Genomic DNA, 56,383 nt, shown 5'->3' on the forward strand with positions numbered 1-56,383 from the left:
TCATGATGGCTTCCCAGCAGGATCCCAATTCACCCAATACAGGCCTGATCCAGATTGCTTATCGTTCTGCGGAACGAATGCAGCGGTTGATCAGTGCCTTGCTGGATATCAGCCGTCTGGAAGCCGGACAATCCATCCTTAAACCGAAAATCACAGAAGCCCGTTCACTTCTACAAGAAGCCCTGGAAGTTGTAAAACCAAATATTGATACAAAGCAACAGACTACCTCGCTGGTCTTGCCAAAAGACCCCATATTCTTGTATGTCGATGTGGATATGATCCGCCGAGTGATCATCAACCTGACAGAAAATGCCAATAAATTTACGCCCAATGGGGGAGCTCTGCAACTGGGATGTGTTCTCCAAGGCGATAAAGCCGAATTGTGGGTAAGAGATAGCGGTCCTGGAATTCCTCCGGAAAGTGCCAAAACGATTTTTGAAAAATATGTGCGGCTGCAAACAGAAAATGCACCGAAAGGCCTGGGTCTTGGACTTGCATTCTGCCGGTTGGCTGTTGAAGCTCACGGCGGGAAAATTTGGGTTGAAAGTACACAGGGTCATGGCAGCCGGTTTGTGATGACTTTACCTCTTGCAAAAGAGACACTCTAACAGGTATTGGAGTACCAATGGAAGAAATTGCACACAATGTCTTTATCGAGACTGGATTTATTGGTGTAACTGTCGCCGCCATTCCATTTTCGCAGGGACAAATATTAATTGATTCACCTTTCAGAAACGATGATATCCGCTCCTGGAGGGCATCGCTGGTCAATCTGGCGGCTGGAGGAGAACGTGTTCTCATCAACCTTGATGCCCATTATGATCGCACATTGGGATCAAGAGCTATGGAAGCCACACTTATTACACATGAAGCCACGGCAACGGCATTTCGCAGCCGGCCATTAACATTTAAAAACCAGCATCTGGGAACCGGTGCTGCCTGGGAACAAAGCAACAATCTGGGAACCATCCGCTGGATTCCGCCGGATATTACCTTTGACCATTCCATCTCGCTTTACCCTGACAGCGTAACATTGACCGTTGAACATCATGCCGGACCAATGGCTGGATCATGCTGGGTGGAAATCCCTGAGGCAAAAGTGCTGTTTGTGGGTGATGCCCTGCCGGTGGACCAACCGCCATTTCTGGCGAATGCCGATATCCCCGCCTGGATAAACTCCCTTGAGATTCTGGCTTCGGGTCGTTTTTCTGGTTATAAACTCGTGAGCGGCCGGGGAGGGGTTACTTCCTTTGAAAAGATACCAGCCCTGGTTAAATGGTTGAAAGGCGTGGAAGAAAAAATTATCTCTCTGGGTGAAAAATCTGTTCCTCCTGAAGAAACGGCGGGTCTTGTTTCAGGATTGATTGGTGAATTTTCTATGCCGACGGAATTGAAAAGTCAGTATACCGATCGGTTGAAGTGGGGTCTCTTCCAGTATTATGCCCATTGTTATTTCCCGACGCGGGCAGAAACTGAGGAGTAATGATGACGGGAACACCAAAGAGCGAATGGTATCAACCGGTTGTTGAACTTACTCGCGGACGCATTGTTGAATCTATCCATTATGGTGCAGCGGCGGTTGTCAACAGTGAAGGAAAATTAATCGCATCGTATGGTGATCCATACGCTGTTTCCTTTTTACGTTCAGCGGCTAAACCATTTCAAGCCCTGCCATTTATCGAAATGGGTGGTGACGAAAAATTCAATTTTTCGCCTGCTGAAATTGGATTGATCTGCGCATCCCATTCCGGAACGGATGAACATAAATCCGCCTTGGAAACCCTCCAGGCCAGAATTGGCATTTCCGAATCTGACCTTCAATGTGGAACACATCCGCCTCTCAGTAAAGACACGGCCGATACCCTGATTCGCCGGGGAGAAACTCCAACACAAAATCGTCATAACTGTTCGGGGAAACATACCGGCATGCTGGCTCATGCCCGGTTGCGTGGATTGGATATTTCTACCTACCTCGATATGAAATCACCTGTGCAACAATCCATCCTCCAGGCTTTCTCTGAGATGTGTGGTATTCCAGAGGATCAAGTTGAATTAGGCATTGATGGATGTTCTGCTCCTAACTTTGCCGTACCACTGTTCAATGCCGCGCTGGGATTAGCCCGATTGAGCGATCCGCGAAGCCTGAAACCCGATCGCGCCAAAGCCTGTAACAAAATATTCGCCGGTATGACGGGTGCCCCATTTATGGTGGCTGGTCCTGGCCGGTTTGATACCCTCTTTATGACAGAAAAACATGGCACTATCCTCACAAAAGCTGGAGCCGAAGGGTACCAGGTGTTTGGTGTTCCTGCACAGGACGGAAAACCCGGCCTGGGAATTGCCATAAAAATCTCAGATGGGGATGCAGACAACCGGGCTCGTGACCTGGTCGGTCTTGAAATATTACGTCAGCTTGGATTGGTTTCCAATGATGATTTGTCTCGCTTATCCGATTTTTACACTCGAAAGTTATATAACTGGCGTAAGTTGGAAATCGGCGAAATCCGACCTGGATTTACACTGTTGAAAAAACAGGTGTCAACTTAACGGAAGGTTCGTATGCGCATTCCTCGAGTCCTGGTCATTGATGATGATCCGACCATCGCCCGGCTGGTTCGTTTAACCCTTCATTCTAAAGGATACGATGTTGTTGTTGCCGAGAATACTCATGACGGACTCAAAGAGCTTTTTCAACAGACAACCGACCTGATCATTCTCGATTACATGCTGCCCGAACAAAACGGGCTATCATTCTTAAAAGATCTGCGGGCAGAACCAGAATTGGCAACAATTCCGGTGATCATGATGACCACGGCCAGTGTGGGAGAGGTGGTTCAGGCAGCCATCATACTGGGTGCCAATGACTTCTTAACCAAACCGTTTGACTTAAAAACCCTGTTAGAACGGGTCGAAAAATTCGTACCTATGCCCGAAGAAGATAATGACAGGAATGATGAGAATGGTAAGTAAGGAAGAAAACACTTCCAAACCTTAGGGATAATTTTTAAATCTTATCCAGTTTCTTAGTCATTACATAAGCATCTTCCCCGTCTGCATAATACTGCGGACGGGTTTCTTTTTTCTGGTATCCCAGCTCTTCATAGAGATGAATGGCGCCTTCATTAGATTTACGCACGCACAGACAGATGACCGGCCGCCTGACGAGCTTTTCAACAGCCATCATCAACGATTTTCCCACACCCTGCCGACGATATTCTGGCGCCACCCCCACAGTGCTGACCCAGGCTACCGGTTCAAACAAGTTCTGTTCGACCGAAATAAACCCGATGATGGATTTATCATCCTGTGCTTTAAGGTTAATTCCCCCTGGAATTATCAGGATCGTTAAAATATCCAGCACTGGCCAGGCATCTTCCTTGAACACCACATCTTCCAATTTTTTCAGGGCGCTCAAATCAAACAGCCTGGCCGGTGCAAGAGAATACATCACGCTTTGTTGCCAACTCCTTTAACAAAGTCGGAAAGCAGGTTGGTAAATTCCATCGGGAAGATGTACTTGGTTGCCGGATTGGCAGACATCGTCTTGAGGGTGTCGAAGTATTGCAGTGTAACGGTGTGCTGATCGATCTTGTTGGCAATAGCATCGATTTTCGACAGGGCTCCGGCGTACCCTTCAGCCTTTAATTGCTGAGCCTGTAATTCACCCTCTGCTTTAAGAATGGCGGCTTGTTTTTCACCTTCAGCCCGCAGAATGGCAGCCTGTTTTTCGCCTGTTGCCACATTAATGGCGGCTTCTCGCGTACCTTCTGATTCTGTAACAATAGCACGGCGGGTACGTTCAGCCGTTAACTGGCGGTTCATAGAATCCTGAACATCCCGCGGCGGGATAATCTCACGGATTTCCACATTGGTCACCTTGACGCCCCAGCGTTCTGTCACTTCATCCAACCGGGTGCGCAGCAGGGTGTTGATGTGCTCACGTTGTGAGAGAACATCATCAAGCAGGATGCCGCCAATGACTGACCGTAATGTGGTTGTTGCCAGACCCTGGGCCGCGAGCTCAAAATTGCCCACCTGTAAAACACTTTCTGTGGGATTAACCAGTTTGTAGTACCACAGGAAGTCAATGGAAATGGGGGCGTTATCCTTGGTAATGGAGGATTGGTGGGGAATTTCCCGAACCTGTTCACGAAGATCAACCCGAACAGGGCGGTCAATTACTGGAATCAACAGGACAAGCCCCGGACCTTTATCGCCAATACAGCGGCCAAGCCGAAAAACGACAAGCCGTTGATATTCTGGGACTACCTTAATGGCAGAGGCGAGGAAGAATATTGCCAGTACAACAACAAAACCGATCAGGCATAATACAGGGGTGATTGAAGCATCCATAGCTGTCTCCTTATTTACAATTTACAAGCAAAGTTTATTCAAGTTTTCTTTATTCATGCAACAGGTCAGGATCATTGGTGTTTTCTGACCAGGGTTCAACTTCCAGGGTAAATCCATCCTGTTTGAGCACTTTCACCATTGTCCCCGCTGGAATGAGTGTTTGCGAGCGGGCGCTCCACTCTTCATTTTGAACATACACAGTTCCCGTCAGATGCACGTCTGAGCGTGTTTTGCCTACCATGCCGACCAGTTTACCGGTTCGGTTATAGGGTTTCATCTTCATGGCATCCATTCCGCGAGTGGCGATGATCCACATGAGACCTGTGACCAGGATCGAAACAATACTGGCCAACACCGGATTTACAGCCGGTTGTCCAGATTCAAGACGGAACATGAACACTGAACCGACTATCAGGGCAAGAATACTGATGACCAGAAATAATCGGTTTCTTGACTTACGTAACGCGATTAAGAATGGGAAAACGCCTACCAGAAGAATAACCACAGCCCACCAATTAATGGGCAGGTTAGCCATCGAGTAACCAGCAATGACAATTGCCAGAACGGCGCCAATTTCGAGAAGTCCGGTTCCGGGTGCGAACAAGGCCAGAACAGTCAGAACAAACCCGGCAACCAGTATTAAATATGAAACATTTGGATCGAGTAAATAATTCATTTCACCCTTCTTCTATTTCCTTGTTACATTATATACAAGCCGATATGCAGTGACAACAAAACAGGAAACCAGGCTGTATCTATATACGCAATTTACGTTAAAGAGTATCATGTTCATTCATTGAATAAACTGTTGAGGAGAAGACTGATGAGTACATCCATTACTTTTCTGGGACATGCCGCCTTTTCTATTAAAACCGGCGAATTTTCCATTCTGGTGGACCCTTTCTTATCTCGCAATCCCCTTGCCAGTATCTCGGCTGATAAAGTGGAGGCAGATTATATTCTGATTACACATGGGCATGGAGACCATCTGGGGGATGCCGCTGCCATTGCCAAGCGGACAGGCGCCTTGATCATCAGTAATTCCGAAATATGCGACTGGTTTGAATCAAAAGGGTTTAACGTCCACGGGCAGCATATAGGAGGTGGTTTTACACACCCATTTGGTTACTTAAAATTGACCAATGCTTTGCATGGATCTGCTCTTCCGGATGGCTCCAATGGCGGGAATCCGGCAGGTTTTTTGTTGACCTTCAAAGAAAATGGAAAGAAAGCGTATTTTGCCGGTGATACCGGTCTTTTTGGCGATATGCGGTTGATCGGGGAAGAAGGCATTGACCTGGCCGCCCTGCCCATAGGCGATAATTTCACTATGGGTCCGGCTGATGCCCTGCGCGCTGTGAGGTTGTTGCAGCCGGCTGTGGTCATACCCATTCATTACAATACGTTCCCCCCCATCCGCCAGGATGTAGCTGCCTGGGCGCGTGAAGTAGAAGCTCAGACCAGTACGCTGGTCAAAGTGTTGTCACCAGGGGAGAGTGTTGAATTATAAGTTCACAGGGTGATTGAAAGAACTCCCCGTTTTTCTTTTGCGGGAAGTTCTTTGTTCAACTCAGAATGTCTGTTTCATCAACAACTGCATCGATTCTTGAGGCAGAATGATCGGTGAAATTTCGAGAATCTCCGAATAGTATTCTCGATGGGGGGCGAAGGCTTTATCGAATTCAGCCCTGTCTTTCGCCTCCCATATATTGAGGCCAACCGACGGATCGTCCTTCAGACAATATGTGCTGAGCGGATGGGTTGGCAGGGCACCAGCCTGAAGTTTTTGACCCAACTCGGCCATCTTGGTGACATCCAATCGTACTTTAACGAAAAACAACATTTTTCTCTCCTTTCTGAAGCAGGTTTAGATTACTTTATAGATTTAGAGAGAAAAACTTGATTTTGTTACACCCCATTTTTGTGAAAGATCATCCAATCTTTACTTTTCATAATTTCTGTAACTATCTGTTGGGAATTTTTTGGGGCAGTTTTTAGTGAAAGCCTTGAATAATAATCCATCGTTAATGCAAATTCAGAAATTTCTTTCTCCAATTGACGGGTATTCGGTGGAGAATTTTGTGTTTCGGAATTATCTTTTATGGAAATCCAATCCTTTTTCAAAGAAAAACCAATCAAATCTTCACAATGGCAATGATTGGCCGGATTATATTGAGAACAATTCTTGCAGAGAAACATCTTGATATTTGTTCTTGCTCTGTGAACCAATACCCGAACAGCCCCCTCTGATCTGTTCATAATTGCCGCTACATCTTCGATTTCAATCTTGAGAAGTACAGAGAGAATAAATGCTGTTCGTTGGTCGATAGAAAGACAACGGATTAAGCCGGTCAGACAACCTTCTTTAATTTGATCTATAAGATATTGCCTATCCGTTTCACTCAATCCATCCGGGGATTTTACCTGCCTGGCAGATTGGATCATTTCTTCAAACGAGGAGAATGACGTTCTCTGCCTGCCTGCCAATAACTTTAAACACTCATTCCGGGCAATAGTGAATATCCATGTGAACAGATGGCTTTCCTCGCGAAATGTTTCAATATGACGGAAAACCTGAAAAAAAGTCTCCTGGGTGATATCAGTGGCATCTTCAATATCGCCCGTCATTCGATAGGCCAGATTGTAGATTTTCTCGCCGTAACTATCATAGAGAAGTGAAAAACTGGAATCGTCATGGTCTTTTAAATGTTGAATGAAGTCGGCTGTGACAGACAAATCCATACTTTCATGTTCAACAGTCTGATCCATTTATGCTTCCTTGTCACTTGTTTTCCACTATCTGTACATTTTCAGGAAGGTTTGTATGGGATCTGGAAGAATTCCACTTTGTCACCGCTGTCTCGAATATACAACGGTTCTCTTCGTGTTATCAACATCCCCACAATCCACAGGTCACCGACAGCACCGGCGATATTCATCACCATAATGAGAGCCGTATGGAACACCAATTTATCTGGAATGATAGGTAGAAGCACCATGCCGACTACAGTGAGAACCACAAGTGGACTGACAGCCGTCACTATATACGGAAATTTTTTAAGGAACACATTTGGTGCTGCGGCATAAGCATAGCCAGGACCGATATTGTAGACTGGACGTTTCCCGGTCAACAGCCAGAAGCACAGACCGTGGGTTCCCTCATGCAGAATGACCAGGATAATCAAATCAACAAGCAAAACAAGAATAATCATTCCCGCTTCGCCGAGGTTGTTTATGGTGAATGAAAACATACCGGCTGCACTTTGTGGACGTATATACCGGATATAGACAGGTACCGATAGGGCAGCAAAAACAAACAGCACAAAGCCAATAATGTTGAGCCACAGTACCAGTTTGGCATTTTCCCGCAGATTGAATTCAGCCGTCTGTATATATCCGGGTGGTAATGTATCCATGGCCGATTTGATGTTCATCTCGAATCGCGGAGAATGTCTATGCGGTCAAACAACAATTCATATGCAGTCGCTGCGGTCAATGGAAGAGCGGCTGCCTGTGAATGCGTGAGAGAATCTGGCTTCCGGCCGGCTATGCGTTCATCCACCAGTTGGAATTCTGCATTGCTGCCCGGCCAGTTAGATTGACCAGCCAGGCAGACTGGATCGCCTGGTTTGAACAGGCTGGCCTGCGAACCAGTTTTGACCACGACTTCAGGGGCATCGAAGCCCGGTACATTGGACTGACTTTCGGGAGGCGTGATACGCTTACGAAGTTTGGTATCCACCGGATTGACAGATATGGCTTTAACCTGAACCAGCAGGTCGTTCCCGGATGACTGCGGTTCGGGGACTTCCATATCTACCAGTGAATCAGGTTTATTGATTGGCAAGGATTTGTAATATCCCACAGCCTTCATGGTTTTTACTCCTTCCGGCTTACAGGGACAAATAATTCAGATGTTGATGTGAATTTTGACACATCTCCTTTTATTGCGAGAAAAACACCCAGGAAGAAATTCTTATACACAATATCCGCACAGTCAAAACCCGCCTGCCTGAGCCAGGTGAGCTGGTCTGATAGAAGAGCATCTTGGTCATATCGGGTGCGGCGTTCGATACTGGCGTTGATCTGTTCTTCTGTAGCCCCAGAGGAATGCACATGGCTCAACCAGCGATTCCAGTAGAGTTGACGCAAGGCTGGTGTTTCTCCGCGGATCTGATCAATATTGATGAATGCCCCGGCAGGTTTGAGAATGCCATAAATGGATTGAAAGAGATGGCTTTTTTCTTCATCTGTCAGATGATGGATGGAGAGGCTGGAAACCACCAGATCGTATTGTTCTTCTCCCTGAAGGTAACGATAATCCGCGATTTCAAATTGGAATCGACCGCCCTGATCCTTGAATCGATCGCGGGCGGCATCCAGCATTTTGTCGGCTACATCCATCAACACAAATTGAGCATTGGGGTATAAAGCATACACATGGGCTGCGAAGGAACCTGTTCCGGCACCCAGATCCAGCACCCGGATGGGTTGTTCTTTTCCAAAAGGGATCACCCGGACGGCTGTTCCAAAGAGATCGGTATACCCGAGAAGGGCACGCTGCATCCAATCATCGTAGGTGGGAGTAGAAGCGTTAAAAGCCTGATCAATAGTCATAATAATTATCCTCTATATGAATAATCATACTGTATGCCTGAAAGCATTTCCAACAGCGTCCCGATTAAAAAGAAAAACCCGATTCAATCAGATTCTTCTCTCATGGCTAAATGTAGATGTTCAGCGGATGGCTGTTTGCAATTTAGCAATGTTCCCCTCGGGATTTGTCATATAACGCCAGGTGATGGATTTATCGGTTCCCACCGGAGTGGAAACAACCTCACCAACGAGCGAGCCGCCCAGTGAGTGATTGAACCACCTTTACCGCTTCGGTGACATCGTCTACCCGGAATACTATGTGGCTGAAGCCGGGGCGATTGACAGCTTTAATGCTTTCTTCACTGAAATGGTTGTAGGTGAAAATCTCAATTGTTGGACCCTGATCTCCGCAGCCAGGCGACCTCAGGTGGGTGCCCTGGATGGCAGCCTGTGGAACGGCTGTCCCCTTTTTTCCAGGCCATCATCTTTCAGGTCCCGTTCAGGTGGGGTGAATTCACAACCAAATGCTTTTGCATAGAATTTGGTTAGTTTTCGATAAACTCAGCCAGTAGGTTGGTTCAGTGCCCGAGTCTGTCGAGGGCATCGGTTTCTTGAATACCTCTTATCCGGCGTACCCACACAGAGCAATGGCACGCGGACCGGTATGCACGCCCAGCACCGGTGACACAATCGAAATGAAAATCTCTTTGGGAGAAAAATCCCGAATCACCCGTTCCATCAGCTCTTTTGCTTCCGGCAGGGCGTTGTTATGCAATACCGTGATATGCAGAGGAAGTGATGTATCAATATGGCGGAAGAACTCTTTATACAGGTCTTCGATTGCCGCCTTGCGGGAGCGTGACGGAATGGCGGCGCCAACAGTTCCGGTTTCATGCTTGACGTAAATCATTGGTTTGATGTGCAGGATCGAATTCAGGAATCGAGCGGCATCGGCTATCCTCCCACCGCGGGCCAGATATTCGATAGTATCGAGTGAAATGTAATATTGCATGTGACTTCGTGCCTGTTCGGCCGCCGCCAACATCTCTGTCAGGCCGCCGCCTGCTTCGCGGGCGCGGGCAGCAGCAATTACCTGCCAGCCAATTCCCATGGAGTTGGACTTGCCATCCATAATCTTCACAGGAATAGGAGATTCTTCCGCTGCCCGGCGAGCAGATTCGATGGTTCCGCTCATGGCGCTGCTGATGGTGATAACCAGAACCTGTTCGTAACCGTCTTCTGCTGCTTTTTTGTATGCATCAAGAAACAACTTCGGGGCAGGTTGTGATGTGGTGGGACGAAGGTTTTCAGCCGCCAGCCGTTCATAAAATTCAATGGGAGTAATATCCACTCCATCGGTGAAGGTTTCACCTTTCATCACAATGGTCAGTGGAACAACGCAAATGTCATACTGAGTAATCCATTCCCGAGGAATGTCGCAGGTGCTATCTGTAATCAGGGCTATTTTATGTTTCATTTAATATCCAATCAAAAGAGATTGAATTCATTCTAAATCAGTGTCTGATATTATCAAAGGTGACATCTGGATGGTTTTTTTGAAAAATCATTAGGAATTTCGTCATAAAAACCATGAAATGCAAGGAGTTGGGCTTGAAATCCTTATCAATTTCTTTGCAGGAAAAATAACGTCAATCCGTTCAATCCGAAAATGGCCAGTGTGGCCAGCAGGAAGGTGATGCCTATCCCAAGGGATGGAAGTGCCATACCTAGAATGAGATAAAAACAGGCGTACCCGGCGGAAGAGGTCACATAGCTGCGGAAATGTTTGAGAGCTGCCGCAGAGCCGTTTTGTTTATGGATGAAGATAGACATGATCAACCCGAATACCGGGAATGGGGCAATCAGTCCACTGAGCTGTGGTCCAAGAACAGCGGCAAAGCTGGTAATCCCGAATACAAACGCCGTCGCCAGCAGCATCCTCAATGGGAGATCCCATTGAGGAAGAACAGTATTCTTGAATTCTCCACCTGAACGGGGAAGAAGCCAGAAAACAATGGCGATGGTTGCTAGAATCAGAAAAAAAAGCCGGTAGCAGTGTCAGATTGAACTGGTTCAAGATAATGATTGATGCGAAAAACGCCGTAATCCCGAAGGCTGCACTGACCATCCAGTTAAATTGCAAGGCGGCATAGCTATAGACCAGACAAAAAACACATACAGAAGCCTGCCCGCCAAGGTTTCCAGCCGCCGAGGCAGCGGCAAAATCTGTCCCATGCTGCAAGGCCATAACCAGAGTTATAGGGGCAGAGGTTAATGGAAATCCAAGGAACCAACCGCTGACAGTGGAACCCCATCTCCTCCCGGCCAGTGATATCACGGCAATGATCAGGGGAGAAAGAATCAGTTTTACTGTCAGGATCATGGCAAAATCAACTGTTTATATCGATCAGGTCGATATTAATCCAGATTATTTCTAGAAATAACTAATCGCTCAGGTGGCGGTGCAGCGCCAGCAGGTCTTCCACCAGGGCATATCCGGTTGGCAGTCGCCCGGCGCCAGGCCCAATTAATGTGACATCTCCCAACAATTCAGTGGTAAAGGTGATGGCATTGGTCGCCCCGCCAACCTGTGCCAGAGGATGAGTCTCGGGCAGGCACTGCGGTTTGACGCTGGCCTTGATGCCGGATGCTGTTTTCTCAACCCGGCCGATCAATTTCCAGCGTTCATTCCTGGCATGAGCCTGTTGGATGTCATCCACAGTCAACTTTGTAATACCTTCACGTTCCACGTCTGTCATGCGGATATTGGCGCCCATCAGCAGGTTGGCCAGAATGACCACCTTGCCGGCGGCATCGAACCCTTCGACATCACCGGTGGGGTCAGCCTCGGCATATCCTTTGGCCTGGGCTTCTGCCAGCGCGTCCGCGTAAGCAGCACCCGCGTCCATCTGAGAGAGAATGTAATTCGTTGTTCCATTGACGATTCCCTGAATACAGGTCACACCGGCTCCACTCAATAATTCCGTCCCCATTCGTAGAGACGGCGTACCGCTCATCACGGAACCTTCCACCCCGATGGTCACTCCGCGTTTATCCGCCAGATGGTGTAATTCCTGATAGGCCAACGCGACCGGCCCCTTGTTGGTGGTGATGACATGCTTGCCGGATTGCAATGCTGCCTTCAGGTGGGTGATGGCTGGTTCGCCGGTTTTCAGATCGGTAAAACTCAACTCGGCTACCACGCTGGCATTTGATTCATTTATGGTCTTCAAGGCATCCCAGCCTTTGAATGGAGCGGGAACGGATTCCAATGAACCAGTTTTGGCAATGGCATCCAGCAGGACGGCCGGTTTCAATCCGTCAGGATCATACAGACTTCCTTTTTGCATGTCGCTGACGGCTGTGATGACGAAATTTGCCCCGAATTCTTTCTCATATTGCGTACCATAATCACGCAGAATCTGGGCAAAACCCTGTCCCACATTTCCAAATCCGATAAGTGCCAGGCGGTATGTTTGCATAGTATTATCCCTCGAAGATGACAGATTTACCCATTATAAGGGAGATGCGGCTCTCCATAGCACGTAAAATAAAAAAAAGGCGGAGTGTTCCTGCTCACTCCGCCTCCTGTATGACTGTGATGGATCAATCGGTATCCGCTTGATCCAGGCAGGGACAATCATACCGGTTACCCTGGAATGAGGATCTTCTTCCCATGCCAAAGCCGCGCTGTTTCATCCAATCGGCCTGGTCCTGGGTAATCGTTCCATCTTTTACCGCCTGATCAATGACCTGGGTGCGGACATCGTTCATCATTGTTGTGAAATTTTCTGCCGTGATCCCTTTTGAAACCGCGATCTGGTACATGGATTCACCTTTATTCAGGCGGGATTCCAGATCATTGGCAGACATATTCAATTTTTCTGCCATTGCGGCCGTCATTTTGTCATCCAGGAGACCGCCATCATACGAATAACCGCGTCCGCCCATCATCCAGCCGCGGCTGCCCATCATTCCAAATCCATTGAACCGGCTATTATTAAATTGTGAATTGGCAAACCAGTATCCAACGGCTCCGAAAAGGACGAATAACACAATCCCGGTGGCAGCACCAATAAGTATTTTCTTCATTTTTTCCTTCACTTTCCAAATTTTTTAGGTTTTGAGTTCCTGTTATTGGAAATAGTAGCCGGGTTATGTGAAGAAATTATGAAGAATGAGAAATATATTCAAACTGCTGAATCATGGAGTGTTATAAATCGTCATGGAATTATGGAGAATTATGGAGATTGTCCACAAAGCGAACTTTGCAGTTGCAGAATTAATCAAAAATCCCGAAACTGTTATTGTGAATCGATGAGCAAAGAGGTAATCATGGGAATGCAGGCAATCAGTTCAATATCTTCAAGCGGAATTTCTGCAACAGCGCAGGCTTTGACTCAACGTGTGTCTTCAGGCAACAAAACTGGTGGAGGAGGTGGAGCGGCTAAAACCAGTTCTGCCTCTGGAAGCAGTTCTTCCTCTGAAAGTTCAACAACCTATGACCCCATGGATTTGAATAAAGATGGTATTGTATCTCCAAGTGAAAGGGCAATCTATCTGCTCAGACATCCGGAAAAAGCCAATAACCAGAACAATGCGCAGACCTATTCAAGCCAGGGAACACAGACTGATCAGACGACCAGCCTGAGTGGTTTGATCAATTTATCTGCCTGATTTGAAATAAACAACCCAATGATCCTCGAACCCTTCGGCGAGGATTGCTTCACATTACCTCTCCTGATCAGGAGAAATGAACACCCTTCCGCCAAAGGGTGTTTCATTTTCTAAAAACACTGTTCTTTGTGGCACGAATCGTGTAAATTTAATGGAATAGTGGAGTTCTTTCAGGTGATTTGGTTGGTATAATCAATAAAGAAACCAGAATCACAGGCGGGGTTTAGGTGGAGATTCGGGCTATTACAAGGGTAAATTCTTACAGTCCCTCTGTTACAGCGCTGGGAGTAACACAACGGTTGGCTGCCGGCGTCAAACCTGATAGAGGCGGGACGGTAGTTTTGCCTTCTGATTCCTCCACGGCTATCATTGTTTACAACCAACCAGAACTTCAGACAAGAAAATCCTTCACAAATCGGGATCTTCTGCAACAACTTTCCAGTGCTGATACACTGGAGGATGATTCAACATTGCAGGCACTCCTGAATCTGGCTGAAGATGAATATGCCGGAGGATTTTTCGGCATCATTGATCTGTATGCCTGATGGTCTGGTTTTGCCTTCAAATAAATCAAAAACCACCCCCTCTTTCATCTCCCCCATTTTTCCGAAACAAGAAGAATGGGGGAGAAAAATATCACTTAAAAAGTTCCTTGTACCTCTTAAAAGGTGTAAATGCAGTCTTCCGATAGAGACCGAAGAGGTGCCATTGAAAAAATTGGCCTTAAATGAAATCAATCTGTAAAGCAGCACCTGGAATCAGGTGTGTTGTTAAAATGAAAAGAGGCGTCCTGATATTTATCAGAACGCCTTCCGGGTCTTTTCTTTTCTATCCCTCTTTGGGACCGGTATAAACTACTTCCATCAATAACCGGTCAGGGGTTTCAAACATTACCTGGTAGTAGGTGGAACCCGGACCGCTGAATTCAGGGCGGTGACGGGGTGTTTCAAACAGGGCCGGAATGCCGCGTTTTTTGAGATAATCCACGGCTTCATCAACATCAGCCTGTTTCTTAACACCGATGCCAATATGGTTGACACCCACTCCATCATAATCATTGGCATGGTCTTTCAATGGAGCACCGAACCACAGGCTGCCGCCATTTTCATCGCCAACACCCAGCATGTTCGGATCGTCATAGAGCACAGCCCATCCCAGAAAAGTGAACAGGTCTTTGTAGAACCCGAGGTTCTTAACGTCAACCCATGCGACAATGTGACTGAAAGTCGATTTTTCCATTACGCTCTCCTTGATAAAAATGAAAACAGAACATATGTATTATATAATTATAATAATATATATGTTCTATATTGTCAATAGATGAACCAATCGCAAAGCGAATAATTAACCGAACTGCCTGATCACGCGCAATGCCCTCAGCGTAACCCACTCGTTCGGTTTATTCATCCGGCCGAAATTACCCCAGGTCTTGCTGCCGTAGTTGTATTCCAGGTTCCATCTGCCCTGTTCATCCTGTTTGGAGAGGATGAATTCAATCAAAGATTTCATGCGGGGATCTGATCCGTAACCCAGGGCGGTTAACGCTTCAGCCACCTGCAAGAGATCGGTGATGTAGAATACGGGGAAGCCGAAATCCCACCAATCCCTGTTGGGTTTGCCTTCCGTCGCCCGCGGATAGTCAGCGGTTACCGGGTCGATGCTGAAGAAGAAGTCAACACCCTGCTGGATGGCCTGCTGCAGTAATGGAGTCCGCTCACTTGCCGGGATCTGGGCAGCGGCCATCATAATTTTGACGGCGCCCCATGCACAGGGGAGCTTGTTGTTCGCCCCGCAGGCAAAATTGGGGCCGCATTTATAAGCGTAATACCGCATTTCGGCTTTCTTTTCTGTCATTGGGGCCAGGCCTTCACCGGTGACGGTTCGGGCGATCCAATCATAGGCCAGATCAAGGCGGGGATCCGTGCAGCCCATCTGTTTTAACGCCCAGCACAGGTTGCCCTGCAGGCAATCAATTGTGCCTGAGGGTTTACCGTTGTATGACATTTGTCCGTTGCAAGCCATGGTGTTGTTCAAGACGTACTGGCAGGCCTGCCCAATGCGTGGATCGTCATCGATATCTGCCCCCAATTGTCCCAACAAAGTCACCGACCAGACTGTCGAGCGGTACTTGGGGCCGTATCCGGGACCGGCTTTCTGCCAGTAACCGTCTCCCACCATTTTGGAGAGAACCAGGGCGATGGTTCCCGTTGTGCAAGCCTCTTTCCGGGCTGACTTGCGTTCAGGGTCATCCTTTGGCCTGTCCAGCAGGTCACCCAGCGCCATATTGCGGACTTCTGGAATGGGGGAATTCACCAGCCATGATAGAGAATCCCCGTTGATTTTGTCAGTCCAGCGCATATTTCTCTTCCTCTCTCCCCCAACAACGGGTCATCCGCATGCTTTATATAGCAAATATATTCTACAACTAACTGCGTTGAACTTCAATGGGGTGATTGATTGGTTGATTATGTACTTGTGCTCTCTACCGGGGTAGATCACAGGTTTCCAGGATTTCTTTTCGTTATCGGCTGTGCTCTGGCAGGCTGCCTGTTGGGGTATCTGATGGCGACGTTGGGACAGAATCCGGACAGAACCCGATGGCAGCAGCTTCCCCCAACTCCGCAACCAGCTTCCTGGATCATTGAAATTGGTTCGTATGGAGCGGAAACGCACAGTATCACCGTGGAAACGGCATCCGGGGATCAATATGATTGTTACGGAACCTGACCGTCTGTATGGAACCGTGTTGAATCCAGAAAGACACGATATGGACCAACCTGTTCACAGATCGGAAGCACCCTGTTTGATACCTTATCCGCCCAACGGATGGATTGCGCCTGTGAGTCGCAATTTGAATGGACAACGGAATATTACTATGCCGCTCTCCTGGAGGACGGTTCCCTGTGGCGCTGGCATTTCCATTATGGTCTTGACACAATAGTGGATTCCTCGGGCAAAGGTTTACTGGCAGGTTTGATCATCGGCATGCTCGGACTGTTTTTCTGGAAATACCGCAGAAAAACGGCGTATTGATTTTTTATAGAAATATCCCCCTGAAAGCGCTACAGGGGGATTGGGGAAAAGTAAAACAGATTATCGGGCGTTTACAAATTCACCCGGCCAGTCAAATGTGGCAGAATCTTCATACCACGCCGGCCAATGGGAACTCCAGGCAGGGGTTGAGACAGTCTTGACCCGATCAGAACAGGGTACATACGGTTTGATATCCAGAACCGGGCTGCCATCTTCCGCATCGGTATATGCCAGACCAATACGGCCATTGGTTTCATCAACGTAAAGTACCTGGGAAACTGTCAGGCAAACCGGATTGGGACGTTGAGGGGAACGCGTGGCGAAGATTCCCAATTGCTCGGGTGCTTTTTTATAGGGCTTTTCACAGGTCAGCACAGCCCTTGATTCCGGATTGTCCAGGTAATGGCTCCACCAGAGAATATTGATGTGACTGAATCCATCCATCCCGAGCAACGCTTTGCGGAACTCCGGCTTAACCTCAAGTACAAATCCGCTGTCTCCAGCCCGGATGTAGCCAATAGGTGAGAGAACACAATCTGTTTGTGCCATGATTTACCTTCCTTTTATATTGAATGTTGAAAACAGCGGCCGCTGATTTTTCCTGTTTTAGGGTTCTACCCGGTCAAAATAACTCTATGAAACAAAGCTGGCGGCATAAACCAGCCGTTTCATATCACGCAGTCCAACTTTTCCCTGGAAGTATTGATGTTCATTATTTACACGGGCGAATCGTTCACATAATTCTTCCGGATTGGCGGCAGCCAGTTCAACCGCACTGCCGTATCCGGCCAGCATCAGTATGCGGGCGGTGATCGGGCTGACCCATTGTACGCGGGTCAAGTCGGTATATTTTAGAAGTTCGTTCAAACTGGCAGGGTCAATTCCTGCTTCGATCAATTCTGTTTTTGTTTCAGGATTTGTAACCTTCTCAAAAAAACTGGCAGCATTCTTGATGCCCTTCGATTGAAGAATGGATGGAACTTCTGATGGAAGCCAGTTGAAATCGGTCAGAGGTATTGGTTTGGGGAAGTAGCTTTCCACTTCCCGCCGGAGCAGGATGAGGTAATCCACCTCTAAACCGGTTCGGGTGGCCAGGTCGCGCATCAATTTCTCTGTCTTCAATTCGGCTCGGAGATCAGCCAATGAAGATATGCCCGATTTCCCTAATGCAGTCAGTTTTTCTTCCACGTTGTCGAGTAAGGGTGCTCTGCTGGGGACCAGATCAGAGGACTGCAACCGTTTTAATAAATCATGGAGGGTGATTTTTTTATCATCAATGTAATACGGCATTTGATAAGTCTCCGAAATTTAACTTATCTGGGCATACAGATGACCGGAATCTGCAATTCCGTCAGGGCATCGGGGTCAATGTCGAATTTATCTTCCGCCGGTAAGCGCAAATAGATTTCACGATCCGGCCCGGCAATTTGAAAACCGTTGTCGCTGATCCACTGCCAGAGGGCAGTGAAACCGTTGATCAAACCAGAAAATGGACCGCGGTGGATGGTAAACGCCATTGTTTTTATTTCCGGCAGGGTATGCACCAGTGAATTTGTTAAAATCAAGTCCTGATTAGCCAATGGGGCACAAACTTCCAGCTGAATCTCCGGTTCAGCAGAGTGGCACAGGGTCAAATAAGGCGGTATTGGCTGCAACGATTCGCGATGCAATGCTTCATACAATTCATTCCAAAGCGGATTCACATCATGGTAGTTGGGCACCGTCCCGCTTACAGAGGCTACTGTAATGGGATCGACATGCTTGATTTGAATTTCGTAACTGGAAGGCCGGGTATCCTGTTCCAACATTTTCAACCGCAGGTCAATCCGTTCTAACTGGTCAAGATTGTTCTGTACCTGCGACCGGATTTCATCCTGTTTGAGCAGCAATATTCGGCGCATTTCTTCTGCAGAGATCTTATCGTTCAACATCCGTTTGATCTGTTCCAGCGAGATGCCCATATCCTTCAATGCCAGAATGCGGTGCAGGGTGGAAAGCTGATCGAGCCGGTAATACCGGTAGCCGGTGAATGGATCAATCTCCCCGGGTTTTAACAGGCCAAGTTCGGCATAATACCGTAAAGTCTGTACCGTCACCTGCCCCAGCCGGGCGAATTCACCTATCTTCAGCTTCATGGCGTCTCCCATCTGATCACCACTATACACCCTCCTGTTACCATAGAGTCAAGCAGTAAATTGAGTTAAAACTGCCGGATATCTTATATTCAGATTTCCGGCAGAAAATGAGATGGCAGGTTTATTCGGCCACGGCATGAATGAAATACGAATTTTCAAAGGCATGATACAGGTCGTCACGATGAGAGAAATACCGTTTCTCAATTTCTTCCGGCGGGAGGTTTTCTCTGGTCTGGAAACCAAATTGATGTAATAGAACTTCCAGTTTAGCCGGGTCGAATCCTGTTTTTAAAGGTTCCCCCGACTGACGGGTGATCTCCTGCGTGGCTTTGGTCCGTCTGTTACCCTTTTCTGGTTTGAAGACATCTTCATGGGAATAATCAAATACCAGTGCGCTGCCCGGAGAAGAGAGTGAGGCAATTGTCTGAAGGGTGTTCTCAATTGCCTGACGCTCCAGGTAATAGGTTACACCCAGCCAGCTGAAAAAAGCCGGCCGTGAAGAATCAAAGCCAGCCTGCAAAAGTGCCGTTTTCAGGTCATCCTTTTCAAAATTGACCGGCACCAGGTGGAGATTAGATGGCAACTCCGGAGATATTTTCAACAGGCGTTCCCGTTTATTCGCCTGAGTGGCCGGGTGGTCCACCTCGAAAATTTCCAACTGCCCGGTAAGTTCCGGCCGGCGCAGAGAGAACGTATCCATTCCAGCCCCCAGGATGACATACTGTGTTAGCCCTTTGGAAATATATCCTTCCAGACAGTCTTCTGTGAACCGCGCCCGGCCAAGGATGATCGAACTGTTATGCACCTGCATCACCAGACGCAGTGCTTCTGTTTCATCGGAAATAGTTGCCGCAGTCTCTGGATCAAAAACATTCAGAAGGCCGGCCATGGCGTGATCGAAAAAGCCAATCTCTTCAGGTGCATATAATTGTGCTGCAATAAAATCATCGAATATCCTGGGGGAATCATGGGTGGCATGATACGCTCTGGTATAGCCGCACATGATGGCGGTGATGCTGGCCCTGTTATTATTCATATTGTGAATCTGCTCCTCTGATTTGAGTTTTGCGAACGATGCTTAATAGCACATTTGGAGGTCAGATTCAATAGCCAAAATCAAAAGAGATGGAAAAAGCAGGTTTTCTTTTCTGTATGCCATGAATCGGATTTATGAAGGCTCATTAAGTAGAGGAACGATATTGATCAAGGGTTCTTCATACGGATGAACCTGACGGATCTCCCGAATGACATTCGAAATGATTGCAGCCGGGCAGTTTACTTCTACCTTGCACTCGTGCCCCTCGCTGATCTTTCCGATCTCCCCATCGTATGGATGGGCGCCTTCCAAAGGGCGCCAGTAGCCGAGCACCGGCGTGACCGATGCACAGTGGTCGTAATTACCGATCCTCCCCGCACCGGCTGCACTGATAACATCCAGAAGCGCTTGAACATTTTCTTCCGGTATAAAGATTTCGAGTTTTACATGGGTGAATTCCATGATGGATGTAAGCCCTTTCGTTTAATGAAGAATAAAGTGGATTACGCCTGACGTAAATAATACTCTGCCATAATGGGTGTGTGCTGCTGTGACATATACCAGTCATTCTTTACCAGTTGCAGGCATTTGACGTCAAACCGGCCGAACTCACGGTATCGGTTGGTCTGAATGATTTGGGATAATTCAAATGGATTACGTAACGGGTGGGAAAAACGCATCACAGTTGAATGGGCGGCCGTCAATGTGTAGCGTTTGTCCAATCCCTGGGCCAGATTATTCTGAATAAGTTTCTGCCTTAATGCATTTCGAAGATTGTTCAGGGTATCAGAATCTGGATAACCGCAAACCATTAAGGCACCGCGCGAGACGGTTAATCCTCTCAGATGTAATGAAAAGGGTGAAACACCATCAATTACCTCAACCACGACTTTTCGATATCTATCCAGTTGATTGTATTGTTCTTGATAGTCTGGAATGGCTGTAAAAAGCGAAAGTACTGTGAAATGCAGGTTGGATTGACCATAGTAATACTGGTCAGGTTCCAGAACCTGGATGGATTTCAAAAAGTCAATAACCGTTGTTTTTATTTCTTCCGGCGGCCGGAAGATCAATGTCAATCCTCTGCGCCGGTCTAAACCGGGATTGGTAATGTAGGGATCGATATCGATATCACCGCGGGATATGGCTTCAAAACTTGTATCCCACAGCATGTCATATACAGTTTGGATGTGGTCATCCGGCATGAGAAAATTATAGTGTCACAATGAGAAATCAGCTTCCCGAACCCATTAGCCCGGAAAGCTGACTTCGACAGGAGAGAAAACCAATTTTGTCTTACTGTAATACATCCCTGTGTGTGGCAAAGTAACAACCAATACAGGCTACAAGAATCCCGCCGATAATGCCGATGGCCAACGGTAGAGCGTACGGTTCCCCATAATACATGCTGTTGGAAACAATACCCGGAATGGTCCACGGGTCGAACATTTCAAAGTCAGAACCAATGATGGTGATCCCGAATACGGTGGCCACAATACCAACACCCATTGCCAGCACAAAGCTGCTGCTATACAGGCTGACAAACAGGTGGATGGAAATGATCAACCAGGCAGCCAGAAAAGATACAGCCATATTTTGGAGCAGAATTTGCCAGGGAATGGGGGCATCAAATCCGAGGTCAGGGAGAAAGATTCGCCCGATCAACCCCACACCAATGGCAATCAGCCCAAGTATTGCCATACTCAGACCGATAATCCCTGTCCCGGTGATTTGTTTGGCCATGTAGATACTCCAACGCGGCAGCGGCAGGGAAAACAACTGCTTCCAGGTTTTATTATTGTGCTCGAGTGCGCCCAGCAGACCCATTTCGAGAGTGATGAACAACGGCAGCAAGAGGAGCACCCACATCATGGATATATGGTCGAAGAGAGTCATCCAGCTGTCTCCGTCCACTTTATACATTCGTTTTCCATACTGGAATCCGATTCCCAGTTCCAAAAAACCCATAGCCAGCGGCGCCAAAATAACCAGAACCATCATCAGGGTACGTTTCGATTTCAGCCATTCCGCCGATATGGCTCTGAATATATATGTCATAGAAACCTCCTCCAATCTACTTTCCGGTTAATGTCAGGAAGATATCTTCCAGCGAAGGATGTACGAGGCTGAGCTCGTAGACCTGATGACCGGCGTTCACCAGCTGTGTATTGATCATGGCCGCATCTGATGGACCGTTAACCAGAACTGTCAGATGGTGATTGGCAAGGTGAACCGCATTCCACCCGTTGTCTTGCAGGAATTGCCGGGTTTCATCCAACCGGTCGGTGATAATGGCTGCATAATCCTGAAATCGTGACCGTAATTCGTCCGGGCTGCCCTGAAAGATCAGACTTCCATCTTGCAGGATACCGATACGAGTAGCCATTTGCTCGACCTCGCTGAGCAGATGGCTGGAAAGAAAGACCGTGATTCCTTCATACGGCAGACGGCTGATTAATTCACGGATTTCGTGGATTCCGGCCGGATCCAGTCCATTGGTGGGTTCATCGAGAATTAGCAATTCCGGCTGGCCGAAAAGCGCTACAGCCAGACCCATACGCTGGCGCATCCCGAGGGAATACTCACGGACAAGGCGGTTCGAGTCGGCTTCCATGCCGACGATTGATAACACCCGGTTGATTTCTTTCGTTGGTCTGCCGGTGAGACGACGGATTAATTCCAGATTCTCCCGTCCTGTCAGATGCGGGTAAAGTGACGGGGATTCAACCAGCGAGCCGGTGCGCTGCAGGATTTCCATACGGCAGTCTTTGTGCGAGCGTCCGAACATGGTAATCGTGCCTGCATCCGGGCGGATCAGTCCGAGAAGCATACGAATGGTGGTGGTTTTTCCGGCACCGTTAGGTCCAAGAAACCCGTAAATACAACCCGGCGGTACCTGCAGGCTCAGGTTATTCACGGCCTTCGTTTTCCCAAATTTGCGGGTGATATTTCTTGTTTCAATGATTGAATGCATCATGGTTGTGCCTCTTATTTCTTCAAGAAATCCGGTGTCCATTCCATGCGGATTGGACGGCCGGCTTTGAAGCGGAAATCGCAGCGCGGACCGCCGTTTCCGAGTGTGGTGGTTCGCACCAGACCAGAACCGATGCTCTGGCTGATAGGATAATCGCCCAGGCACATGTATTTCGTCAATTCGTAGGCGTTATGGGCTTTGTAAAATTTCACCACGCCACACTCGGTATAGTCCACTCCAAAATCGAAGTTGACTCCATCTCCTTCCACAAAAGTCATTTTCCAATCTCCGAGATACCGGCTTTTGGAGAGATACCGTTCCATACGGCGGTATTCGTTTTGCTCTTCTTTCCCGGTTGGATTGCGAATTTGGGCAGCCATCAAGGGATCGTTGAACGAAAACATTTTTTCCATGGTGCGGTACAACACCCGTCCGGTCTCTTCCAGGGTCTGATGATGTGTCTTCATCACCTCATAGAGTGCCAGTGCCACAGCTGACATGTAGAGGACTTCGGTCAAACTGTTGTCATCTCCGCCGATATAAGGAACCTCGGGCAGAAGCGATAAATACCGCTCGCGGCTTTCGGACATGATCTGCCCGGTCTCTTTGGTCGAAATGTTTTCATTGATGAAACCTTCCGCGTTTTTCATGATTTCATCGAAATCTTTCATCAAGTCTGTTTTCTTCTCCTGCCAGTATTCCATCGGAACAGCCGCCGGTTTATGCCCGCAGGCTGACAGGCAAAGGGCACAGGTTCCCAGTGCCGAAAATTTGAGAAAATCACGACGTGACAGATTGTTCTGATTCATGTTTATTTTTTCTCCTCTTCAAAGGTTTCCGGTTTACGGAATAACGATATGGCATGAAGTAAGCTGCGGATGAAGTTCAACGTCGAACCAGCCAGTAACCAGATGGTGATATCCGGCATCAATTGAAAGGGTTCTATCCAGTCTGGAGATGCACCTTCGAAGACATTAACCAGTACAGGCAGACCAAATACAATCAAGAGCGGAACTACCATGCCGAACGCCACCTTGATCCATAACCAGATGCGCGATTGCCTGGCTGTTCTCTCCACCCAAGTGGGAACCATGCGAAATAAACGGACATGGTTTGCCATGTCGGCTAACGCCAGGAAGAGTAAAACCAGTCCCGGCCAGGCGTTATTGGCTGCCCGGGGTGACTTACCTCCCAAAAAATTCAGCAGGTCTGAATTGACCGTTGAATTTTCAAACATCATGTTTTCCATGCTGTTCTGGTTATATAACGTGACAAATCCGGTTTTCTCTTTCAATTTCATCCCGACAAATGCCTGGAAGTGATGGATGGCACCTCCATGTATGAGGGTGTCGCCATCATCAGCAGACATCCATCCCATCGCGTAATCGCTTTCAATGCCGGAAGGGGGAGTACGCATTTCAGCCAGAAGGTCTTCCCGCAAAACCGGCTTGCCGTCTAATTGCCGGTTGTTGATCAGGGCAATAAGGTATTTCGACATATCTTCGGCTGTGGTGATCAAATAACCGGAAGGTAGAGCGCCGGGAATGTATTTCTCTGTTTGAGGCAATGGAAAACTGAAGAATCGGGAATAACCCTGTGCCAGATTAGGGGCATCAGCCGGATCTGTCACAGTATGGGTCATTCCGAGAGGCAGTAATATAGAGTCCTTTACAAAATCGCCGTAGGATTTACCGCTTACTTTTTCAATTATCCGGCCGACGATTCGGTAATTCTGGTTGTAATATTCGTAATGGGTTCCAGCCGGATAAGTCGGTTTGACATATTGCATCAGGGTGACCTGTTCTTCGATACTGGCCGTATAAGCCGAAGCATTGGGATCACCTTTTTCCACCAGTCCGCTGGTGTGATTCAACAGATTGCGAAGGGTGATCCGGCTGGATGCCTCAGGATCATCCACTTTAAATTCTGGCAGGTACTTTTGCACCGGGGCATCCAGATCCAGTTTGCCCTGTTCCACCAGTTTCATGGCGGCCAGTGCAGTGAATGATTTGGTTACCGAGCCGATATAGAACTGGGTTTGCGGAGTGACCGGTTTGCCGGAAACAGAGTCGCCATACCCTTTTTCTAATAGAACCTTGTCTCCTTGAACGACCGCCACGGCTACTCCAGGGATGTGGTTTGTGCTGACATATTCCTGCAAATAGGCATCAATGGCGGATGTATCCGGGGTTCCGATATTTGTTTCCGCTCGGGCGGGCAACAACGGGATGACAAACCCGGCTATCATAATGATCAGGCAGACAGGTACCAAACACTTGTGAACAAATTTCATTTTCCATATCCTTTTCTTCGTTGTTATACAGAAAAGGATACCGGCAGGTTGTATCATCCCTGTCGCGAAAATGTCGCAGAATTGTCGCAAAACCCGGGAATTCCGGATACGTATGAATTTCGAGCAGACTGTGTTTTTATGCGATTGCCGGAATTCTCACATAAAAACAACTTCCCTGACCCGGCTGGCTTTCAACCGTGATGCTGCCGCCCATGGCTTCAATCAGTTCTTTTACCAATGCCAGCCCCAGCCCGGCACTTTCAGAGGTGGCGTTCTTTCCCCTGTAAAAACGCTCAAAGATATGCCCGATATCTTCCGGATCAATTCCTTCCCCTGTATCCCGGACGTCAATCTGAACATATCTTTCAACTTTTTCTGCCTGAATGGCTACGATTCCACCCGGCGGAGTGTGGCGTACCCCGTTGCGCAACAGGTTCAAAATCACCTGGTTCAGCCGGCGCGGATCTGCATTAACGAAGGGCAATTCTTTGGGCAACTGCGCGGTGACTTCCACCCGGCCGGATTGCCATGCCAGTGGCGAAAATGAATCTACTGCCTGGTTAATCAGAGAATGAAGGTCTACACGAATACAATCCAGCGCGAGGTGGTCTACATCAACCTGCGAAAGTGTAAATAAATCATCAATCAGCCCCGAAAGCTGCTGGATTTCGTTTTCCATCAATTCCACCTTACGGTGAAGCTCTTCTGAAGGTGTTTCCTGCCAGTGAGCGAGCATGGATTCAATAGCCGCCCGCAGAGTGGCCACCGGGGTGCGCAATTCATGGGAGACATTGGCTACCAGTTCGCGTTTGGATTCCAGGATCTGTGCCACCCTGTCTTTTTCCTCGTTCAAGTCCATCAGTGTTAATGAGAGTTTGTCGGCCATGGCGTTGAAGTCAGACTGCAGGTGGGCTACTTCATCTTCCCCTTCCACAGTTACGCGGGCCTGATAATCGCCCGATCGCAATGCAGCGGTGGTTACAGTAAGGGCTTCAAGCCGGCGGGTCGTACGCCGGGCGACGAAATATGAAAATAAGGCCGATGGCGGAAGAATGAAGAAAAGAGTGGCACCCATCCCAACGACGATTAATGTGAGTGCCGGGAAAAATGTGACCAGAAGCCCGGTCAACAAAGACGCCATTGGATCACGGGTTTTTTCCCAGATTCGAAGGGCGGTTGTGGAATAGGGCGTAATCAGAAAAGCCAGAAAGGCAAAAATGAATGCTATGAAAAGCGCGACCAGTAGATGGGCATGGGTGATAGACCAGCGCATCCGCTGTTTACGCATCCTGTTCCAGCGCAGCCACAGGCGCAATCCTCCCCGGGTAAAGAAATAACCCGGTCCGGTCAATCCGAAAAGTAAAAGCACCTGCCACTCATCCCAGGTTGTCAGCCGCCAGATGGCGTCCCAGTGGAGGAATAATCCGCACAACCGGAGGGCGAAAACCATCATGAAACTGAGGGCAAGTCCGACACAAAATTCCCAGAATGTCTGTTTCTTCCAACCGCCATCCGGCAGACGGATGCGCAGCACAGCCCACATTCCACAGGAACCGCACAGGAAAAACATGGCGGTTTGAAAAACAAATGGATCGGTGTACCCTTCCAGGTGTGACGTGAGGCCGAGAATCAGGCAGCCAACCAGCCAGGCTTCCAACAATCCCTGCCAGGGCTGCACAGACAAAAGAAATGACGACAGGCGCATACGGGGTTTCATGGATGGTTGAAACGGTAGCCGATACCCCAGACGGTTTCTATGGAATCTCCCACGGTCTCCAGCTTTCGACGCAAACGCAGGATGGCATTATCAACGGATCGATCACCCGAAATATATGATTCTCCCCAGACGGTTTCAAGCAAATAATTCCGGCTGAAAGTCCTCCCCGGGTTGCGTGCCAGCAGGGATAAAAGATTGAACTCGGTGCGGGTTAATTCAAGAAGATTCCCATCCAATCGGGCAGTAAAAGATACGGGGTCCAGTTGAAGCGCCCCGCAGGTAAAAACACTGTTCTGGTTGTTTCGGTCTGAAGTTAAGACCGATTGAATGAGTTCAGAACGCCGCAGCATGGCATGAATGCGGGCTACCAGTTCGCGCATACCAAACGGCTTTGTGAGATAATCGTCGGCTCCGACTTCAAGACCGATTACCCGGTCAGTTTCTTCCCGGCGGGCGGTTAACATCAAGATGGGAATGGCTGATTTTTGACGGATGCGCCGAAGGACTTCCAAACCATCCATCCTGGGGAGCATCCAATCCAGAATGATCAGGTCAGGATGGGCTGATTCAAAACATGCCAGTGCAGACTCGCCATCTCCCGCTGTCACAATCTGATATCCGTTGGCCGCAAGTTCCGTCTGAACCAGGTTGGCCAGTTCTTTCGTGTCTTCAACGAGAAGAATAGTCGTCATGCAGATTATTATATATGCAGGACGACCAGACGGATCGTAATAACCTACTCCGCATATCCTGTACGAAGCCAGGTCTCCCATTCAAGACGATTGTTTTTACGGGCCATGTCGGCAGCTGTATTGTGGTCGTAGGGAATGGAAATAAGTTCCACTACCCATCTACCATTTGTCTGTTCCATAATGGCATATCGGGCACAGGGAGAACCGGTTTCCACCCTGTGTTTTTCCGGCTGGTCATCGGTGTATGCAGGCAGTCCAACACTGCCGGGATTTACGATCAGGGTTTGATCGGCCAGAGTGACACAGCGGGGAATGTGGGTATGGCCGCAGAGATAAATCTTGCAGGAATGCCCGTCCAGGCGGGTTTTGATTTCGTTATGGCTCGAAAGAAAAATACTTCCATTTTGAACGGTTTCCAGTAAATACTGACTGTCATTCTGCGGTGTTCCGTGAAATAAAAGAATCTCGTCATTGATTATCCTCGACACCGGCAGAGAGCGCAGCCAATCGCGTTCTGTCTGATGGATAATTGCATCGGTGTATTGGTCTGTCAATCCGTATGTGGAGGGATCCTTCTTTACCAGTTGGCGGTCATGATTGCCGGCAACCTGGTACCAGCTTTGTTTCATCAAAAATTGAGCTGTCTCCCGAGGCCAGAGTGGCCCCGAGATCAGGTCCCCCAGTGTGACCACCTGGTCAACCCCGCGTTTTTGGAAATCTGCCACCACTTGTTCAAGGGCAAGGATGTTTCCATGAATATCAGCAAGAATGGCAATTTTTTTCATAAAACCTCAACGGCTGCGGTCAAGTTGAACGTGATGACCGAATGTGTATCTATATCTTAAATCGTCTTTTTTGCGGAACAAGGCAGACGATTTTCTGTGCGCGTTAAAAATGTTCGAGTGCTCCATCGAATCAGATTTCAGGTCTTCTTACAAAGACTCTAACAGGTAATTTCCTTCTATCCGTGTTGTGGCACGGCCGCCGAACAAAATTCGCGTTTCTCCATCGGCCATTTTGCTTTTCAATTTGACAATGTTCGGGTTGTTCCGGCTGGGACCCTGCTCAATGGAGAAATCTCCCGGCCAGATGTTTTCGGCGTGCAGGTAGTACCCGAAAGCGGAATTACCAGAACCGGTAGCCGGGTCTTCAAGATAGCCAAAACGGGGAGGAAATACGCGGGTTCGGTACCTATTATCTGGCTGGGCTGTTTCATCGGTGAATACATGCACGATATCAAAATCTTTCGATAAAGAAAATTGACGAAGTCTTTCCTGATCGGGGAAGATTTTCAGAATTGGATCCAATCCTTTGATGGGAACGAGCAAGGTACGCAGACCACCGTCAATCAGACGGATGGGTAAATCGGAATTGATTTCAGAGAGAGAAATTCCGAGTGCTTCCGCTATTTCGTGAGATGCAACAGGGCATTTCAGGTATTTCGGAGAGGGAGCCGTAATATAAACAGAATCCTCGTCAGCCAGGTGGTTATAAACAGTCAGATTCCCGGCTTTTACCTGAATGGTCACTTCCGGGGCCGCTTTCCCCCGCTCGGTCGATTTTAACAAATCATACATTATGGCAATGGTGGCATGACCGCAGAAGGCCACTTCACAGTCTGACGAGTAATACCGGAGAATAAAACGATCACCATCCGGGTAGATGTAACCAACTTCGCTGACAAATCCTTTCAATTCGGCGGCGATTTGCTGCATCTCCTGTTCGGTCAAATCGCCTGCCTGGTCCATCCAGATGTATCCGGCTGGATTTCCTGATGAACCGGCTCCCGTGAAGGCATCGATCTTTTTGAATCGTAGTGATTTCATCGTTGAAAGCTCCTGTTTCAGACAGTTGATGGTGACGCGATATTCACCGGCCGGAGGGGGCGGGCATACTGCCACACCCAGGCTGTGATAAATTCCAGACTGACCGGTGAACCGGCGCATTTTCGAACAAAGCGAACCATCTCCATTTCATCCGCTGCCAGCCGCTGCCCGTTGATGCGCAGGAACAGGTCAACAGCGGCAATAGCGGTGCGTTTATTCCCTTCCAGGAAGGGATGTTCCTTAACCAGCCCATCCAGAAGTACGGCAGATTTTTTATATAAACCGGGGTAGAGTTCTTTCTCTTTCTCCAACTGACCGGGACGGGTGAGAACGGTTTTCAACGAGTTCAGATCGCGTAGACCGATGTCACCGCCGGTTTCGCGCATCAAACGGTGGTGGATAAAGAGAACCTGCTGCGGGGTTAAATAGAGCGTCATTGTGCCAGCTCTTCCAGCGCAGACCGATATTCTTGAATGAATTCGGCCAGATGACCGGCAAAATCTTCATCCACTCCCACAGATGTCAGCGGCTTTTCTACCTTGGTGACCAGAAGACGATGCTCTTCAGATTCCAGCTCGAGGTTAACCTCATCTCCATCCGCCAGTTTCAATCCATCGAGCACTTCACGCGGTAAAGAAAGAACAATGCTGTTTCCGGTTTTAAATAAACGACGCAGCATGGCAGCCTCCAACCTTTTATTCCCGAGATATGCTTACAGTGTAAGTATTGTGCTTACCCTGTAAGTATACTCCACAACAATTGGTTAATATATCAGCGGGACTTTTTCAGTTTTTGCATGGCCGGAATCATCCGGGCTTCATTGCAGCAGGTGATTAATTCTTCCAGCCGCTTCATCCGGGTCTCTTCTTTTTTTGCACAGACCACCCACCAGTTGACCACCTTCCGGTAGGATGGCGGTTGGGAAAGGTAGTATTGCCAGGCAATCTCATGCTGTTTGAATACGCTGGCATACGGTTCGGCCAGTTCCTCGCTGCGGTTGGCATAAGAGAATTCCCCAAATATCTTTTCTTTGCGAACGTCATAGGCAGACAGCCCGGCAGGCTGCATGCGGCCAAGCGCTAATAATTCTTGGACCCGTTTGATATTGAACGGACTCCACAGACTTTCCGGTCTACGGGGTGTAAAACGTGCCGTATAGCTCTCGTCATCCAGTTTCTTGCGGATACCATCAATCCAGCCAAAACACAGGGCTTCATCCACAGATTCGGGGTAGGTGATGCTCTGCTTTCCGGATTCTTTTCGGTAGTATCCCACCCAGAGTTCCGGAACAATGCTATGGTTTTCCGCCAGCCACTGATGGAAGGCATTAGAGTCTGGAAAAAATTGGATATTCATCCCTGCGTACTTTGCCTGACAGAAAGTTGACGGATCTGGTCAAGGTGAGTCTGACCGTGTCCGGAATACAATTTCAATAGTTGGTCAAGGGTCACCAACCCGTTTTCCAGATGAATGCCGGCCCGGTTCCAATCATCATCGGGTAAATTGGAAAGAAGTTCCGCCCAGCGTTCGTGCAGGCCGCGAAGTATGAGCAGCGATGATTGGATGGGTAATTCTATGTCCGCTTGCCGGGCCCACTTATCCTGATCATATGGTTTAAGAATCGGTTTATCTTCTGTCAGCACCAGCTTCATGCGGATCAAAGCGTTCATATGGGCATCCGCCAGGTGATGAACGATCTGCCGGATTGTCCACTCGCCGGGTTTGACCGGGATATCAAACATGGTTTCAGGGTATTGCGCCAGAAGAGCTTCGAGTTCTATGGGAAAATTCTTGATCTGGGCGACCAATGCGTTGCGTTCAGATTGGGATGTCAACGTTTTTCCTCCTGTTGGCTGAAAGGTAAGATTCTAACATTGTCATTGACTCCAACTTTCCATCATAGCCTGAACAGACCGGGTCATCTCCACGCTGAATTCCGATGCAAACTTGCGCAGATAAAAATCCTGACCGGCATTGACAGCTCCATCAACCAGCTTTGACCGGGTACTCTCTTTGAACATCATATCCAGCTCCAGACCTTCGAGCCGGTAATACCGGTTGCGCTGGACAATATATTTTTCGTCAAACCGGCGCGATTTCACCCGCTCGGCGGCATCTTCGCGCGGATAGCCAATGCACAGCATGGTCACCGGCAGCACATATTTCGGCAGGTGGAAAAGATCGCGGTGGTATTCGTACTTCTCCAGAATATCCCCGATATAACACGATCCCAATCCGAGAGCTTCTGCGGCGATCACGGTCGTCTGGGCGGCGATCAATGTGTCATTTACAGCCAGCATAAGGTCGCCCACACCCGGCTTGCGCAGGTTCAGGTTGCGCGTCCGGCAGAGTTCTTCCACACCACAGTGCAGAAAGTAGTCATACCAGCGCTGATAGTCAGCCAGAAAAACCAACAAGAGCGGTGCCCGGGCTATGAAAGATTGGTTGTCACACGAAACGGCCAGCTTGTCTTTCAATTCCTGATCGTCAATCTTCAGGATGGTATAAAGCATCATATTTCCTGCCGTGGGAGCCCGCATGGCGGCCTGCAAAAGAGTTTCGGTTACATCATATGGCACGGGTTTATTTTCAAATGCCCGAATGGACTTGCGGTTGTGAATGGTTTCAAGCACTTCGTTCATGGTATTCTCCAAAATTCTTTCTGTTTTACCTAAACAATTATTTCTTTTTTGGCAGGGGCAGTTCCTTTACAGTCACCCTGACCAGACCGCACAACCAATCGGCATCGTCCCACCGATCTCCTGAAATATGAAAGAATGGTTTAGCACCACTATGGGGTGGGGCTTCATCAACATCGCCTATGTAAATCCTTCCTCCATTGGTGGGTTTAATAAACAGGCTGTCATCGCATATTTCGGCAAAAAAGATTCCATTGCAGAACAGACCGTATTCCCCAAACATCTTCCTCGCGGTGACATTTCCTGCCCCTTGCATTTGTTCAAGAATAAAATCCACTGTATCTTTTGATGATGACATGTTGATCCTCCAAATGGATACTATTTCCAGAACCCTTCATGCACTGCCCGCGCATCGGATGTCAATTCTGCGCATGGACCGCTTACTTCCATCGGTTGGCGGCTGTGAGCAAATACATCACGGCAGTGTAATAACAGATGTTCAGGTGATGGGTCAACGATGGCATATAGATCCTCTTCGCTGAGGGCGTACACCACCCGCCCTATGTGACTCCAGTGAATAGCCCCGGCACACATGGCACATGGTTCGGTGCTGGCATAAAGTGTACATCGAGCCAGCTTATCGAATGAAAACTGCTGCCCGGCCAGTCGTACCAGGTTGGTTTCAGCGTGACCTGTTATATCATGTTGGGAAATCACGGTGTTTTCTGCTTCCAGAATAATCTGACCGGTTTCATCCACCAGAACCGCCCCGAAAGGATGGTTGCCGTGTTCTCGTGCACTTGCCGCCATGCGGATGGCTGCCCTGAGATGTTGGATGTCTTCGGTATTCATACTTTCACTCCCGGTGTCTGATGGTACTATTTTAGTCTTCAACGCGGTCAGAAGGAAATTTGTGCTATATGGCAAAAGGGATGGAAATGGTTGATATCAATGATGGCTGCCTGGGCAGAGGTAAAGCAACAGACAAAGAGAAAACTCAGAATGAAAGATTATCAGATGACGATTTGATTGAGTTGCTTAAGAACAAACTGCCCACTCTTCGCACATCAGCTGCACGTATACTGGGAGAACGTAAATGCATTGCATCTGTCCCTTTTTTGTGTTCATCTCTTTTAACTGAAAAGGCGTTATATCCGCGGCTCGCAGTTTGTGAAGCTCTGGCTGCCATTGGAGAACCGGTCCTGCCAGACCTGGTGACTTTGATCGGGATGGTTGGAAATAACCGGCACGAATCTCTGCCTGAGAGGGGTTTCTATAAAAAGAGTTATCCACTTCCCAGAGACCTGGCAGTTCGAACCATCATACGTATTGGTCCGGTTGCCCTGCCATTTCTGGAAGACGTATTGCAAAATGGTGAACGGAACGGCCGACTAGAGGCAATAGATGGAATCGGCCATATCGCATTCTATTTTAAACAATATCCGTCAGAGCCGGCATTGTTGGCTGCCTATCCCCAAACAGAAACTGACCCGGTAATGCGGTGGAAAATTATCAGGGCTTTCCAGTCATTCCCATCCAATCAGGTTCGAGAAATTTTGATCGCGATTATTCGTGATGGTCAAATACCGGCACATCGCTGGGAAGCAGTTCGCAGTCTTGGTCAATTAAGGATGAATATCCCGGATGATCTGATACAGCAAGCCGGGATGGATGAGAATAGCGAAGTTCGGAATATAGCACAAAGGTTTCTGTAAAAAAAAACTGGTCAGAGCCTGATCAAACACTATACAGGATATGGAACGTACGACTCAATACAGATACCATAATGAAAATTCAAATTTCTTATGGAATGATTTGTATGAACAGGTCGAGATTACTAGCCATTTTCTTTATCGTGTTTGTAGATATGTTGGGCTTCAGCCTGATTTTACCGTTGCTGCCATATTATGCTGAAGGGTATGGAGCAAATGCTGCCATTGTTGGTTTGCTTGTGGCTTCTTATGCAGCCGCACAATTGATTGGTGCCCCAATTCTGGGGAGACTTTCTGACCGATACGGACGAAGACCGATATTGTTGTTTTCGGTAGCCGGTACATTTACAGGTTTTATTCTGCTGGGTTTTGCTGATCCCATCGGCCGGGCTCTGGCAGGTGTCTTTGCCCCTGAATGGACGAACAGTTTCATCATAGGTGTGTTGTTTATCAGCCGGATAATGGATGGCCTGACGGGTGGAAACATTACTGTCGCTCAGGCTTATATTGCTGACATCACCGATGAAAAGAACCGTGCCCGCAGCATGGGGATTATTGGTGCGGCGTTCGGATTGGGTTTTATTATTGGCCCCGCCACTGGCGGCCTGTTGTCAAAATGGGGTTTTGATATACCGGCATTTACAGCGGCAGCTGTTTCGTTTCTCAACCTGAGTCTGATCTATTTCCTGCTCCCTGAGTCACTCGTCGGGGAAGTCCGCGAATCTGCCCGAAACCGGCAAAAACCGCCGTTTACCTTGAATGCACTGGTAGAGGCTTTACAACGCCCGGGAATAGGTCCCTTGCTGCATATTCGCTTTTTCTATGGACTCGCTTTTGCCATGTTTCAGAGTATTTTTTCGTTATTTGCACAGGCGATTGGACTCTCGTCACAGACAACCGGGTATATCCTGGCTTATGTGGGTGTTTTGTCTGTCATAACCCAGGTAGCGCTCATTGGTCCTTTGACCCACCGATTTAAGGAAAACGTTTTGATTATTACCGGTGTGTGGTTGATGGCGTTTTCTCTTTTTGCCTGGTCGTTTACCTCCAGCCTCATTCCAATACTGGTAGTTTTACTTCCCATGGCATTGTCAGGAGGTGTCTTGAATACCGTCCTTCAAAGTGCCATTAGTAAATCCGTCAGCCGTGAAGAAGTGGGCGGAATTCTGGGAATAGCTTCCTCACTGGAAGCCGTTACCCGGGTAATCGCTCCTTCGATAGGCGGATTTTTATTACAACAGTTGGGTGTCTGGGCACCCGGCGTATTCAGCGCATTGGTGATGGTGTGGGTTGTATTATTCACATACCGGAAGGTGATCTTGCCGGCACGCCGGGCATCTTTAACAGTGGTGGAATAAATGTGACAGGTATTCCACAAACAGACAGGCCTGAGTGGTGAAATTAACCTGCCTGTAAACTGCTAATCCAGAATATTCACCAATCCAGCCATCATAGATTTGATCCGGGTTGGGCTCCACCAGGCAGGTTGTTCGACTGGCTGCCAGGTTTTCATAGCCTCTTGAGTTATACGGTATCCCTGTTCCATTAATTCAATGGATTGACGGAAATCCCACATAGGAACGGGCGGATCACTGATCAGTGAAATATGTTTGACATCAACTCCTCTGGCTTCGGCCAGTTTTAGTTCCATCTCAATTTGCCGATTTTCCACGGTCCGATCCAATTTCCACAGGAAAGGACGGATGCCCTGCGAGGTAGTGTCATCTTCTTCCCGCGGGTTAAACAGGTCGAGTGCAATGATTTCTGTGGCACCCTGCCGGAGTGCGGCTTCGATTGGCAATGTGCTAACTGCACCACCATCCATTAAATACCGGCCATCTTTTTCGAAAGGTACCATCCACGGGGGTAAGGTCATAGATGCCAGAATACTATCCAGAACAGAGTCTTGGGGATTCAGCCCGAAGATAATTTGTTCGCTGGCATTTAAATCGGTGGCAACCGGATAAAGGTACACAGTGTCGAGATCACAGAACCGCAAATCAGGCGTCAGCCCGCTTTGGATGGCAAATTCACGGATTTTGTTTACAGAATAACCATCCGGATGCTTGAAAAGGATCCGCATGGTCTGCCACCACAGATTGGACGGCAACAAGTTATGGTCAATGGTTGACATCCAGATCTTTTCGAGTTTTTCGATTCCGGCAAGAGTGTAACCATGAACAGCCAGGAAAGCAGCATTAGCAGCTCCAATGGATGTGCCGGTCACCAGCTCTGGATGGTAACCCGCCTCGATCAAAGCCCGTAATGCCCCCACCTGGAGTGCGCCCCGTGAACCGCCCCCACTTAATACAAATGCCAGTTTGCTGTTCCATCCGTTTTTCATTTTTAACGTCCCTTGCTTCTGTATACGAATTTACCGGGTGTTCTGTTTTGCTCTATTGACCGCCTTTATATACGACACTGTGTTGATTATTTATTTAGCCAAAAGTATAATATCGTCAGGGATGAGAATCAATAATCAAAACATTAAATTTTGTCTGATAATCGACACAATTTCAGCATGTGTCGAATAACAAAAAGGATGATATGCAAACTTCAACAGGTTTGGATCGCCGTATTGTCCGTACCAGGGATGCCATCCGGGAAGCCCTGATTGACCTGATGGAAGAAAAAGGATTCGAAGCGATATCCATTAAAGACATCACTGATCGCGCGAATATTAACCGGGGGACATTCTATTTGCATTATCATGACAAATTTGATCTGTTGGATCAAACCGAAACTGAAATTATCGAAGATATGAAACAAATCTTGATACGCGAAGATAGTCTGGGACTGGAGGAATACATGATTTCAGACCGACCGCACCCGATCATCATCGCGCTTTTTGAATATATTCAGGCACGATCACGAATGATGCATGCCATACTCGGGTTAAAAGCGAATCCGAATTTTCAGGGGCGTCTGAAAAAAGCCATCGAATCCAATTTGTATTTCATCGGCTTTGCCCACCATAAAAGCGAAAATGACCTTCTGGTACCCGGTGAATACCTGATATCATATGTGGCGGCGGCGCACATGGGGGTGGTTCAAGCCTGGTTGAATAATGGTTGCCGGGAAACACCCCGTGAAATGGCGCAAATCCTTTCACGGTTGTCTTTTCAAGGTCCTTTCAAGGCCATCCGTTGAGAGGTGTACGTTGGAAATAATGACCGGAACCGCCTGGAATTTGCCATACTTATTCGATTTCTATCAAAATCATAGAAGTACGATTGCCCGTTTTACCTCTTGAAGAGTGCAAGGCAATAATCTATAATAGATAACGAATGTTCGTTATCTAAATCAAGCCCTCAGGTGAGTCCATGCCCCGATCAAGCCGCGAGAAGAGTGCATTAACCCGTTCACGGATCATTGATGTTGCCTACCAGCTCTTTATTGATAATGGATACAATGCCACCCCTATGCGCGAGATCAGTCAGAAGGCTGGCGTGACAGTGGGTGCTATATACAATCATTTTGAAACCAAAGAGGATATATGGGTGGCGGTTATTCGGGAACGCCACCCATATCATGATATTTTGCCGTTGATGGACACGGTAAAGGGAGACTCTATAGCCGATATTGTCCGTTCCGCCGCCCGGCTTTTGGTTCAAGAATTATTGAACCGGCCGGATTTGTTCAATCTCATGTTCATTGAGCTTGTGGAATTTAAGGCGGTGCATGTGCCTGACCTTTACGAAGCTATTCTTCCCCATCTTATTTCGCTTCAAGACATATTTGCCGGGAAAAAAGGCCGTTTGCGCAATTTCCCTCCGGCTGTTCTGCTTCGTTCCTTTGTTGGTCTTTTCTTTTCATATTACATAACCGGGGTTCTTTTAAAAAACCTACCTTCAGTAGCTTCCAGTGAAGCTGTTCTGGATCAATTTGTCGACCTTTACTTAAATGGCATTCTGGAAAATTCCGGTGATCTGTCTGATAACCCGGTATGAAACAGCGACTGTTTTCCCTGATCCGCAAGGAATTTATTCAAATCGTACGCGATCCGCGGACGCTTATCCTCACGCTGATCTATCCGGTGGTCATGCTGTTCCTGCTCGGGTATGCCATTACCAATGATGTGCGCAATATTCCGCTGGCTGTGCTTGACCGCGATCGCTCGGGTCAATCTCGCGCCCTACTGGATGCTTACAGGGCTTCCGATTATTTCAAACTTGAGTATTACATCACATCTGAAGATGAGATGAATTATCTGATCGAAAGCAATCAAGCCCGGGCAGCCGTGATTATTCCTCCGAATTACGGGAGAGAAATTGTTGCGGGGCGGGTGGGACAAATAGCTTTTATTATTGATGGATCTGACCCCAATGTTTCCGGCACCGCTTTAACGGCGGCCATCATGGTGGGACAGTCGCAGTCAACAAAAATTGTGGCACAACGGACCATGCGTGAAACGCAAACCCAGATGCCGGTGGATGTGCGAACCCAGGTATGGTACAACCCCGGCATGATCACGGCGTATTACATGATTCCGGCGCTCATCGGCATGATCCTGCAATTCCTCACCACCTTCCTTACGTCCACATCCATTGTTCGTGAACGGGAACGCGGCACCATCGAACAATTAATCGTCACCCCTATCCGTTCCTGGGAACTGGTGGCCGGGAAAATGGTGCCGTATGTATTGATTGCCTTCTTTGACATGATCGAAATCCTGGTGGCGGGTGTATTGTTGTTTGATGTTCCCATAAACGGTAGTCTCATGTTGCTCCTGGTGCTGTCGTGCCTTTTCCTCGTCACCACGCTGGGGATTGGATTGTTGATTTCCACGGTGGCCAATACCCAGCAGGAGGCCATGCTGACCACCATGTTTACCCTTCTGCCCAGTATTTTCCTATCCGGATTTATGTTTCCCCTGGCGGCCATGCCGACTTTTTTGCAGGCGGTCAGTTATCTCATCCCTCTTCGATATTTCTTGATCATTACACGCGGTATTGTTTTGAAAGGAACCGGTGCTGATGTTTTGCTGCCTGAAATTCTGGCCCTGTGTTTCTTTGCCATTGTCGTTATGGCAGCTACGGCTGTTCGTTTCAAGAAGCAATTGGATTAACCATGCCCGAACCTTTTTTGGTTGTAGACCATCTCTACCGATCATTCGGTTCTGTTAAGGCGGTGAACGATGTAAGCCTTACTGTTCAAGCTGGACAGATTTATGGTCTGGTTGGACCGGATGGAGCCGGTAAGACCACCACATTGCGTCTGATCTGCGGTGCTTTCAAGCCCGATAACGGCTCAGTGATGATCGGAGGTTATTCACTGGATCATCAGGCGGAACAGGCTCGTGAAACGATCGGTTACCTTTCTCAGCAATTCTCCCTTTATGAAGACCTGACGGTGTTGGAAAATATCCGTTTCCTGGCCGAAGTCCGCGGGCTCTCTTCAGAAGACTGGCTCCCGTGTGCCCGTGAAAACCTGGCTTTTGTCGGACTGGATGCGTTTGAAAACCGCCTTGCCGGAAAACTTTCCGGCGGGATGAAGCAAAAATTGGGGCTGGCCTGTGCACTGGTCAACCGGCCGCGTCTGTTGCTGTTGGATGAGCCCACCACTGGAGTTGACCCTGTCACCCGGCAGGATTTCTGGCAGCTGGTGATCCGTCTGGCTGGCGAACAGGGGATGGCCGTTCTGGTCTGCACACCGTATATGGATGAGGCTTCACGCTGCTCGCATATTGGATTCATGCGCAGTGGACGCATCATTCAGGATGGGAGTCCAAGTCATTTGCGGAAGATGCTGGATGACAGGATTTTGGAACTGGCGGGCGGTCCGATGAATGTACTGCTGGAATCCTCTCATTTTGATACCGATGTGCAGGATGTTCAACGCTTTGGAGACCGCCTGCATTTACGGGTTTTACCTGGCAAAGCGCAGGATGTAAAAAGACGATTGAGTAAACGAATCCACTCTGCCGGTGGATCAATTGAAAAAATCGAGATAATTCCACCTCTTCTGGAAGATGTATTTATCGACTTGGCTGGAGAAGGCATGTCTATGAACGATGCCGGGTATGGGGAGAAACCTTAATGGCTGTTATTTCTGTACATAATCTGACCCGGCGTTTTGGCAATTTCACGGCAGTGGATCATATCAGTTTTGATATTGAACCCGGCCAGGTTGTGGGATACCTGGGTCCCAATGGCTCCGGGAAAACAACCACAATCCGCATGCTGCTTGGATTGATCCGTCCAAGTGAAGGGGAAGCCAATGTACTGGGTTTTGATTCAGCCTCCCAGTCAGATTTGATTCGCGCCAACACCGGGTATATGTCACAGAAATTCGCTCTTTACAATGACCTGACTGCCCGCGAAAACTTGAAATTCTACGCCGGAGTCTACGGGGTTCGCAACGGTCAGCGGGTGGACGAGCTTTTGGAACAGCTTGGACTTGACGTCATTGCCACTATGTTGGTACGCACATTATCTGCCGGATGGCGGCAGAGGCTCTCTCTGGCGGTGGCTATTGTTCATCATCCAAAATTGTTATTGCTGGATGAACCGACCTCAGGTGTAGATCCTACCGCGAGACGGGCCTTCTGGGATCTGATCTACAGTCTTGTTGCTGAAGGGATCACGATTCTGGTCACCACGCATTACATGGATGAAGCCGAATATTGCAGCCGGGTGGGGATTTTGAATTTCGGGAAACTGCTGGCATTGGATACCCCAAACAATCTCAAAGCGTTACTCCCGGGAAAAATGTGGGAAGTGTTTCTTGAAGGCAAAGAGAACGAGCAGGCAGATAGACTGCTCCCGCTGTTGGACGTGATGGGTAAAACAGAGGGAGTCATTCGTGCCAGCCTGGCAGGCGACCACCTGCGTATTCTCGCAAAGAATGCAATCACCAGAAAAGAGTTGGAATGCCGATTTAAGGCGGAAGATATCCACAATATTCGGGTGGAATCGTCCATTCCAGTCATGGAAGATACATTTATGTCCCTTGTGTCGCAGTAAAAATTTTTGCGTTTGAAAGAATCAGATCCTACAATATTAATGGGTCAGGGAGCAGAATGCCAGAAAACAGCAAGCGATTCATACCTGTATTTATCATTATTCTGGGAGCATTGATCTATGGCATATATGTCATGTATCAAAACTCTGTGTTGAATCGTCAATTGACGGTTTCAGGGTCTATAGAAGCCAACGAAGTGCGTCTTGGTGTGGTGACGGGTGGAATTGTTGACCGTGTACTGGTGAATGAAGGTGATAAGGTGAAGAAAGATCAGCTGCTGGCTGTGGTCAAAGAAGGGACCGGCATTTCCACCGGCAGCATCCGTTCACCGCTTGATGGCCTGGTATTAATGCGGGCGGCTGATCCAGGTGAAATCACCACAGCAGGCGGCGCCCTGCTGGTAGTGGCAGATTTGCATATGGTCACATTGACAGTTTATATTCCTGAAGACCGCTATGGACAGATTTATCTTGGACAGGAACTTTCTGTGACAGTTGATTCATTTCCGGGAAAAACATATATCGGGCAGGTCACCTATATCTCAGATCAGGCGGAATTTACTCCGCGCAATGCCCTCACTGTGCAAGGGCGCAAGGACACGGTTTACGCCGTCAAATTGACCATTCCCAATCCTGATCTGGATCTGAAACCCGGCATGCCGGCAGATGTGAAGATCGACCTAAAATAAAGACAAAAAATCATTTTATGCTTGTCTTTGTATGTATTCCCCAAAAGGGGCTATTCCGAACCGTTGTATTGTATGGTACGTGTGTGAAGAAAAAAGCGGAGAATGGTATCAATCTCCGCTATGAAAGGTTCTTACCTTCTCTTGCCTGTCAGTGATCTAATGTTTTCTTCCATCACCTTCATAAAACGCTTCGAGGGTTCGGGAAGATGTAGCGAATTATTCTCATCAATCAGGCATTATCCAGAGCAGGGGATTGTTGTGTTTCTGCCTGTTCCTGTCTGCCAGTCACAGATGTATAGGCGTATACCGCCAGAAGAATGGTGAAAAGCGTAAACAAACAGGGAGGAATCACTTCCAATGAATAATTTTTTGCTGTGATGCCAATCAGAGCTGGTATGGCGGCGGAACCGATGCCTGCAGCACTCATCTGCATACCAATGGCATTGGCGGCAAATTTCGGTTGCACCCGCTGACTTGTTCCAGACATCAATCCAGGGAAGATGGGTGCGATGGCCAAACCTACCAGACCGACACCAATCAGGCTGATGATTTTGACCGGATTCCACCACAGCATGATGACCCCGAGCATGGCAGCGAGAATACTGATATACATCAACGTCTGTAATTTGATCCTGCGGGTGTAGAGGCCGGCAGAAAAACGGCCGATGGTGAATAAAGCCCAGTAACTGCCGGTCAGCATACCTGCCACAACCGGTTCAATCCCGCGGCTTTCAGTTAAAAGTGTATATGCCCAGGCACCGAGAGAGACTTCTGCACCGGTGTATATGAAGAAGAGCAGGAAGCCAAGCCATACCCTGGGTTGTTTGAACGTCTCTAGATATGATGTCTTGTAATCTGTAAGTTTGCGGTTTTCTGATGAATCCTCCGCTTTCTTTTCTGTTTTCCAGAGGGGCAGTGAAATAAAAAAGCAAATTGCCAGCACAATCTGGAAAATCCCAACAATATCATAACCAATACGCCAAGATTTCAGCGAATTTACAGCAAAGGTCATGATCAATGGGCTGAATGTGATTCCAATCCCATAACTGGCATGGAGCCATTGCATCAACCCATGGTGGAAATTGGCGGCAACATATGTATTCAAACCGGCATCAATAGCGCCTGCTCCCAGACCGGCAAATAATCCCAATGCGACCATGAACCACCAGTTAGCTGACAGTGAATATCCAATCAATGTGGCGCCGGTGAGGGCGCAGCTTCCTGCCAGCACCCCACCCACTCCAAATCGTGAGATCAATTTTCCGTTGAGAAAGCTGGCTGTGAGGTATCCGGTTGTGGAAGTGAACAGAAGCATTCCCAGTGAATCCAGTGGAATACCAAATTCAGACCGGACAGATGGCCAACCTACTCCCAGCAATCCATCGGGGAGTCCTAACGCGATAAAAGCAATAAAGGCCAGAATGACCAGGCCTTTGCGGCTGTTTTGTACATTCTTTTCTGTCATTAAATCACCTCTCCCTTAATGGAGGGCATTCTAGCATATTTGATCGAAGTCCGCTTACACGTGCTTACTGAACTCCATACCCCTGTTCCAGTAATTTTATGATACGGAAGACCGTTTCGTTAACTGGAGTGGGAATGCCATATTGTTTCCCCAGAGCAATCACCTTTCCACTGAAAACTTCCACCTCGGTTTTTTGACCGGCTTCAATATCCTGCAGCATGGAGGTTTTACCATCAGGGGAGAGTCTGTTCAATACCGGGTACCAGTTGGTAATGTCTTCCTCTGTCAGATCAATTCCGGCTGCCTGAGCCAAAATAATAACTTCTCGCATCAGAGATTCCATCAATTGCTGGGCTGTTGGAGATTTCTGAAAGGCGGCATACCGCATTCGGGTGACGGCGGAGGCCTGATTGATGCCCACGTTCACCATGAATTTCCACCATAACCAGCGCATCATATCTTCAGGAATTTTATAGGCAATTCCAGCTTTTTCAAAAGCAAGGCGAATTTGTTCCACCCGTGGTGTATGGGTTTCATTTTTTGCTTCACCAAAGTAGTGGATGCCGGGTGTGGTGAAAACGATCTGATTTTCTACGCGGACGGCGTCAATGCCCAGGGAAATGGCATAAACAACTTTTTCCATTCCATAGAATGATCCGAGGATTTCTTCACTTTCAAGCCCGTTCATAACAGAAAGGAAAACCGTAGAATTCCCGACCAGTTTATTCAGTCCGCGGGCTGCTTCCTGCAAGTGGTGGTGCTTTAACGCAACAATGATTAAATCCACCGGGGAATCTGCTGTATCCGGATCAACAACTGGAATCAGGTATTTCTTCCCATTAACTATCAACCCATCCCGGGTCAATTTTCCATTTCGCTGGCCGCGGGCGATCAGACAGGTTTCAAAACCAGAATCAAAGAAACGGGTGGCAAAATAGGCCCCCATAGCACCTGCACCCAGAATGGCAACTCTCTTAATTTCCTTCATCATTACTCCTGTTGACTTTTGCTGCTGGCTCAGGCATCGATTCCCTCTTTGGATTGAAGGAATGACAACCCTGCCACATATAATAACATCATGCAGAGTTTATTATCTCTGAACCATGATCTGAAAAATCCCGTCCGTTCATTGGATTCATTTCTCACACCCGTTTAAATGTGACCTTAACCAGGACAGATTTTTTACTTCCGACGGCAGCAAAATCCAGTTTAAAGTTTTCGAGTGTAACTTCCAATAGTTCCACTGTATCTTCGTGGATGGTACCATCGGGTTTTTTACCCACCTGACCGAAAATTGCCAGCCATCTTTCCAGACCGAAAAATTCCATCTGGTGAACATGGACGGTAACCGGTTCATAAATATTGCAGTATGGCGGGAGATATTCATAATTACCTTTTAATTACTGGCTTTTTTGCGATGGAACAAACCAGTAAGTATAGAGTATGTACATACTGAATACGAAAATCATTATCTTTTGCCATTCGAAAAGTATGCCTGTGAATGGTTGGATATTCAACATTGAGTTGACTTTCAAAAAATCCCGATCAAAGTTGATCGGGATTTTTCTGTAAAGAAGGTGAAACAGTTGTTTTTCTATAATTGATCTGTAAAAACGGTCATTTGGCGGGAACTCCAAGAATGGAACAAGTCTTATCCTTCAAACAGGCGAATAATTTCGTCCCATCCTTCGAAAAGAATAGATTGGTGATTGGATTATCGTCTGATCCTACTGACAAACGAAGCAATAGCTCCCGGCTGTTCACGTTCCAGATGGTCAATATACCCTCGTAACTTCCCACGGCGACCAGAGTCTGGTCAGGATTATAGACAGCCGAATACAGGCCATTCCGAGAGAAATCAGGCACGAATTTGAACAATGATTCCTGCGTGCTGATCTTGAATACCTGGGCGCTTGTATCGGTTTCAGCTGTGACCAGGTACTGGTCATCGGGGCTGAATGTTAATTGGTTGACCGGTTTCACCGTGTCTGGCAATGTACCGGCCCGGGTGCATGACTCAACAGAGAACAAATCTAGTTTCATGTTTCCGTAACCGGCTGCCAGCAGACTTCCACCGTGATTAAACTTCAGTGCCCTGACTTTATTGGGTGTGGTGAAGATTTCGCATTTCTTTTCACCGGTCAGATAGTTCCAGATAAAGACCGTTCCATCAGTAGTACCCCCGGCGATCAGGTCATCTTTCGGGCTGAATGTGATGGTTGTCAAATTCAACCCATTCGCAGCCAGAGATACATGGATCTGCCGGTTTCCGTCCATTACATTAATAATCGTACCGTCAACAATTTCCGCCCGATTCTTAGCTGTTCTATCTTTTGCCAGCAGTGTGTTATTGGATGTTCCTGAAAATTCCACCGGGTATTGGAGCTGATCTTGATACAGGGAAATAAAATCTTCCAGTTCGATTTTTTTCTCGAGAACCTTAATTTCGGAGGAATTGGAATCAACTATGGCACCCTTTGACAAAGTTGGTATAGTTTGAACCGGTATTTCATTGAGAGAGATACCTGATTTCACGGTGGGAGTTGAAGATGGTAAGACCTCATGAGCGAATGGTGCGGTGTGATCCGGAGTTTTCAGGCTGGTACGATCCACGCGGTAAAGCCGCATGTTTCCATCGGTAAAACCTCCTGCCAGTATGGAGCCATCTGGTGAAAAAGCAGTTGCATTACAGCTTTCTTTGTCTGTACCCGAATACAGGGTTTGCATTGGTTCGATAACATTTACCTGACTCAGTGCCAGATTCCCTTTCGATGTGCAATAAGCGGTCAAAGATCCATCCGGGGAAAGCGACACACCGCTTTTGAATGAAACCGCTTTTTCTTTTAACAGGAAGGCATTTCCATTACTGGTATCCAGCATCATCAAGTTGCCATCTTCATCACCGGCCGCCAGCAGATTTTGAGCCGGATTGATGGCCAATGAGTCTATGTTGGCTGGATGAAATTTCACCCGGCCTTGATAATGACTGGCTGATGTATCGTAAATGTACAGGAAACCATCCGGGTTTCCGTAGAACAAGCGGTCTTTCTCTGTATGGATGGCCAGACTGCTCACCTGTGGTGATTCGTGTGATTCCTGAAGGGCACCATCGAGACTGTAAATAAAAACAGCATTCCCATTGTCATCTGTTTTATCACGTGATATGGTCAACAAAGTGCTTTTGGAATTCCAGGCCAGACCGGATACGGCGCCGCGGCCCTCTTCAATGGAAAAAAGCATGGACCAATCTGTCAAATCCCAAACGTACACGGTTGATGTGGCACTTTCAGATGAGTCTTTATGCCGGGTTATGGCTGCCATCATCTTGTTATCTGGGCTGAACACCAGTTGTTCTGCTTCATTTTCTGAAAATGACAGATCAACAGTCTTCAAAAATTTTTGCGTACTGGCATCGTAGAAACTGATTCCATTTTTGAATCCGGCCGCCAGGTAATGTCCATCTCCTGAATAGGCAACTGTCATGATTGGATCGTCAGCTACGTCAATATTCATGCTGCCTGAATCACCGATTGCGATATTTGTTGGCATAGGTGTGGCCTTCGCCAAACGAGCCGCCCAGACTGACTGGGACGGAACAAAACTCAGACTTCCAATAGTCAATATGGCAAGAAATGCCAGAGTGATTTTTCTAAAATTCTTTCTAATTAATCCATTCAACATGCCAGACCTCCAGCTAAATTTTGAGGAAAGATATTCCTGAATTCTGATATTCATTTTTGATTCTCTCTGCTTTACTCCGGTTAATCTTTGATACCAATCAATTTGGTCTTCAAAGAAACCATGGTTGGGATAAATACCGGTAAGAAGACCAGGCAGAGCATGGCGATACCCACAATAACGGTCACGGCAATTTCCATCAGGGTATCAACACCTGACGGATACATGGAGGCAAAAGTGCCTGAAAGGATCAAACCGGCCGAGATGATGACGCTGCCAACTTTGAAGGCTGCCTGTGTGATGGAATCGGTTTCCTTCATGTTTTCATTTTCTTTATGACGCATGATCAGGAAGATGCTGTAATCCACACCCAGCGTGACGATCATGATGAAGGAACAGAATGGAACATTCCATGAAAGATCACCAATCCGGGCCACATGTTGGAAGAATAGGCTGGATAATGAAATAGCCAGGAAGTAAGATGCCAGGAGTGAAATCATCACAAAGATCGGCATCCAGATATCTCGGGTGATAAAAATCAGCACAATAAAAATACCGATCAACATGATCACCCTTGCGAAAGTGAAATCGCTGGACGACATGGCTTTCAGGTCATTGTTGGTTTGCGTAATACCCGTTATTCCCCATGAGGAATCTTTTAACGTGGAATTTGGAACAAAAGCAGAAACAACTTTGCTGATGTTATCAACAACTTTCATTCCATCGCGAGTATATGGATCCACGTTCAATGTGATCAAAATCTTTGTTGTTTTGCGGTCTTTGGACATATAGGTATTCATTGACCGGGTGAAATCTGACTCATGGATTTTGTCTGCCGGAATGTAAAACGTTCCCGTTGAAACCTTGGAAGTCGATAATTTCGTCAGATAGTCATTGGCTGAACCCAGGCCGTCGTTAATGGTAGTTACACCATTTTTCGCGTCATTAAGTCCATTCTTTAATTCTTTAACCTGAGACGATAATTTGGACAGACCATCGATCAATTGATTTTGACCCTCTCGTAGTTTCTTGGCACCTGAATCGAGAGTGGCCATACCATCAACAATTTGCGATTGGGCCTGGGCGGCACCGCTGATTGAGTCATTCATCTCCAGACCACCTTCAGCGAGCTGGCTTGTGCCTGATTTGATCTGGGAAAGTCCTGCCTGTGCCTGAGCCAGTCCGGCATTGGCTGTATCCAATGAGCTTTTGGCATGTGCCACACCGGCTTCCAATTGGCTAACGCCTGCCTGCAGTGTTCCAAATTGATTGTTCAGGGCATTTGTTGTGCCTACCATGGTCTGAAAAACCGGATCCACCATCAAGGTTCCGGCATAGGCCGGGTTGGCAGCCAGCTGTCCTTGCATGGTGACAATACCTTCAAGGCCGGTCTTAATTCCACTCAATCCGGTCATAATGCCCTGAAGGTTGGTATCGATCGTCCCCAATCCGTTTGAAATCTGTGTATAGCCGTTATAGAGTTGAGTTAACCCATTTTCAACACTGCCAATACTCTTGTCCACTTTTTGAATACCATTTGACAACTCTTCAGCCGAACCTGAACCGTCTTTCAATTTATCGCGGAATTCAATCCCGGCTTCTGTCAATTTGTCCAACCCGTAGATCAGGTCATTGGCGCCATCTTGAAGCTGTTGAATGGAATCCATCGAATCTGTGGAAGCGTTCATCTGTTTGATGGCATCCTGCAATCCGTTTTGGATTTGAGTGAGGCCATCTTTGGCGTCATTCAACCCGTTATCCAATGTATCAGCCTGGTCGTTCAGATAAAGTTCTTTCAAACGATCCCCTTTTGGCTGAGTCACACTGTATACTTTTTCCACCCCATCCACTCTTTTGACAGCTTCTGTCAGACTATCCAGTGATGACAGATCAATCTGGTTATCCAGACCGCTCTTGCTATCAATCGCAATGGTTACCGGCATTACCTGTCCTTTGGAGAAATGTGCGGTAACAATATTGTTTCCTGTGATGGAGGAATATTGCTTCCCAACCTCCTTCATATTGTTATACGAGAGGTTATCGTTATAGAAGAAAATCAATCCGCAAATCAAAACGGTGAAAAGCAGGGTTATCCCCGGATATTTAACTGAAAAGGCAGAAACCCACTGCCAGGCTTTGCTGTCAGAATGCCCTTCTGTATGGAAAGGCGACCAGAAAAGGTTTTTCCCCAGAAGGATCATCATGCCCGGAACAAACGTAAACAACACGACAAGTAAAATGGCGACACCAATAGCCACGGCTGCGGCTGACCGGTACGTGCAGAACTGGGCAAAATACAGGCAGGTAAACCCGATCAAAATTGTCAGCGAGCTTAGAAAAACCGTCTTGCCGGCAGTTTTGTAGGCCGTCAACACTGCTTCTTTCTTCTCGATTCCTTTGTATAGTTCCTCTTTGTATCTCATGAGAAGCAACATGGTGTAATCCGTTCCAATCCCGAACAACACCAAAATGAGGAACACTTTTGTGAAACTGGATATAGGGAAGTTCCCAAACTTAACCAGTTGTAAAACCACATTCAGGGCAGTAAAGAAGGAAAGACCCACCGATATTATTGTGACAAATGGGGTTATCGGAGATCGGAAGATGATCAGCAGAACAAGAATGATGAAAACGATGGTAATAATTTCAGTTTGTTCTACACCTTTCTCGGTAGTCAGAATGAAATCTTCGGTAACCAGGTCAGCGCTTGTGGTATAGAGTTGAACGCCATCCACTTTACTGACATTGGTGATCTCATCACGGATATTGCTGACTGACCGGTTTGCCTTGTCGATGGTTAGCGGGACAAGGATTGTGGTACCGTCTTTGGATGTGAGTGAGTCGGCGAGGTCTTCATTTGTGAACAGATTGTCCATCGAAACGATGTGGTACTTTTCTTTCATCTGCTCCAATAAATCCATCCGAACTTTAATTTGCAATCTGTCTTTATCATTCAACTTGTTGGGGTTGTAATATATAAGAGCAACACTGATCTCTTTGGCGTTTTTTGAACCCGGATTATTAATCTTTTTAAGAATGTCATCGCCAATGGAAGACGGATATGTGCTGCCAACAACCACCTGCCCTTTTTCTCGGACCAACAGCCCCATATCGGGCATGGTCAGGATAACGGCGGTAAATATGAGTACCCAAATGACCACGGGAATCCATCCATGTTTTAAAAGCCTGTTCAAATCCATCACCTCGTTTATAATAAGTAATAAGTAGAACTAATTACTTGGTACAGTATAGTGAGATGTATAGGGTTTGTCAATATGGTAAGATGGGTTCTAATAAGAATTTGATGTTTATCTGACCCCCTGTATCCTTCCTTTTGCTATCTCACCTCAGCTAATAGAAGGTTTTATGAAAGACGAAAATAAATCTGCCAAGAAGAAAATCCCAATGCGTGAATTAGAGAAACTCACCAATTTCACGCGAGCTACGATTAATTTTTACATTCGGGAAGGAATCCTCCCATTCCCGCAAAAATCCGCCCGAAATATGGCGTATTACGATGATGAGTTCATTAGAAAATTGGAGAGGGTCAGATTATTAAAAAGATCAGGTTTTTCTTTATTAGAAATCAAACAATTGATGAATGATGAAAAAGAGCCTGCTCCTGAAATCGTATTGAATGTTCTGAACCGGATCAATACTCTTTTACCGTATGAAAGTAACGAGAGCACGGTAACCCTGGAGCAAATAACAGGCATCGGCCTTGACAAAGACCTGGTGAAAGATTTTGTGAATCTGAAAATCATCAGCCCCAGCGCGGATGATCCCAATCTGTTCCCTTCTTATTGTTTAACGATTTGTCGGTTTGTGAAATACTTCCTTGATGCGGGTATTCCCTTGGCCGTGGCGCACGAAGTAGTACAAAAATTAGTGGAAATCACGCGCATTGAAAAAACGGCTTTTGATCTGTATATCCGCCAGCCGATGATGATTGAAAATGCCCCTGTTGAAGAGCAGACCCGAGCCGTACAGAACTGTCTGGAGAATATAAACTCACTACTTCCGCTAATCCATTTACAGTTATTGAAACAGACGGCCGAATCTTTGTTAAAAGGGAATTAATCAAAGATAAACAAACTTCCCGACTTTGTCCGGGAAGCTTGTTGAACACATCGAAAATTTGAGCGACAGCTATTTTGTATACTTAAACGTCCACCAGACGGACGGAGTTCCCAATTTGCGGTTGGCGTCCATAGGAGTAACCCGCCACTTGCCGGGTTGAGCCCCGATGAAGTTAAAGGTATAACTGGTGGTCGTGGTTTCTCGGGTTGTCTGTTCGATCATCGGATGAGAGAAACACTCATTGGGGTTGGAATTGCTGCAGGCCATGATCTCGACAAGATAGCTGGCAGCGCCCGGTACAGGCGACCAGGTGAGCGTTAATGTGCGTGGAAAATTATCACTCACAGTTCCATCAGGCGGTGCTATTAATGTAGGAGCCGCTTTTCCATCTGACACGACTGTCGGGGCGGTTGATGAGGTATTGGCCGGCATAGGTGTGGATGATGATACCAATTCCTCTGTTGGTGAAGTTTGTTGCATCAGGAATGATGTGGATGGTGTGGGTTGTCCTGAATCGAACTCTTTCGGAAGTTTCCGGAAAATTGAACCAGACAGGTCGTTGATGGCTTTTAACGTGTCAGCTTCCTTCTGGGTTTCGCTGGTCACAATATTGATATTTACAAGGGTATCTCCTCTGACCGCGACATAGGCTCCCTGTTGGCGGGGAGCCGCTTTGATCCATGCCCAATAGGTCAGGTCGTTTCCGCCACCCTTATAAAGCCGGGCATTCATGATCGTTGACCCCTTAGCGGTAAGCACGAGTTCAGTGAAGAATCCTTTAAAATCAGTGGAAAGTGCCATGGCTTTGAATTTATCCAATGTGGCCGAATCGATGTTAATTCCAGATAATCCCAGCAGCGTGGCCTGACTCTGCAGGATGTAGTATGTATCGGTTTTCTGCGCGGTGGCAACGTTCAAAGAATAAATACCATCTTTTGCATTGGTAAATACACAGGACCCATTCAGTACTTTTGCCGGTGAAACTGGTTCGCCCAGGATTGCTTCCGCCTCTGCTGCCGTGATCAGTGAGCATGGATCAAGAACATTATCTGTATCTTCGTCTTCAACATTCTCTGTGGCTTGTTCTGCAGGAGCACCTTCTCCTGCAGATGGAGTGGCCGTCATCTCTGCTGCTGCCGCAGAAGGAATGGGAACGGCAGTTACGGGGGTTCTCGGTGTCAATAATGTGGTATTGAAATTACAGGCCAGAATTGTGGCAATAATTATCAAAAATGAAAATAGACGAATAGACGACTTCATCAAAGACACTCCCTCATAAAAAATCCTTTTTGTCTATCTACAGGTAAGTATAAACAAAATCTCAGAACGGGCAATTCTCAATACCATTAAAACACTGATTATCAAAAAAAGAACCTGCCGATATGTAAGGCAGGTTCTTTTGGATTACGGAAAATCTACGGATCAGGCTTTTTCAGCAACAACAGTACCGGCGCCGCCCTTGTGAGATTTGTTGAAGGCGTTGATTGTTTCCACAGCCATCCAGACTGCCAGAATAACGTAGATTGCACAGGTGATCGGGATGATGATGTTCGCACCGGCGGGGAAGCCGATCCAGGCGCCATCTTTGGTGGTGTACTGGATGAACATGTTGATCAAAGCCCAGGTGCTCATGATGAACATGAAGACAGCAGGCAGGAAGGTGACCAGCCAGGCTTTTTTGTTCTTGGCCGTGTTGACCAGCCAGATAGTGATGCCAATCAGGGCCAGAGCGGCCAGCAGCTGGTTGGAAGCGCCGAATGTTTTCCAGAAGATACTCCAGGCAGCCACGGGCTTCCCTTCTGCATCGGTCATATTGACAGTCATTAAGAAGACCGGCAGACCACCCATAATGGCTGTTGAGAGAATGCGGCCAAACCAACCTTTCCAACCGGTGAGTTCCTGAATAATGAAGCGGCCGAGGCGGACGCAGATATCCAGGGTGTCATACACGAAGGTCGTGAAGGCCATCAAACCGAAGGAGATACCGAAAGCAGGGCTGACACCAATCAACTGCATGAAGGCGCCGATACCGGAGGCGTACACAAAGTTCGGGGATTTCTTCAGCAGTTCATTGTCTTTGGCCAGGATCATGACGGTAGATAAGGCAATCAAGGCAACCACACCTTCAAGAAGCATGGCACCGTAACCGATGATCTTGGCATCTGATTCTTTCTTCAATTGTTTGGAAGTGGTACCAGATCCAACCAGGGCATGGAAACCGGAACAGGCACCGCAGGCTACGGTGATGAAGAGCATTGGCATCATCGGAGTCCAGAAGTCATTTCCACCGAAAGCCTTGGTGAAGGCGGGGTATTTAATCGTGAAACCGCCAAAAATAATACCAATGGCCGCAACGATTACAGAGGCATACATGAAGTAACCGCCCAGATGGCCGCGGGGTTGAAGCAGAGCCCAAACTGGAACGATAGCCGCTATGATGCAGTAGACCATGATGATCAGGTTCCAGACTTTTTGCGGTGACAGATCACCAATCCCAGATATGGTCACGGGGATATATTTGCCAGCCCAGATTGCCACACCGACCAGCGGTAAAAAGATGATCGTCGCCCATTTCAGGCTGAGCTTGGTGTAGCGCAGCAGGAAACCCATGATGATCGGCAGGATCAGGTACATAATGGAAGATGAAGCAATGGCGCCGCCACCTACTGTTTCTCCATTGGCCAGTTCAACCACGTTCACAAAAGATGAGCTGGTGACATCTGTGAAAGCCACAATGACCAGAACCAGGGCAAAGAAAATGAACAGATTGAACAGAACCCAGGCACTTTTGGAGACATGAACACGCACAGTCTCAGTGATGGAGCGGCCTTTATTCCGAACGGAAGCCATCAACGCGCCCATATCATGCACGCCGCCAATGAAAATGGATCCCAGGAGGATCCAGATCAACGCAGGGACCCACCCGTAGGCAATACCTGCCAGAATAGGGCCGGTCACAGGTCCGGCAGCGGCGATGGCGGAGAAGTGCTGACCAAGCAGAAACTTCGATTCGATGGGCTCATAATCCAGACCATCTTCCATTTCTACAGCGGGTGTTACTCTTTTGTCATCGAGTTCGTAAACTTTAGTGGCAACGAATTTGCCATAGGTGATATAGGCGAGATAAAAAATCACCGATCCACCCAACACAATGAAGATAATACTCATTACTATGTCCCTCCCGGCGCAGAAGGCGCCAATGAATTATATTAATCACACCGGTTGGAAGTGTGATCATGAAAATGCCCCCTGAAATCCAATAGGGGTTGCAAGCCATTTCCCCACCTGGCATTCATCGTGATGAACGCTTCTATGTATGTATTTTACTTTTCAGGGGATGATACAAAAGGGAGAAATCTTACCTTTCTCTAACATAATTTTAATACTTTCTGTATGAATCCCTATGTGATATTCTTCATTTTTTTACTGGTCAAAACGCAGTTTAATACGTTTCTAATGTTGTAACGTAATTATTATTTCTTTAAATTTATATAAAAATAATCTTATTGGAAAAATAAGAAAACTGGAGAGAAAACCATCTTGCAAAAACAACAACAGTCAGAGTGATTTGGTTTTATAACAACTTTGTTCCGTTGGGAATTGGTGCATCAGGTGCTGCCAGAACTACGGCACCATCATCACGGTGAAATCCAGTCACCAGGCATTCTGACATAAACGGTCCTACCTGTTTGGGAGCGAAATTCACCACGGCTAACACCTGTTTGCCAAGTAGAGTATCTCTGGTATACAAACGGGTGATCTGGGCACTTGATTTTCGAATACCGATCTCTTCTCCAAAATCAATGGTCAATTTGTAAGCGGGTTTGCGGGCTTCAGGGAAATCCTGCACATCGATAATGGTTCCAATTCGGAGTTCCACTTTTTCAAAATCAGTCCAGGTTATTGTTTCCATAAAACCATCCAAATCTGATTAATCCTGTTCGAGAGTACTTTTTTCAATAATCCTGTAAAAGAGATTATCAGGAAGAAGCCAGCGGGCCATATTGACCATCATTGCATCGGTACCTACCGGGTACCGAAGTCTCCATCCCTTTTCAATGGCAGCCTGATAGATGACCTTCGCTACCGCCGCCGGTTCTGAACCTCTCTCGATGAATGATGGATTGGTGCTCTTTTTCCCCCGGCGGAGGATATCGCCATAATCTCCATTAAGATTTGATTCAGGAGCATGATCCATGGACCGGTCATAGAAATCGGTTTTGATCACCCCCGGTTCAATAATGCGTACCTTGATATTCAACGGTTTTAATTCAAAGGCCAACGCTTCTGAAAAACCTTCGACGGCGAATTTGGTGCTGTTATAAATGGAGTAAAGAGGAAACCCGTTTCGTCCGCCCATAGAGGCTATATTAATGATGGTTCCCATTCTCTGCTTTCGAAAAGCAGGGAGAAACGCACGCGTGACTGACATCAAACCAAAAACATTCGTGTCAAATTCACGGTTGATCTGTTCCGGGGTGGTTGCTTCAAATGGGCCGTAAACAGCATATCCGGCATTATTCACCAGCACATCAATGGTTTGATATTTATCTATCGTGTGGGTAACCGCACTCTGGATAGAATTCTCATCCAGTACATCCAGATGGAGCAATTCGCATTGCCCATCCTTATGAAGGGGTGTCTGCCGTTTTTCGGGATTTCTCATAGTGGCCACCACATTCCATCCCTTTGATGCAAAGTAACGGGCAGATTCAAGCCCAATACCGCTGGAAGCCCCGGTGATAAACACAGTTTTTCTCATTTGATTCATACCCACCTCAATATGTTTATATCATTCAGAAGATTTTCTGATTATAAAGTCTAAATCTTTTTGCATCTTCCTGGCTATCTAAAAAAAGCGCCTGTTACTTCAAATCGTAGGAGCGGACGACCGTCCGCCCCTACCGTACCTGACTCGGGATTATCTACCCACACTCGTGAGGAAAAAACATCCAGCGCCGAATATCTTTTATCCGTGTAGATAATATTCGCGTGCTTTACCGTTTCCTCTGAATTGCATGACGTAATCAGGAGTACTTCATGTCTCGTAGGAGCGGACGGCCGTCCGCCCCTACCGTACCTGACTCGGGATTATCCACCCACACGTGAGGAAAAAGCATCCAGCGCCGAATATCTTTTTATCCGCGGAGGCTATATTCAAGTGTTTTACCTTTTCCCCTGAATGGTAAAACGTAATCAGGAGTACTTCATGTCTCGTAGGAGCGGACGGCCGTCCGCCCCTACCGTGCTCGGCGTGGTTCCAACTGCCCAAATGTAATAAAAAGAGCCGTCTCCATTTTCCAAGACAGCCCTTTAGGTGGCTTATAACATCAGATTAACTGCTCTTCGATGGCACCTGGGGAATGATCCAACTGATGAGGGCTTGCGGAGAACGGGTTTGCATGTAGATCCGGCCGGGGCCGGTCAGTTCCACCACCAATCCTTCACCTGATAGAAATGTCGATTTCAACCCGCCAACGGATTTTGTGGTGACCCCGATATTTCCATCAAACGCTACAAGATGCGTTGTATCAACAATGTATCTTTCACCCGAAGAAAGTTCCTTTTCGTAAATCGCTCCGTAAGAAGAAACCAGAATTTTTCCACTGCCTGTTGCTTCAAGCATGGAAAAACCTTCACCTGATAAAAATGCCTTTCCACTAAGTTTCCCGGAAATATCAATGCCATCTTCGGACGCCAGGTAGGATCCCGATTGAATCAACAGGGACGTGCCGCTCATGGTGATACAGGTGATATCGCCAGGCAGGTCGGGGGCGAGTGTCACTTCGCCGCCCTGCGGACCGGCTTTCCAGAAGTTCTGAAAGA

At 47.5% G+C, this 56,383-nt stretch carries 65 protein-coding genes (2 of these 65 cut by a window edge); 18 read left to right on the forward strand and 47 right to left on the reverse strand.

What is annotated here, in order from left to right:
• The 4 genes in view from LTAR_RS07740 to LTAR_RS07755 are tightly spaced (at most 17 nt apart) and all read left to right on the forward strand, a layout consistent with a single transcriptional unit that may run on beyond the window.
• Positions 1–608 carry the final stretch of a GAF domain-containing sensor histidine kinase gene (locus LTAR_RS07740; protein ID WP_062421628.1) on the forward strand. 967 nt of this gene lie to the left of the window's left edge, so 608 of the gene's 1,575 nt are visible here — the last part of the coding sequence; the start codon falls outside the window, past its left edge; it ends in the stop codon at positions 606–608.
• 17 nt (positions 609–625) lie between these two features.
• Positions 626–1,483: an MBL fold metallo-hydrolase gene (locus LTAR_RS07745; protein WP_062421629.1), complete on the forward strand. Its 858-nt coding sequence runs from the start codon at positions 626–628 to the stop codon at positions 1,481–1,483.
• Entirely contained in the window at positions 1,483–2,547 is a 1,065-nt protein-coding gene (locus LTAR_RS07750; RefSeq protein ID WP_081419884.1) for an asparaginase, read from the forward strand. Before LTAR_RS07745 ends, LTAR_RS07750 begins: the two co-directional genes overlap by 1 nt.
• 12 nt (positions 2,548–2,559) lie before the next feature.
• Complete coding sequence (locus LTAR_RS07755; protein ID WP_062421631.1) at positions 2,560–2,970, forward strand: response regulator; 411 nt, start codon at positions 2,560–2,562, stop codon at positions 2,968–2,970.
• 34 nt (positions 2,971–3,004) lie between these two features.
• Here LTAR_RS07755 and LTAR_RS07760 read toward each other — a convergent pair whose 3' ends face one another.
• Genes LTAR_RS07760 through LTAR_RS07770 form a run of 3 tightly spaced genes read right to left on the reverse strand, consistent with a single transcriptional unit; the run spans position 3,005 to position 5,029 of the window.
• Positions 3,005–3,448, reverse strand: a complete 444-nt coding sequence (locus LTAR_RS07760) for a GNAT family N-acetyltransferase (RefSeq protein WP_062421632.1) — start codon at positions 3,446–3,448, stop codon at positions 3,005–3,007.
• A complete protein-coding gene (locus LTAR_RS07765) occupies positions 3,448–4,353 on the reverse strand; it encodes an SPFH domain-containing protein (RefSeq protein WP_062421633.1) in 906 nt (301 codons plus the stop codon). Before LTAR_RS07765 ends, LTAR_RS07760 begins: the two co-directional genes overlap by 1 nt.
• Positions 4,354–4,402: 49 nt before the next feature.
• Positions 4,403–5,029 (reverse strand): NfeD family protein, encoded by a 627-nt coding sequence (locus LTAR_RS07770; protein ID WP_062421634.1) that lies wholly within the window; start codon positions 5,027–5,029, stop codon positions 4,403–4,405.
• A gap of 147 nt (positions 5,030–5,176) precedes the next feature.
• Between LTAR_RS07770 and LTAR_RS07775 the strand changes: the two genes are divergently transcribed.
• Positions 5,177–5,863 carry a metal-dependent hydrolase gene (locus tag LTAR_RS07775; RefSeq protein WP_062421635.1) on the forward strand — a complete coding sequence of 229 codons (687 nt, stop codon included), beginning with the start codon at positions 5,177–5,179 and terminating at the stop codon, positions 5,861–5,863.
• Positions 5,864–5,923: 60 nt separating this feature from the next.
• On the opposite strand, the gene LTAR_RS07780 is transcribed toward LTAR_RS07775, so the two are convergent.
• From LTAR_RS07780 to LTAR_RS07800, 5 genes are all read right to left on the reverse strand, one after another.
• Positions 5,924–6,196, reverse strand: a complete 273-nt coding sequence (locus LTAR_RS07780) for a hypothetical protein (RefSeq protein WP_062421636.1) — start codon at positions 6,194–6,196, stop codon at positions 5,924–5,926.
• Between the two features lie 65 nt (positions 6,197–6,261).
• Positions 6,262–7,122, reverse strand: coding sequence for an RNA polymerase sigma factor (locus tag LTAR_RS07785; RefSeq protein WP_062421637.1), 861 nt, complete (start codon positions 7,120–7,122; stop codon positions 6,262–6,264).
• 41 nt (positions 7,123–7,163) lie between these two features.
• A complete protein-coding gene (locus LTAR_RS07790; RefSeq protein ID WP_062421638.1) occupies positions 7,164–7,787 on the reverse strand; it encodes a DUF3267 domain-containing protein in 624 nt (207 codons plus the stop codon).
• Positions 7,784–8,227 carry an alcohol dehydrogenase catalytic domain-containing protein gene (locus tag LTAR_RS07795; RefSeq protein ID WP_062421639.1) on the reverse strand — a complete coding sequence of 148 codons (444 nt, stop codon included), beginning with the start codon at positions 8,225–8,227 and terminating at the stop codon, positions 7,784–7,786. Before LTAR_RS07795 ends, LTAR_RS07790 begins: the two co-directional genes overlap by 4 nt.
• Before the next feature lie 5 nt (positions 8,228–8,232).
• Entirely contained in the window at positions 8,233–8,970 is a 738-nt protein-coding gene (locus LTAR_RS07800) for a class I SAM-dependent methyltransferase (protein WP_062421640.1), read from the reverse strand.
• 250 nt (positions 8,971–9,220) lie between these two features.
• Between LTAR_RS07800 and LTAR_RS07805 the strand changes: the two genes are divergently transcribed.
• Positions 9,221–9,487 (forward strand): hypothetical protein, encoded by a 267-nt coding sequence (locus LTAR_RS07805; RefSeq protein WP_062421641.1) that lies wholly within the window; start codon positions 9,221–9,223, stop codon positions 9,485–9,487.
• Positions 9,488–9,571: 84 nt separating this feature from the next.
• Here LTAR_RS07805 and LTAR_RS07810 read toward each other — a convergent pair whose 3' ends face one another.
• The 5 genes from LTAR_RS07810 to LTAR_RS07830 all read right to left on the reverse strand — a co-directional run bounded on the left by LTAR_RS07810 (position 9,572) and on the right by LTAR_RS07830 (position 13,041).
• The gene (locus tag LTAR_RS07810) at positions 9,572–10,426 is read right to left on the reverse strand and encodes a DegV family protein (RefSeq protein ID WP_062421642.1); all 855 of its coding nucleotides are present in this window, start codon (positions 10,424–10,426) and stop codon (positions 9,572–9,574) included.
• A 146-nt stretch (positions 10,427–10,572) separates the two neighbouring features.
• The gene (locus tag LTAR_RS07815) at positions 10,573–10,782 is read right to left on the reverse strand and encodes a hypothetical protein (RefSeq protein WP_062421643.1); all 210 of its coding nucleotides are present in this window, start codon (positions 10,780–10,782) and stop codon (positions 10,573–10,575) included.
• A complete protein-coding gene (locus tag LTAR_RS07820; protein ID WP_062421644.1) occupies positions 10,763–11,332 on the reverse strand; it encodes a hypothetical protein in 570 nt (189 codons plus the stop codon). Before LTAR_RS07820 ends, LTAR_RS07815 begins: the two co-directional genes overlap by 20 nt.
• 61 nt (positions 11,333–11,393) lie before the next feature.
• Positions 11,394–12,431, reverse strand: coding sequence for a homoserine dehydrogenase (locus LTAR_RS07825; RefSeq protein ID WP_062421645.1), 1,038 nt, complete (start codon positions 12,429–12,431; stop codon positions 11,394–11,396).
• 124 nt (positions 12,432–12,555) lie between these two features.
• A complete protein-coding gene (locus LTAR_RS07830; protein WP_062421646.1) occupies positions 12,556–13,041 on the reverse strand; it encodes a hypothetical protein in 486 nt (161 codons plus the stop codon).
• A 225-nt stretch (positions 13,042–13,266) separates the two neighbouring features.
• Between LTAR_RS07830 and LTAR_RS07835 the strand changes: the two genes are divergently transcribed.
• Together LTAR_RS07835 and LTAR_RS07840 are read left to right on the forward strand one after the other, a co-directional pair.
• A complete protein-coding gene (locus LTAR_RS07835; RefSeq protein ID WP_062531873.1) occupies positions 13,267–13,626 on the forward strand; it encodes a hypothetical protein in 360 nt (119 codons plus the stop codon).
• A 227-nt stretch (positions 13,627–13,853) separates the two neighbouring features.
• The gene (locus LTAR_RS07840; RefSeq protein WP_062531874.1) at positions 13,854–14,171 is read left to right on the forward strand and encodes a hypothetical protein; all 318 of its coding nucleotides are present in this window, start codon (positions 13,854–13,856) and stop codon (positions 14,169–14,171) included.
• A 283-nt stretch (positions 14,172–14,454) separates the two neighbouring features.
• Here the strand turns inward: LTAR_RS07840 and LTAR_RS07850 are convergent, their stop codons facing one another.
• Positions 14,455–14,865 (reverse strand): VOC family protein, encoded by a 411-nt coding sequence (locus tag LTAR_RS07850; RefSeq protein WP_062421650.1) that lies wholly within the window; start codon positions 14,863–14,865, stop codon positions 14,455–14,457.
• A 105-nt stretch (positions 14,866–14,970) separates the two neighbouring features.
• On the reverse strand, positions 14,971–15,984 hold the full coding sequence (locus LTAR_RS07855) for a hypothetical protein (protein ID WP_062421651.1): 1,014 nt from the start codon (positions 15,982–15,984) through the stop codon (positions 14,971–14,973).
• 99 nt (positions 15,985–16,083) lie between these two features.
• Here LTAR_RS07855 and LTAR_RS07860 point away from each other — a divergent pair, with 99 nt between their 5' ends.
• Positions 16,084–16,353: a hypothetical protein gene (locus tag LTAR_RS07860; protein ID WP_062421652.1), complete on the forward strand. Its 270-nt coding sequence runs from the start codon at positions 16,084–16,086 to the stop codon at positions 16,351–16,353.
• Positions 16,354–16,719: 366 nt separating this feature from the next.
• On the opposite strand, the gene LTAR_RS07870 is transcribed toward LTAR_RS07860, so the two are convergent.
• From LTAR_RS07870 to LTAR_RS07970, 21 genes are all read right to left on the reverse strand, one after another.
• Positions 16,720–17,208 (reverse strand): SAM-dependent methyltransferase, encoded by a 489-nt coding sequence (locus tag LTAR_RS07870; RefSeq protein ID WP_081419885.1) that lies wholly within the window; start codon positions 17,206–17,208, stop codon positions 16,720–16,722.
• A gap of 84 nt (positions 17,209–17,292) precedes the next feature.
• On the reverse strand, positions 17,293–17,949 hold the full coding sequence (locus tag LTAR_RS07875; RefSeq protein ID WP_062421654.1) for a DUF4332 domain-containing protein: 657 nt from the start codon (positions 17,947–17,949) through the stop codon (positions 17,293–17,295).
• A gap of 23 nt (positions 17,950–17,972) precedes the next feature.
• Positions 17,973–18,794: a MerR family transcriptional regulator gene (locus LTAR_RS07880; protein ID WP_158423408.1), complete on the reverse strand. Its 822-nt coding sequence runs from the start codon at positions 18,792–18,794 to the stop codon at positions 17,973–17,975.
• Between the two features lie 121 nt (positions 18,795–18,915).
• On the reverse strand, positions 18,916–19,830 hold the full coding sequence (locus LTAR_RS07885) for a class I SAM-dependent methyltransferase (RefSeq protein WP_062421656.1): 915 nt from the start codon (positions 19,828–19,830) through the stop codon (positions 18,916–18,918).
• A gap of 132 nt (positions 19,831–19,962) precedes the next feature.
• Positions 19,963–20,292, reverse strand: a complete 330-nt coding sequence (locus LTAR_RS07890; RefSeq protein ID WP_062421657.1) for a YqfO family protein — start codon at positions 20,290–20,292, stop codon at positions 19,963–19,965.
• A gap of 41 nt (positions 20,293–20,333) precedes the next feature.
• Positions 20,334–21,035 (reverse strand): 2'-5' RNA ligase family protein, encoded by a 702-nt coding sequence (locus LTAR_RS07895; protein ID WP_062421658.1) that lies wholly within the window; start codon positions 21,033–21,035, stop codon positions 20,334–20,336.
• 91 nt (positions 21,036–21,126) lie between these two features.
• The gene (locus tag LTAR_RS07900; protein ID WP_062421659.1) at positions 21,127–21,888 is read right to left on the reverse strand and encodes an ABC transporter permease; all 762 of its coding nucleotides are present in this window, start codon (positions 21,886–21,888) and stop codon (positions 21,127–21,129) included.
• A gap of 16 nt (positions 21,889–21,904) precedes the next feature.
• A complete protein-coding gene (locus LTAR_RS07905; RefSeq protein ID WP_062421998.1) occupies positions 21,905–22,807 on the reverse strand; it encodes an ABC transporter ATP-binding protein in 903 nt (300 codons plus the stop codon).
• An 11-nt stretch (positions 22,808–22,818) separates the two neighbouring features.
• Positions 22,819–23,613: an L-2-amino-thiazoline-4-carboxylic acid hydrolase gene (locus tag LTAR_RS07910; protein ID WP_062421660.1), complete on the reverse strand. Its 795-nt coding sequence runs from the start codon at positions 23,611–23,613 to the stop codon at positions 22,819–22,821.
• A 2-nt stretch (positions 23,614–23,615) separates the two neighbouring features.
• Positions 23,616–25,097: a serine hydrolase domain-containing protein gene (locus LTAR_RS07915; RefSeq protein ID WP_062421661.1), complete on the reverse strand. Its 1,482-nt coding sequence runs from the start codon at positions 25,095–25,097 to the stop codon at positions 23,616–23,618.
• A 136-nt stretch (positions 25,098–25,233) separates the two neighbouring features.
• Positions 25,234–26,814 (reverse strand): sensor histidine kinase, encoded by a 1,581-nt coding sequence (locus LTAR_RS07920; protein WP_062421662.1) that lies wholly within the window; start codon positions 26,812–26,814, stop codon positions 25,234–25,236.
• Positions 26,811–27,506, reverse strand: a complete 696-nt coding sequence (locus LTAR_RS07925; RefSeq protein ID WP_062421663.1) for a response regulator transcription factor — start codon at positions 27,504–27,506, stop codon at positions 26,811–26,813. Before LTAR_RS07925 ends, LTAR_RS07920 begins: the two co-directional genes overlap by 4 nt.
• A gap of 44 nt (positions 27,507–27,550) precedes the next feature.
• The gene (locus LTAR_RS07930) at positions 27,551–28,291 is read right to left on the reverse strand and encodes a metallophosphoesterase family protein (protein ID WP_062421664.1); all 741 of its coding nucleotides are present in this window, start codon (positions 28,289–28,291) and stop codon (positions 27,551–27,553) included.
• 147 nt (positions 28,292–28,438) lie between these two features.
• Positions 28,439–29,332 carry a PhzF family phenazine biosynthesis protein gene (locus LTAR_RS07935; protein ID WP_062421665.1) on the reverse strand — a complete coding sequence of 298 codons (894 nt, stop codon included), beginning with the start codon at positions 29,330–29,332 and terminating at the stop codon, positions 28,439–28,441.
• Positions 29,333–29,349: 17 nt separating this feature from the next.
• Positions 29,350–29,769 carry a type II toxin-antitoxin system death-on-curing family toxin gene (locus LTAR_RS07940; protein ID WP_062421666.1) on the reverse strand — a complete coding sequence of 140 codons (420 nt, stop codon included), beginning with the start codon at positions 29,767–29,769 and terminating at the stop codon, positions 29,350–29,352.
• Positions 29,766–30,011, reverse strand: a complete 246-nt coding sequence (locus LTAR_RS07945) for an AbrB/MazE/SpoVT family DNA-binding domain-containing protein (RefSeq protein ID WP_062421667.1) — start codon at positions 30,009–30,011, stop codon at positions 29,766–29,768. Before LTAR_RS07945 ends, LTAR_RS07940 begins: the two co-directional genes overlap by 4 nt.
• 92 nt (positions 30,012–30,103) lie before the next feature.
• Entirely contained in the window at positions 30,104–30,688 is a 585-nt protein-coding gene (locus tag LTAR_RS07950; protein ID WP_062421668.1) for a YdeI/OmpD-associated family protein, read from the reverse strand.
• On the reverse strand, positions 30,685–31,167 hold the full coding sequence (locus LTAR_RS07955; RefSeq protein WP_062421669.1) for a DinB family protein: 483 nt from the start codon (positions 31,165–31,167) through the stop codon (positions 30,685–30,687). Before LTAR_RS07955 ends, LTAR_RS07950 begins: the two co-directional genes overlap by 4 nt.
• A gap of 42 nt (positions 31,168–31,209) precedes the next feature.
• Positions 31,210–31,974: a nitroreductase family protein gene (locus tag LTAR_RS07960; protein WP_062421670.1), complete on the reverse strand. Its 765-nt coding sequence runs from the start codon at positions 31,972–31,974 to the stop codon at positions 31,210–31,212.
• A 37-nt stretch (positions 31,975–32,011) separates the two neighbouring features.
• On the reverse strand, positions 32,012–32,329 hold the full coding sequence (locus tag LTAR_RS07965) for a TfoX/Sxy family protein (RefSeq protein ID WP_062421671.1): 318 nt from the start codon (positions 32,327–32,329) through the stop codon (positions 32,012–32,014).
• 20 nt (positions 32,330–32,349) lie between these two features.
• Complete coding sequence (locus LTAR_RS07970; RefSeq protein WP_062421672.1) at positions 32,350–32,823, reverse strand: nucleoside deaminase; 474 nt, start codon at positions 32,821–32,823, stop codon at positions 32,350–32,352.
• 68 nt (positions 32,824–32,891) lie between these two features.
• Here LTAR_RS07970 and LTAR_RS07975 point away from each other — a divergent pair, with 68 nt between their 5' ends.
• Together LTAR_RS07975 and LTAR_RS07980 are read left to right on the forward strand one after the other, a co-directional pair.
• Entirely contained in the window at positions 32,892–33,686 is a 795-nt protein-coding gene (locus tag LTAR_RS07975) for a HEAT repeat domain-containing protein (protein WP_062421673.1), read from the forward strand.
• A gap of 104 nt (positions 33,687–33,790) precedes the next feature.
• The gene (locus LTAR_RS07980; protein ID WP_062421999.1) at positions 33,791–35,041 is read left to right on the forward strand and encodes an MFS transporter; all 1,251 of its coding nucleotides are present in this window, start codon (positions 33,791–33,793) and stop codon (positions 35,039–35,041) included.
• A gap of 62 nt (positions 35,042–35,103) precedes the next feature.
• Here the strand turns inward: LTAR_RS07980 and LTAR_RS07985 are convergent, their stop codons facing one another.
• Entirely contained in the window at positions 35,104–36,027 is a 924-nt protein-coding gene (locus tag LTAR_RS07985; RefSeq protein ID WP_062421674.1) for a patatin-like phospholipase family protein, read from the reverse strand.
• A 203-nt stretch (positions 36,028–36,230) separates the two neighbouring features.
• On the opposite strand from LTAR_RS07985, the gene LTAR_RS07990 reads away from it, so the two are divergent.
• The 6 genes from LTAR_RS07990 (at position 36,231) to LTAR_RS08015 (ending at position 41,334) form a co-directional block, all read left to right on the forward strand.
• Entirely contained in the window at positions 36,231–36,833 is a 603-nt protein-coding gene (locus LTAR_RS07990) for a TetR/AcrR family transcriptional regulator (RefSeq protein ID WP_062421675.1), read from the forward strand.
• Between the two features lie 173 nt (positions 36,834–37,006).
• Complete coding sequence (locus LTAR_RS07995; protein ID WP_062421676.1) at positions 37,007–37,633, forward strand: TetR/AcrR family transcriptional regulator; 627 nt, start codon at positions 37,007–37,009, stop codon at positions 37,631–37,633.
• A complete protein-coding gene (locus LTAR_RS08000; protein ID WP_062421677.1) occupies positions 37,630–38,751 on the forward strand; it encodes an ABC transporter permease in 1,122 nt (373 codons plus the stop codon). The genes LTAR_RS07995 and LTAR_RS08000 overlap by 4 nt, the downstream gene beginning before the upstream one ends.
• A 2-nt stretch (positions 38,752–38,753) precedes the next feature.
• The gene (locus LTAR_RS08005) at positions 38,754–39,722 is read left to right on the forward strand and encodes an ABC transporter ATP-binding protein (protein ID WP_062421678.1); all 969 of its coding nucleotides are present in this window, start codon (positions 38,754–38,756) and stop codon (positions 39,720–39,722) included.
• Positions 39,722–40,648 carry an ABC transporter ATP-binding protein gene (locus LTAR_RS08010; protein ID WP_062421679.1) on the forward strand — a complete coding sequence of 309 codons (927 nt, stop codon included), beginning with the start codon at positions 39,722–39,724 and terminating at the stop codon, positions 40,646–40,648. Before LTAR_RS08005 ends, LTAR_RS08010 begins: the two co-directional genes overlap by 1 nt.
• Before the next feature lie 56 nt (positions 40,649–40,704).
• Positions 40,705–41,334, forward strand: coding sequence for an HlyD family secretion protein (locus LTAR_RS08015; protein WP_062421680.1), 630 nt, complete (start codon positions 40,705–40,707; stop codon positions 41,332–41,334).
• Between the two features lie 229 nt (positions 41,335–41,563).
• Here the strand turns inward: LTAR_RS08015 and LTAR_RS08020 are convergent, their stop codons facing one another.
• The 5 genes from LTAR_RS08020 to LTAR_RS08040 form a co-directional block, all read right to left on the reverse strand.
• The gene (locus LTAR_RS08020; RefSeq protein ID WP_081419887.1) at positions 41,564–42,799 is read right to left on the reverse strand and encodes an MFS transporter; all 1,236 of its coding nucleotides are present in this window, start codon (positions 42,797–42,799) and stop codon (positions 41,564–41,566) included.
• A gap of 64 nt (positions 42,800–42,863) precedes the next feature.
• Positions 42,864–43,790, reverse strand: a complete 927-nt coding sequence (locus tag LTAR_RS08025) for a ketopantoate reductase family protein (RefSeq protein ID WP_201775958.1) — start codon at positions 43,788–43,790, stop codon at positions 42,864–42,866.
• Between the two features lie 151 nt (positions 43,791–43,941).
• A complete protein-coding gene (locus tag LTAR_RS08030; protein ID WP_062421682.1) occupies positions 43,942–44,127 on the reverse strand; it encodes a RidA family protein in 186 nt (61 codons plus the stop codon).
• 289 nt (positions 44,128–44,416) lie between these two features.
• Positions 44,417–46,480, reverse strand: coding sequence for a WD40 repeat domain-containing protein (locus tag LTAR_RS08035; RefSeq protein ID WP_062421683.1), 2,064 nt, complete (start codon positions 46,478–46,480; stop codon positions 44,417–44,419).
• Between the two features lie 80 nt (positions 46,481–46,560).
• The gene (locus LTAR_RS08040; protein ID WP_158423410.1) at positions 46,561–49,638 is read right to left on the reverse strand and encodes an MMPL family transporter; all 3,078 of its coding nucleotides are present in this window, start codon (positions 49,636–49,638) and stop codon (positions 46,561–46,563) included.
• Positions 49,639–49,843: 205 nt separating this feature from the next.
• Between LTAR_RS08040 and LTAR_RS08045 the strand changes: the two genes are divergently transcribed.
• A complete protein-coding gene (locus tag LTAR_RS08045; RefSeq protein WP_062421685.1) occupies positions 49,844–50,557 on the forward strand; it encodes a MerR family transcriptional regulator in 714 nt (237 codons plus the stop codon).
• Between the two features lie 69 nt (positions 50,558–50,626).
• Here the strand turns inward: LTAR_RS08045 and LTAR_RS08050 are convergent, their stop codons facing one another.
• The 5 genes from LTAR_RS08050 to LTAR_RS08070 all read right to left on the reverse strand — a co-directional run.
• Entirely contained in the window at positions 50,627–51,817 is a 1,191-nt protein-coding gene (locus tag LTAR_RS08050; protein WP_062421686.1) for a DUF3558 domain-containing protein, read from the reverse strand.
• 162 nt (positions 51,818–51,979) lie between these two features.
• Positions 51,980–53,725, reverse strand: coding sequence for a carbon starvation CstA family protein (locus LTAR_RS08055; protein WP_062421687.1), 1,746 nt, complete (start codon positions 53,723–53,725; stop codon positions 51,980–51,982).
• Between the two features lie 406 nt (positions 53,726–54,131).
• On the reverse strand, positions 54,132–54,470 hold the full coding sequence (locus LTAR_RS08060) for a tRNA-binding protein (protein ID WP_062421688.1): 339 nt from the start codon (positions 54,468–54,470) through the stop codon (positions 54,132–54,134).
• A gap of 18 nt (positions 54,471–54,488) precedes the next feature.
• Positions 54,489–55,328 (reverse strand): SDR family oxidoreductase, encoded by an 840-nt coding sequence (locus LTAR_RS08065; RefSeq protein ID WP_201775959.1) that lies wholly within the window; start codon positions 55,326–55,328, stop codon positions 54,489–54,491.
• Between the two features lie 564 nt (positions 55,329–55,892).
• A protein-coding gene (locus tag LTAR_RS08070; protein ID WP_062421689.1) for a TIGR00266 family protein crosses the window boundary here: on the reverse strand, positions 55,893–56,383 show its 3' portion. It continues 184 nt past the right edge of the window; only the last 491 of its 675 coding nucleotides appear in the window; its start codon lies off the right edge, out of view; its stop codon occupies positions 55,893–55,895.

The organism is Leptolinea tardivitalis (genome assembly GCF_001050275.1).
In the GTDB taxonomy this organism is placed as follows: domain Bacteria; phylum Chloroflexota; class Anaerolineae; order Anaerolineales; family Anaerolineaceae; genus Leptolinea; species Leptolinea tardivitalis.

Coding starts and splice junctions, on each gene's coding strand:
- LTAR_RS07900 (WP_062421659.1), bottom strand. CDS start 21,888: ATGACATATATATTCAGAGCCATATCGGCGGAATGGCTGAAATCGAAA.
- LTAR_RS07910 (WP_062421660.1), bottom strand. CDS start 23,613: ATGAATCAGAACAATCTGTCACGTCGTGATTTTCTCAAATTTTCGGCA.
- LTAR_RS07980 (WP_062421999.1), top strand. CDS start 33,791: ATGAACAGGTCGAGATTACTAGCCATTTTCTTTATCGTGTTTGTAGAT.
- LTAR_RS07785 (WP_062421637.1), bottom strand. CDS start 7,122: ATGGATCAGACTGTTGAACATGAAAGTATGGATTTGTCTGTCACAGCC.
- LTAR_RS07830 (WP_062421646.1), bottom strand. CDS start 13,041: ATGAAGAAAATACTTATTGGTGCTGCCACCGGGATTGTGTTATTCGTC.
- LTAR_RS08010 (WP_062421679.1), top strand. CDS start 39,722: ATGGCTGTTATTTCTGTACATAATCTGACCCGGCGTTTTGGCAATTTC.
- LTAR_RS08035 (WP_062421683.1), bottom strand. CDS start 46,480: ATGTTGAATGGATTAATTAGAAAGAATTTTAGAAAAATCACTCTGGCA.
- LTAR_RS08060 (WP_062421688.1), bottom strand. CDS start 54,470: ATGGAAACAATAACCTGGACTGATTTTGAAAAAGTGGAACTCCGAATT.
- LTAR_RS07815 (WP_062421643.1), bottom strand. CDS start 10,782: ATGTCTATCTTCATCCATAAACAAAACGGCTCTGCGGCAGCTCTCAAA.
- LTAR_RS08005 (WP_062421678.1), top strand. CDS start 38,754: ATGCCCGAACCTTTTTTGGTTGTAGACCATCTCTACCGATCATTCGGT.
- LTAR_RS07850 (WP_062421650.1), bottom strand. CDS start 14,865: ATGGAAAAATCGACTTTCAGTCACATTGTCGCATGGGTTGACGTTAAG.
- LTAR_RS07920 (WP_062421662.1), bottom strand. CDS start 26,814: ATGAAACCCCGTATGCGCCTGTCGTCATTTCTTTTGTCTGTGCAGCCC.
- LTAR_RS07820 (WP_062421644.1), bottom strand. CDS start 11,332: ATGATCCTGACAGTAAAACTGATTCTTTCTCCCCTGATCATTGCCGTG.
- LTAR_RS08065 (WP_201775959.1), bottom strand. CDS start 55,328: ATGAATCAAATGAGAAAAACTGTGTTTATCACCGGGGCTTCCAGCGGT.
- LTAR_RS08030 (WP_062421682.1), bottom strand. CDS start 44,127: ATGGAATTTTTCGGTCTGGAAAGATGGCTGGCAATTTTCGGTCAGGTG.
- LTAR_RS07880 (WP_158423408.1), bottom strand. CDS start 18,794: ATGAAGCTGAAGATAGGTGAATTCGCCCGGCTGGGGCAGGTGACGGTA.
- LTAR_RS07975 (WP_062421673.1), top strand. CDS start 32,892: ATGGCAAAAGGGATGGAAATGGTTGATATCAATGATGGCTGCCTGGGC.
- LTAR_RS07795 (WP_062421639.1), bottom strand. CDS start 8,227: ATGAAGGCTGTGGGATATTACAAATCCTTGCCAATCAATAAACCTGAT.
- LTAR_RS07800 (WP_062421640.1), bottom strand. CDS start 8,970: ATGACTATTGATCAGGCTTTTAACGCTTCTACTCCCACCTACGATGAT.
- LTAR_RS07935 (WP_062421665.1), bottom strand. CDS start 29,332: ATGAAATCACTACGATTCAAAAAGATCGATGCCTTCACGGGAGCCGGT.
- LTAR_RS07750 (WP_081419884.1), top strand. CDS start 1,483: ATGATGACGGGAACACCAAAGAGCGAATGGTATCAACCGGTTGTTGAA.
- LTAR_RS07825 (WP_062421645.1), bottom strand. CDS start 12,431: ATGCAAACATACCGCCTGGCACTTATCGGATTTGGAAATGTGGGACAG.
- LTAR_RS08055 (WP_062421687.1), bottom strand. CDS start 53,725: ATGAGTATTATCTTCATTGTGTTGGGTGGATCGGTGATTTTTTATCTC.
- LTAR_RS07995 (WP_062421676.1), top strand. CDS start 37,007: ATGCCCCGATCAAGCCGCGAGAAGAGTGCATTAACCCGTTCACGGATC.
- LTAR_RS07965 (WP_062421671.1), bottom strand. CDS start 32,329: ATGTCATCATCAAAAGATACAGTGGATTTTATTCTTGAACAAATGCAA.
- LTAR_RS07855 (WP_062421651.1), bottom strand. CDS start 15,984: ATGCGCTGGACTGACAAAATCAACGGGGATTCTCTATCATGGCTGGTG.
- LTAR_RS07895 (WP_062421658.1), bottom strand. CDS start 21,035: ATGCCGGATGACCACATCCAAACTGTATATGACATGCTGTGGGATACA.
- LTAR_RS07960 (WP_062421670.1), bottom strand. CDS start 31,974: ATGAACGAAGTGCTTGAAACCATTCACAACCGCAAGTCCATTCGGGCA.
- LTAR_RS07930 (WP_062421664.1), bottom strand. CDS start 28,291: ATGAAAAAAATTGCCATTCTTGCTGATATTCATGGAAACATCCTTGCC.
- LTAR_RS07835 (WP_062531873.1), top strand. CDS start 13,267: ATGAGCAAAGAGGTAATCATGGGAATGCAGGCAATCAGTTCAATATCT.
- LTAR_RS07945 (WP_062421667.1), bottom strand. CDS start 30,011: ATGCTGCGTCGTTTATTTAAAACCGGAAACAGCATTGTTCTTTCTTTA.
- LTAR_RS08000 (WP_062421677.1), top strand. CDS start 37,630: ATGAAACAGCGACTGTTTTCCCTGATCCGCAAGGAATTTATTCAAATC.
- LTAR_RS07770 (WP_062421634.1), bottom strand. CDS start 5,029: ATGAATTATTTACTCGATCCAAATGTTTCATATTTAATACTGGTTGCC.
- LTAR_RS07905 (WP_062421998.1), bottom strand. CDS start 22,807: ATGATGCATTCAATCATTGAAACAAGAAATATCACCCGCAAATTTGGG.
- LTAR_RS07745 (WP_062421629.1), top strand. CDS start 626: ATGGAAGAAATTGCACACAATGTCTTTATCGAGACTGGATTTATTGGT.
- LTAR_RS07870 (WP_081419885.1), bottom strand. CDS start 17,208: ATGGCACAAACAGATTGTGTTCTCTCACCTATTGGCTACATCCGGGCT.
- LTAR_RS07760 (WP_062421632.1), bottom strand. CDS start 3,448: ATGTATTCTCTTGCACCGGCCAGGCTGTTTGATTTGAGCGCCCTGAAA.
- LTAR_RS07940 (WP_062421666.1), bottom strand. CDS start 29,769: ATGACGCTCTATTTAACCCCGCAGCAGGTTCTCTTTATCCACCACCGT.
- LTAR_RS08045 (WP_062421685.1), top strand. CDS start 49,844: ATGAAAGACGAAAATAAATCTGCCAAGAAGAAAATCCCAATGCGTGAA.
- LTAR_RS07915 (WP_062421661.1), bottom strand. CDS start 25,097: ATGAAATTTGTTCACAAGTGTTTGGTACCTGTCTGCCTGATCATTATG.
- LTAR_RS07755 (WP_062421631.1), top strand. CDS start 2,560: ATGCGCATTCCTCGAGTCCTGGTCATTGATGATGATCCGACCATCGCC.
- LTAR_RS07875 (WP_062421654.1), bottom strand. CDS start 17,949: ATGCCGTATTACATTGATGATAAAAAAATCACCCTCCATGATTTATTA.
- LTAR_RS07985 (WP_062421674.1), bottom strand. CDS start 36,027: ATGAAAAACGGATGGAACAGCAAACTGGCATTTGTATTAAGTGGGGGC.
- LTAR_RS07765 (WP_062421633.1), bottom strand. CDS start 4,353: ATGGATGCTTCAATCACCCCTGTATTATGCCTGATCGGTTTTGTTGTT.
- LTAR_RS08015 (WP_062421680.1), top strand. CDS start 40,705: ATGCCAGAAAACAGCAAGCGATTCATACCTGTATTTATCATTATTCTG.
- LTAR_RS07950 (WP_062421668.1), bottom strand. CDS start 30,688: ATGAATATCCAATTTTTTCCAGACTCTAATGCCTTCCATCAGTGGCTG.
- LTAR_RS08020 (WP_081419887.1), bottom strand. CDS start 42,799: ATGACAGAAAAGAATGTACAAAACAGCCGCAAAGGCCTGGTCATTCTG.
- LTAR_RS07885 (WP_062421656.1), bottom strand. CDS start 19,830: ATGAATAATAACAGGGCCAGCATCACCGCCATCATGTGCGGCTATACC.
- LTAR_RS07790 (WP_062421638.1), bottom strand. CDS start 7,787: ATGAACATCAAATCGGCCATGGATACATTACCACCCGGATATATACAG.
- LTAR_RS08025 (WP_201775958.1), bottom strand. CDS start 43,790: ATGATGAAGGAAATTAAGAGAGTTGCCATTCTGGGTGCAGGTGCTATG.
- LTAR_RS07775 (WP_062421635.1), top strand. CDS start 5,177: ATGAGTACATCCATTACTTTTCTGGGACATGCCGCCTTTTCTATTAAA.
- LTAR_RS07970 (WP_062421672.1), bottom strand. CDS start 32,823: ATGAATACCGAAGACATCCAACATCTCAGGGCAGCCATCCGCATGGCG.
- LTAR_RS07925 (WP_062421663.1), bottom strand. CDS start 27,506: ATGACGACTATTCTTCTCGTTGAAGACACGAAAGAACTGGCCAACCTG.
- LTAR_RS07810 (WP_062421642.1), bottom strand. CDS start 10,426: ATGAAACATAAAATAGCCCTGATTACAGATAGCACCTGCGACATTCCT.
- LTAR_RS07990 (WP_062421675.1), top strand. CDS start 36,231: ATGCAAACTTCAACAGGTTTGGATCGCCGTATTGTCCGTACCAGGGAT.
- LTAR_RS07890 (WP_062421657.1), bottom strand. CDS start 20,292: ATGGAATTCACCCATGTAAAACTCGAAATCTTTATACCGGAAGAAAAT.
- LTAR_RS07780 (WP_062421636.1), bottom strand. CDS start 6,196: ATGTTGTTTTTCGTTAAAGTACGATTGGATGTCACCAAGATGGCCGAG.
- LTAR_RS08050 (WP_062421686.1), bottom strand. CDS start 51,817: ATGAAGTCGTCTATTCGTCTATTTTCATTTTTGATAATTATTGCCACA.